The organism is Pseudomonas sp. Irchel 3F6, from assembly GCF_900187595.1.
GTDB lineage: Bacteria > Pseudomonadota > Gammaproteobacteria > Pseudomonadales > Pseudomonadaceae > Aquipseudomonas > Aquipseudomonas siliginis.
Genome location: NZ_FYDP01000002.1, coordinates 741,410 through 797,120, shown reverse-complemented (window position 1 = coordinate 797,120; position 55,711 = coordinate 741,410). Strand labels below are relative to the sequence as shown.

Sequence of the window (55,711 nt, the reverse complement as noted above, 5' to 3'; positions counted from 1 at the left end):
CAGCAGAAACGTCAGTAGCGTCGAGACGTATGCGATCAGCGCCTTTTTCATTGGCTCACCTCTTTAGATGTGGGAGCCGCCGATTTTCAAGATCAAAAGATCGCAGCCTTCGGCAGCTTCTACATGGGCCTGCGGTGAGTCAGGTTAGTTCAATGCGATCGGCGTGAATGACGATCTTGCCTTCCTTGTACAGCGAGCCGATGGCTTTCTTGAAGTTACCCTTGCTGACGCCGAACAGGCTGCTGATCAGTGCCGGATCACTCTTGTCACTGACCGCCAGGGTGCCGTCGTTTTCGCGCAGCTTGCCGAGGATCTTCGAACTCAGGCTGCTCGCCGCTTCCTGGCCAACCGGTTGCAGGCTCAGGCTGATCTTGCCGTCGGCGCGCACCTCCTTGATGAAGCCTTTCTCGCGCATGCCCGAACGCATGAACTTGAAGATCTCGTTCTTGTGGATCAGGCCCCAGTGCTTGTTGTTGATGATCGCCTTGAAGCCCATGTCGGTGGCTTCGGCAACCAGCAGATCAACTTCCTGGCCCAGGCTGTAGGTGGCCGGGGTCTTGTCCAGGTAACGATCGAGGCGCGCGGTGGCGGTGATGCGGCGCGTGTGTTTGTCGAGGTAGACGTGCACCACGCAGTATTCGCCAGCAGTCATCTGGCGCTTTTCTTCCGAGTACGGCAGCAACAGATCTTTCGGCAGCCCCCAGTCGAGGAACACGCCGATGCTGTTGACTTCAACCACTTTCAGGCTGGCAAACTCGCCGACCTGAACTTTGGGTTTTTCCGTGGTGGCGAGAAGTTTGTCTTCGCTGTCCAGATAGATGAATACGTTGAGCCAGTCTTCATCTTCGCTGGGAATATCTTTGGGGATATAACGGTTGGGCAAAAGAATTTCGCCATCGGCACCGCCGTCCAGATATAAACCGAAGTTAGTGTGTTTAACCACTTGCAAACTGTTGTAACGCCCGACTAAAGCCATTTCCGAAACCCTCAATACGTGGGCGGCATTCTACCCGTTTTTGCCGCAGACGTCGGGCGACAGATCCACGCAGCGGAAAATCTGCTTCAACGTGTTGATTTTGCTTGATCACTGCCCGGTGAGGTGCCGCTCGTCAGTCCGGTCGGGCGGCTTGCGGCTGTGCGCAATCGCCTCACACTCGCGCGATGTTCTTATTTAAAACAGGGAGTTAGCGAAACATTAATAGTGTCGAACCGGCAATAATGCAGCGCTGCGGTTGGTTATTCCGGGGGATATTTACCAAGCTATTGTCAAGTTATTCCTGTACGATGCCTGGCCGAGTTACTTTTCTAAAGGTTAATGGCCGCCATGCGTGTAAAAGCATCCACCAGCAAAGCAAAGCCAGCTCCAGCCGTTGAAACCAGCGAATCGATCAACGATCAGATCGCAGCATTCCTCAAGTCCGGCGGCGAGATCCAGCAAATTGCCAAAGGCGTCAGTGGCCAGACATTCGGCCCGTCCAAGCAGATCAGCCTGGGCAAGAAGTAACACCGGTTTTACCCCGTCCAGAGGCGCTTTGAGCTTCGAAGCGCCTGGACTGGCACCGCGCAATCCCCCTTCGCTTTAAACAATAATCCTCAAAAATCGACGAACGGCCATCAATGCCGGTTATTCGCCGGTATCCTTGCACGCGTCTAGATCAAGCGTTTCAGCAGGCCTTCGCCCTGCGCTCGCGGTTCATGGAGTGACGCATGCGCCCATTTTCCTGTTTATTGTTCGTCAGCCTGCTGTCAGGCGCGACCGCGCACGCGCAGGTTTTTCAGGGTGAACTGGGCGACTTCGATCTCAAGCTCGGCACCACGCCCAGCCGCAGCATGGCCCAGGGTCTGGTCAAACCGGCGGCGGTCGGCTCGTTTCACGGCGGCCTCGACCTGAGCCACGACAGCGGCGTGTATTTCGGCCAGTACGCGCCGAGCATGGGCATCAGCCCGGGCAAGAACCTCGAGATCGATTCCTACGTCGGCTTCAAGCAGCCGTTCGATCAGGTGCTCGGCTATGAAGTCGGGATGATCCATTACAGCTATCCCCGCGTGGACACCCTCGACAGCCAGGAGCTGTTTGGTGGCCTGACTCTGCTCGGCAGTCGCTTCGGCATTGCCCTGAGCAACGACCCGGATAAACAGAACAACACCTTGTTTGCCGACCTCACTGGCAATCAGCCGTTCGGCATCGGCGTGAGCATGAAATACACCACCCATCAACTGAACACACCGGTGGCGGTGGACGGTGGTTATGTCAGCAGTTTCACCGATTGGTCGGTGAAGCTGTCGCGACCATTCATGGGTGTCGATCTCGATCTGATCTACAGCAATTCCAGCCTCAGCGGCAGCGATTGCTCGGCCTATTCCGGGCACAACAGCGAGTGCGACGGCCTCGTCACCCTCAAGGCTGTACGCACGTTCTATTGATCGGCTGAACTGCCGCGCGCATCCTGCATCACATAAGAATCAGATTTCCGACGCCAGGCTCTCGCAAGGATTTGCCCATGTCTCGCTGGTTCAAACAGATTGCCGCCCTGCTCATCTTCACTCTCGCCCTCGGCGCTTGCAGCCGCGTGGGCCTTGCCTACCGCAACCTCGACGTGATTATTCCATGGTCGCTAAGTGACTACGTGGACATGAACGGCGAGCAGAAAGACTGGTTCAACGACCGGCTCAAAGAACACCTGAGCTGGCATTGCACCACGCAGTTACCCGATTACCTCGACTGGCTGGACCGTTTGCAGGCCATGGTTGAAAGCAATCAGGTCACCGACGTCGCCCTGCAGGAGCGCACCGCCGAAGCCAAGCAGGCCATTGCCGAAACCGCCCGGGAAATCACCCCTTCGGCCATTGAGTTGCTGCAGGGCCTGGACGATAAACAGGTCGCAGAAATGAACGACGCGTTTGCCAAGGATTTGCGCAAACGTCAGCAGGAATACGTGAAACCGCCGTTGGCCCAACAGATCAAGGAACGCGGCGAGCGCATGGAAAAACGCCTGAACGACTGGCTGGGTCCGCTCAGCGACACACAGAAACAACGCGTCGCGGCCTGGACCAACGCCTTGGGCGACCAGAACACTCAATGGATCGCCAACCGCGCGCACTGGCAGCAACAGTTCAGTGCCGCCGTTGCGCAACGCCAAAGCCCGGAATTCCCACAACGCATCGAGACACTTCTAGTCAACCGCGAGCGGTTGTGGACAGCGGACTACCGCGAGGCCTACGCCAACACTGAAGCCCAGGCACGCTCGCTGTTTGTCGATCTGATGGCGCAGAGCACGCCGCAACAGCGTGAGCGGTTGTTGAAGAAAATCGAGAAAGTGCGTAAGGACTTCAATGACCTGAAATGCCTGAAGGCCGCGCAGAAACCTTGAGATTACTGGAATCCAATGTGGGAGCGAGCCTGCTCGCGAAAACGGTGTATCAGACAGCTCAATGTCACTGACAGACCGTATTCGCGAGCAGGCTCGCTCCCACAGGGGGATTTCGCTGGCTCAGGCGATTTGAGCCTTTGAAGCGACTTCATCAAATGTCACCTCATCCAGCGCATCCTCCTGCTCATCCAGCACCTGACGCGGATGATCGTTGCCGGGGATGCTGCTGTCGATCAGGCTCAACAGGCTGGAACCGCGCTGCGTCAGAATGAAATTGTTGCCGGTACTGCCTTCATGATCCGGACGCGGCTCGATATAACCACGGTCAAGCAGCAGACTTTCATACTCACAGGCCAGCGTTTTCAAATGGTCGAGATTCTCGATCGGCTCGCCGGCGCTGGCTTTCTCGGCCGCGTAGGCTTCGGCATAAGCGCGGGGAGCGAAGCTCTGTCCAGCGCTGTTCTGCACTTCATGCAGCAAACGTTCAATCAAATCCCAGTTATAAGTTGTCATCCTGGTTCAACCTCCGGTGCGGGTGATTTGTGCCGCTTTCAAAGGTTGTGACCCAAGCGCTGCGCAGCCGTTCAGCCGCATATCTTCGCGGCGACCGACCGGCGGTCTGTCGATTCTCTCCCTGGTTAAACGACTAGTCTGAAACAGCCGGTTCAACCCGCAGGAGACATGGTCATGAGCGTTACAAACCATCCGGTGGTATCACGCGAAGAATGGCTCGCCGCCCGTCAACAGCATCTGGCCCGCGAAAAAGCCTTCACCCGAGAACGCGATCGCCTCAGCGCCGAGCGCCGCGCCCTGCCGTGGGTGAAAGTCGACAAGGACTATCACTTCCAAGGTCCGAACGGCGAACTGAAGCTCAATGACCTGTTCGGCAACAACAGCCAGTTGGTCATCTATCACTTCATGTTTGCCAAAGACTGGGAGCAAGGCTGCCAGGGCTGCTCGTTCCTCAGTGACCACATTGATGGCGCCAACCAGCACCTGGCCCACCACGACGTCGCGGTGGTTGCAGTTTCCCACGCGCCGTTCAACGAGTTTCAGGCGTTCAAACAACGCATGGGCTGGAAATTCGACTGGGTTTCGTCAGAAGGTTGCGATTTCAATTACGACTTCGGCGTCTGCGCCCGGGCTGAAGATGTCGCCGAGGGCAAGGCTACCTACAATTACGAAAAAACCGACAGCGCCGAGGAAGAAATGCCGGGGCTGAGCGTGTTTTATCGCAATGACGAAGGCGAGATTTTTCACACCTATTCAACGTACGCACGCGGTCTGGACATGCTGGTCGGCGCTTACCACTACCTTGATCTGACGCCCAAGGGCAGGAATGAAGACGAGATCATGGAATGGGTGCGACATCATGATCGGTATGACGGTGCGACGATGTCAGGCTGCTGCCATGCCGATTGAGCGCAACCGTGTCTCCACAGTTTCTGAACTTTTGCCAGGCTTCAGCCCTCAACCGCTTGTCTGCCTTAACCGGAACTGAGGCCTGCCCATGAAAATCCTGATCAAGCTCTCCCTCGCCGCCACTCTCGCCTGCGCCCTGCCCGTCTGGGCTTGCACGCCGGAAGAGGCGACGATCAAACGCGAAAAATTGGCCAAGGAAGTCTCAAAGCTCACCGAGCAGAATCCGGAAAAAGCCAAGGAGATTAACGCCGAGCTGCAAAAAATGGATCTGGGCACGGCCAGTGCGGATCTGCCGGACAAGTGCCAGTTGATCGATCAGCGTCTGAAGGAACTGGGGGCGGCAGAGAAAAAAGCCGACAGTTGAGGACGAAAAAAAACCGGACATTGTCCGGTTTTTTTTATGCGCGTTCTATAGCTTACTCAGCCGCAGGCTCGGCTGGCTTGCGACGCTTGAGCGGGGCCATGCCGTCGCTGCTGACCAAGGAATCCGGCTTTGGACGGTTGACGCTCTTGCGCTTGGTCGGCGTCTTGGCGGCGGTTTTCTTCTTGTCGCCCTTGGCGTCGGTCTTTTTCTTCTTCACGCCGACGGCTTTGCCCGAGGCCTTGACCTTTTTCGGTCCGCCGTAGGTGCCTTTGACTTCCTTGATGGTGCGGCGCTCGAAGCTTTGCTTCAGGTAGCGCTCGATGCTCGACATCAGGTTCCAGTCGCCGTGGCAGATCAGCGAGATCGCCAGGCCATCGTTGCCGGCGCGGCCGGTACGACCGATGCGGTGCACGTACTCGTCGCCGCTGCGTGGCATGTCGAAGTTGATCACCAGATCCAGACCGTCGACGTCCAGACCACGGGCCGCAACGTCAGTCGCGACGAGGATCTTTACGCCGCCCTGTTTCAGTCGATCGATCGCCAGTTTGCGATCCTTCTGGTCTTTCTCGCCGTGCAGCACAAACGCCTTGTATTCTTGGGCCACGAGGCGGCCGTAGATGCGGTCGGCCATGGCGCGAGTGTTGGTGAAGACGATGGCCTTCTGGTAGGTCTCGTTGGCCAACAGCCAGTTCACAATCTGCTCTTTGTGCTGATTGTGGTCGGCGGTGATGATTTGCTGACGAGTCGTCGAGTTGAGCTGGCTGACCGCGTTGAGCTGCAGGTGCTCCGGGTTGTTCAGGACCTTGGCGATCATTTCGCGCAAACCGGAACCGCCGGTGGTCGCGGAGAACAGCATGGTCTGCTGACGGTTCGGGCACTCATCGACCAGACGCTGCACGTCTTCGGCGAAACCCATGTCGAGCATGCGGTCGGCTTCGTCGAGCACCAGCACTTCGACTTCTTTCAGGTCGAGGTTGCCGGCGTTGAGCTGCTCGATCATCCGCCCCGGGGTGCCGATGAGGATGTCTGGCACTTTGCGCAGCATGGCGGCCTGGACTTTGAAGTCTTCGCCGCCAGTGATCAGGCCGGACTTGATGAAGGTGAACTGCGAGAAGCGTTCGACTTCCTTCAAAGTCTGCTGGGCCAGCTCACGGGTTGGCAGCAGGATCAGCGTCTTGATGCTGACGCGGATCTTCGCCGGGCCGATCAGGCGATTGAGGATCGGCAGGACGAAAGCGGCGGTTTTGCCGCTGCCGGTTTGCGCCGTCACCCGCAGATCACGCCCCTGGAGCGCCAGCGGGATGGCCGCGGCTTGCACTGGCGTTGGCTCGACAAATTTCAGCTCGGCCACGGCTTTGAGCAGGCGTTCGTGCAGGGCGAATTGGGAAAACACGGGTGCTACCTCGAAGATATGCAAAAAAACAGCTGCATAGGTTACCGGTTTCGAGCGCTCAGGCCGAGTTTCTTTGTGCAAACGCCGACAATCAGTGGTTTTTTTGTTGCCCGATTTGTCACTCGCTGCAATACACAGCGTCTTAAATGCTCTAATCGGCCCTCGCGTCTTACAGAAGAAACGTTTCGCTCATGGATATCAAACAGCTCTGGCTCAAAGCCCAAGGCCTCTGGGGCACGCTCGAAGAGCACCCACTTCTGCAATCGGGACTGGCGCTGCTGGTGCTGCTGGTCATCGCGCTGGTGCTCGGGCGAGTGGCGCGTTACCTGATCCTGCACGCCAGTCGCATGCTCGGCCGCCAACCGGCGCTGCACTGGATCAACGACTTTCGCCACAACAAGGTGTTTCAACGACTGGCGCAGATGACGCCGTCGCTGGTGATCCAGTTCGGCCTGCACCTGGTGCCGGAGCTGAGCAAAACCGCGATGAATTTCCTCGGCAACGTCGCGCTGGCCTTCACCATTCTGTTCCTGCTGCTGGCGGTCAGCGCCCTGCTCAACGCCCTGCTCGACATCTACGCGCGCACCGAGCATGCGCGTACACGCTCGATCAAAGGCTACGTGCAACTGGCGAAAATGGTTTTGTACGTGTTCGGCGCGATCATCATCGTCGCCACCCTGATCGACCGCTCGCCGCTGTTGCTGTTGTCGGGCCTGGGTGCGATGTCGGCGGTGATTCTGTTGGTCTACAAGGACACGCTGCTGTCGTTCGTCGCCAGCGTGCAGCTGACCAGCAACGACATGCTGCGGGTCGGCGACTGGATCGAGATGCCACAAGTCGGCGCCGATGGCGACGTGGTCGACATCACGTTGCACACGGTCAAAGTGCAGAACTTCGACAAGACGATCGTCTCGATCCCGACCTGGCGGCTGATGTCCGAGTCGTTCAAGAACTGGCGCGGCATGCAGCAGTCCGGCGGTCGGCGGATCAAGCGCAGCCTGTTCATCGATGCCAGCGGCGTGCGCTTCATCCGCGACGACGAGGAAGAAAAGCTTTCGCAGGTGCACCTGCTGACCGACTATATGGGCCGCAAGAAAGCCGAGCTCAAGGCCTGGAACGAAGCCCAGGGCAATGTCGCGGCGATGTCGGCCAACCGCCGCCGCATGACCAATATCGGCACCTTCCGCGCCTATGCGCTGGCGTATCTGAAGAGTCACCCGGAGATTCAGCCGAACATGACCTGCATGGTCCGGCAGATGCAGACCACCGCGCAGGGCATTCCGCTGGAAATCTACTGCTTCACCCGCACCACGGTGTGGGCCGATTACGAGCGGATTCAGGGGGATATTTTCGATTACCTGCTGGCGGTGTTGCCGGAGTTCGGGCTGAGTTTGTATCAGCAGCCGAGTGGTGGGGATTTGCGTCCAGGGTTGCTGCCGGCGGTGTTGGGCTCGGCGAGTACTCCGGAGCCGGAAAAACACCTGATGTAACTTACTGATCACATGTAGGAGCTGCCGAAGGCTGCGATCTTCTGATGTTCAAGATCAAAAGATCGCAGCCTTCGGCAGCTCCTGCACGGGTTACGCAGTGCGTTTAATGCCCAACCGACTGATCCACACCGCTGCCAGAATCACACCCCCGCCAAGGAACAACCGCCCCAGTTCCTCATGCTGATTCCAGATCAGCAGATTCAACAGCAACCCCACCGGCACGTGCAGGTTGTTCATCACCGCCAGTGTTCCGCCGTTGACCATGCACGCGCCCTTGTTCCACCAGTACAGACCCAATGCAGTCGAGACCAGACCGAGAAACAGCAACACGCCCCATTGCAACGGCGCTTCCGGCAGGAAGTTCGACTTGCCGAACAACAGGAACGCTGGCAGCACAACCGCCAATGCACCGAGGTAGAAATAACCGAAACGGCGGTAATGCGGCAGGTCACTCGGATGCTTCGCCACCAGATGCTTGTACAGGACCTGCCCGGCGGCATAAGTGAAGTTGGCCAGTTGCAGCAGCAGGAAGCCCATGAAGAAGTCGGGACTGATGCTGTCGAAGCGAATCACCGCCGCACCCCCGACTGCTACCAGCGCAGCAATCAACGCCCACGGGTTGAAGCGGCGGTTCAGCGCGTCTTCGATCAACGTCACGTGCAGCGGCGTGAGAATGGTGAACAGCAACACCTCCGGCACCGTCAGCACGCGGAAGCTCAGGTACAGGCAGACGTAAGTCACCCCGAACTGCAACGCGCCGATGAGCAACATGCCACGCATGAACGCCGGCTCCACCGAACGCCAGCGCGTCAACGGAATAAACACCAGCCCGGCCAACACCACACGGACCAGCACCGCAAAGTAACTGTCGACATGCCCAGCCAGGTATTCGCCGATCAGACTGAAGGAAAACGCCTGGATCAGCGTGACAAAAAGTAGATAGCCCATGCTCGCCTCGAAAATCGAATGGCGGCGACGATAGCGGTTTTTCGGATGGGCTCCAACAGCAAACGGCGCCGGAATCAAAAGCCCCTCACCCTAGCCCTCTCCCGGAGGGAGAGGGGACTGACCGAGGTGGTTGGGCAAGCTACGCCGACATGAAATACCGCATCGAATCCAAAGAAGCCAAAAACCGGCCCTCCACCGCTCAACACAATGAGCGCAAGCTCGAGTACCGCTCTTGATCTTGATCCACCCGCCCCGTCGGCAGGCTGAGCGGAGGGATCGATCCCGCAGCGAAGGAACCCCGAGCCCCATCGAGCGGGCCGAACGTTGGGGCACAGACCTTTGGTTACTTTGGAGCGTTTGCCAAAGTGACCCGCTGTAAGAGCGGAACCGCCAGCCGCAACACCGCAGTAACGGATATTCACCCAAAACCCCAAGAGCCTGGTCGGCCCAAAGGCCGCCAAGAAAACCCAGACAAAAAAAAGCCCGATCTCGCTAAAGCGTTCAATCGGGCTACAGCACTCAGGAGCAAAAGTGCAAAGGGAGGTTCGATGCGCGTGGAACCTTGAAGGGGTTGCGCCAGGTCACTTAAACAATCGGCGATTATCTGGCGATTAACCGATCAAGCGACCTGAGACAATTTGGCGTTGGCCTGATTCAGGCCCTTCTCCTGGAAGTCACCGCCCAGGTTCATGCCCTCAGCATGGATAAAGGTCACGTCGTTGATCCCGATGAAACCCATCACCTGCCGCAAGTACGGTTCCTGATGATCCGCCGGGCCACCGGCATACACGCCACCGCGAGCGGTCAGGACAAAGGCGCGCTTGCCGCTGAGCAGACCTTGCGGGCCGGTTTCGGTGTACTTGAAGGTCACCCCCGCACGCAGCACATGGTCAAGCCAGGCCTTGAGCGTGCTCGGGATCGCAAAGTTGTACATCGGTGCAGCCATCACCAGCACGTCGGCGGCGAGCAGCTCATCAGTCAATTGGTTGGAGCGGTCCAGCGACGCCTGTTCGCTGTCGTTGCGCTGCTCGGTGGGCTTCATCCAGCCGCCCAGCAAGTTGGCGTCCAGGTGCGGCACCGGGTTCGCGGCGAGGTCACGCACGGCGATCTGATCGGCAGGGTGCGCGGCTTTCCACTGAGCGATGAAGGTCTGGGTCAGTTGACGGGAAACCGAATCTTGCTGGCGGGCACTGCTTTCGATGATCAGAACGCGGGACATGGTGTGTAGCCTCCATCCGAGAATGTTGTAAGTCGATGGAGTGAAGGTTAAACAGAGTTGAATCGATGAAAAAGCGCAAATATCCGCTGTAATCCATCGATAAATTCGTTTATAAGCTAAACCCATATCCCCTGTGGGAGCGAGCCTGCTCGCGAAAGCGGAATGTCAGTCACATCATCTCTGGATGACACTCCGTCTTCGCGAGCAGGCTCGCTCCCACAGGGTAATAGCGTTATTTCGGGGTGCAGGTCAGTTTGATGCGCAGCTTGATGATCTCGCGGGTGAACTTGGCCGTGGCGTTTTTATGCTTGCCGGCCGGGACATCGATGCTGCGCGTGCGCGGTGCTTCCGGGCCGTTGCTGAACACCGCACGGCAGGTCGCATCGACGTCACCGTAATTGGCCACGCGGATCGAGCCTATGTCGTTGTCCGTGTCGTAAGTCTCGTAGTCGATCTTCATGCCGTTGAGATCCTTTTGCACATCGATCGGATAGGCAAACGCGGTCAACGGCAGCAGCGCCAGCACCACACAACAGAATTTTTTCATTCGGCAGTCTCCATGAGGGACGGCCAGCTTAGGACAAGAGGAGCTATTGATGAAAGCGCCCCGCGTGACCCTTGATCAATGGCGAACGTTGCAGGCCGTGGTCGACCACGGCGGATTCGCCCAGGCCGCCGAGGCCCTGCACCGTTCGCAATCGTCGGTGAGCTACACCGTCGCCCGCATGCAGGATCAGCTCGGCGTGCCGTTGCTGCGCATCGACGGGCGCAAAGCTGTGCTCACCGAGGCCGGCGGCGTGTTGTTGCGCCGTTCGCGGCAATTGGTCAAACAGGCCAGCCAACTCGAAGACCTCGCCCATCACATGGAGCAAGGCTGGGAAGCGGAAGTGCGGCTGGTGGTGGATGCGGCCTACCCGAGCGCGCGGATCGTCCGCGCGCTGACCGCGTTCATGCCGCAGAGTCGCGGCTGCCGCGTTCGTCTGCGCGAGGAAGTGTTGTCGGGGGTCGAGGAAGTGCTGCTCGAAGGCGTCGCGGATCTGGCGATCACCGGCCTGAGCATTCCGGGCTACCTCGGCGCGGAGTTGAGCGACGTCGAATTCGTCGCCGTCGCCCATCCTGATCATCCGCTGCATCGGCTCAATCGCGAGCTGAGCTTTCAGGATCTGGAAACCCAGATGCAAGTGGTGATCCGCGACTCCGGCCGCCAGCAGCCGCGCGATGTCGGCTGGCTCGGCGCCGAGCAGCGCTGGACCGTCGGCAGCCTTGCCACCGCCGCGACCTTTGTCAGCAGCGGCCTGGGTTTTGCCTGGCTACCGCGACACATGATCGACCGCGAATTGAAGGATGGTTCGCTCAAGCTGCTACCGTTGGATCGAGGCGGCAGCCGCAATTCGAGCTTCTATCTGTATTCGAACAAGGACAAACCCCTGGGCCCGGCCACGCAGATCCTCATCGAACTGCTGCGCACCTTCGACACCTTGCCGCTGGACGCACCGTTCGCCGCACCTGAACAAGCCTGACACGGAGTTCACCGATGGCGTATTTCGAGCACGAAGGTTGCAACCTGCACTACGAGGAATATGGCCACGGTGCGCCGCTGCTGCTGGTCCACGGGTTCGGCTCGAGCACACTGGACTGGGAAATGCAGATCCCGGCGCTGGCCGCGCACTACCGGGTGATCGTCCCGGACATTCGCGGCCACGGGCGCTCGGACAAACCCCGCGAGCGCTACAGCATTGCCGGGTTCAGCGCCGACCTGCTGGCCTTGATCGAGCACCTGCGCCTCGGCCCGGTGCACTACGTCGGGCTGTCGATGGGCGGGATGATCGGTTTTCAGCTGGCCGTCGATCAGCCGCAGGCGCTCAAGAGCCTGACCATCGTCAACAGCGCGCCACAAGTCAAATTGCGCACCCGCGACGACTACTGGCAGTGGTTCAAACGCTGGAGCCTGATGCGCCTGCTCAGCCTGGAAACCATCGGCAAAGCCCTCGGCAGCAAACTTTTCCCCAAGCCGGAACAGGCCGATCTGCGACGGAAAATGGCCGAACGCTGGGCAAAAAACGACAAACGTGCTTATCTCGCCAGCTTCGATGCGATCGTGGGCTGGGGCGTTCAGGAACGACTTTCCCGGGTGTCCTGTCCAACGCTCGTCATCAGCGCCGACCGTGATTACACACCGGTGGCGTTAAAAGAAACCTATGTAAAACTGCTGCCGGATGCGCGGCTGGTGGTCATTGACGACTCGCGCCATGCCACCCCGCTCGATCAACCCGAACGCTTCAATCACACGCTGCTGGATTTTCTCGCCACAGCCGACCTTCACTCTCAGGATCACTGACCCATGCTGAAAAAACTCGCCCTCGCCGCCGGCTCCGTACTGTTTGCCGCCAACCTGATGGCTGCTACCCCGGCCAAGGCCCCCCACGTGCTGCTGGACACCACCAACGGCCAGATCGAAATCGAACTGGACCCGGTCAAGGCACCGATCAGCACGAAGAACTTCCTTGAATACGTCGACAGCGGTTTCTACAACAACACCATTTTCCACCGCGTGATCCCGGGCTTCATGGCTCAGGGCGGCGGCTTCACCCAGCAGATGCAACAGAAAGACACCAAGGCGCCGATCAAGAACGAAGCCAGCAATGGCCTGCACAACGTTCGCGGCACCCTGTCGATGGCGCGTACTTCCAACCCTGATTCGGCGACCAGCCAGTTCTTCATCAACGTTGCCGACAACGCATTCCTCGATCCGGGCCGTGACGCCGGTTACGCCGTGTTCGCCAAAGTGGTCAAGGGCATGGATGTCGTAGACGTCATCGTCAACTCGCAGACCACCACCAAAAGCGGCATGCAGAACGTGCCTGTCGACCCTGTGATCATCAAGTCGGCCAAGCGCATCGACTGAGTTTCGCCGGGCATATAGAGCGGCGCCGGGCTGAGCCTGCGCCGCTCGCACTGATAAAAGGAGAGCCCGGATTCCGGGCGGTTATCTGATGCTCTATCGCCGTTTCGAACAACTGATCGATATCTTCCGCGACGCCCCGACGGCGTCCCCGCCGGACCGTGTCTGGCCCTTCTATATCTACTACCTGAAGCAGGTCTGGCCGAGTTTCGCCGCCCTGCTCGTCATCGGCCTGTTTGCCTCATTGATTGAGGTTGCGCTGTTCAGTTACCTGAGCCGCATCATCGATCTGGCCCAAGGCACGCCCAACCCGAATTTCTTCAGCGACCACGCCCTCGAATTGACCTGGATGCTGGTGGTCGCTCTGGTGCTGCGACCGATCTTCTTTGCTCTGCACGACCTGCTGGTGCATCAGACCCTGAGCCCGGGCATGACCAGCATGATCCGCTGGCAGAACCACAGTTACGTGCTCAAGCAGAGCCTGAATTTCTTCCAGAACGACTTCGCCGGGCGCATCGCCCAGCGCATCATGCAGACCGGCAACTCGCTGCGCGATTCCGCCGTGCAAGCGGTGGACGCGCTGTGGCACGTGGTGATCTATGCGATCAGCTCGCTGGTGCTGTTCGCCGAGGCCGACTGGCGCCTGATGATCCCGTTGCTGACCTGGATCGTCGCCTACATCGGCGCGCTGTATTACTTCGTGCCGCGCGTGAAAGAGCGTTCGGTGGAAGCCTCTGACGCGCGCTCGAAATTGATGGGCCGTATCGTCGACGGCTACACCAACATCGCCACGCTGAAACTGTTCGCTCACACCAACTTCGAACAGCACTACGCCAAGGAAGCGATCGAGGAACAGACCGTCAAAGCGCAGATGGCCGGTCGCGTGGTGACCAGCATGGACGTGGCGATTACCACCATGAACGGCCTGCTGATTGTCGGCACCACGGCGCTGGCATTGTGGCTGTGGACGCAGTCGCTGATCACCGTCGGCGCGATTGCCCTGGCCACCGGCCTGGTGATTCGCATCGTCAACATGTCCGGCTGGATCATGTGGGTGGTCACCGGCATTTTCGAAAACATCGGCATGGTCCAGGACGGTCTGCGCACCATTTCGCAACCGGTCAGCGTCACCGACCGCGAGCAGGCCAAACCGCTGGCCGTGGCCTCGGGCGAAGTGCGTTTCGAGCACGTGGATTTTCACTACGGCAAGAAGAAAGGCATCATCGGCGACCTCAATCTGACGATAAAACCGGGGGAGAAAATCGGCTTGATCGGCCCGTCCGGCGCCGGCAAATCAACCTTGGTCAACCTGTTGCTGCGCCTGTACGACGTCGAGGGCGGGCGCATCCTGATCGATGGGCAGAACATTGCCGAAGTCGGCCAGGAAAGCCTGCGTGCGCGGATCGGCATGATCACCCAGGACACCTCGCTGCTGCACCGTTCGATCCGCGACAACTTGCTCTACGGCAAACCCGACGCCACCGACGCCGAACTGTGGGAGGCGGTGCACAAGGCTCGCGCCGATGAGTTCATTCCACTGCTGTCCGACGCTGAAGGCCGCACCGGTTTCGACGCGCATGTCGGCGAGCGCGGGGTGAAACTCTCGGGCGGTCAGCGCCAGCGCATCGCGATTGCGCGGGTACTGCTCAAGGACGCGCCGATCCTGATCATGGACGAAGCCACCTCGGCACTGGATTCGGAAGTCGAAGCGGCGATTCAGGAAAGCCTCGAGACCTTGATGCAGGGCAAAACCGTGATCGCCATTGCCCACCGTCTCTCGACCATCGCGCGCATGGATCGGCTGGTGGTGCTGGAAAACGGCAAGATCGCCGAGAGCGGCACCCACGCCGAACTGCTCGCCCATCGCGGTTTGTATGCGCGGTTGTGGGCGCACCAGACCGGAGGCTTTGTCGGCATCGATTGATCGCGCGATATGATCGTTCCCACGCTCCGCGTGGGAACGCCTCAAGGGACGCTCCGCGTCCAGTGACGCGGAGCGTCACGGCCTGCATTCCCAAGCAGAGCGTGGGAACGATCATGGTCAGGTTTGGCGATAGGGCAACGCCGTTCTCGCCTCTTCGGCATACGCCAGAACCCCAGCGCGCTCTTGCTGGAGGAAATCCTTCACCGCCGCTTTCAACCCCGGATGGCGCAGGTAATGCCAGGAATGGGTGATTACCGGTTCGAAGCCGCGAATCAACTTGTGCTCGCCCTGCGCCCCGGCATCGAAACGCTGGATGCCATGGGCAATCGCGTAATCCATGCCCTGATAAAAACACGTCTCGAAATGCAGCCGATCAAACTCGGCCAGGCAGCCCCAATAACGCCCGTAGAAACTGTCGCCACCGACCAGGCTGAACGCCATCGCCACCGGCCGGGAGCCCTGTTTGGCCAAGACCACGCGAATCGCTTCGGGCATACGTTCGGCCAGCAGGCTGAAGAACTCGCGCGTCAGGTACGGCGCCTGACGCCGCACCGCGTAGGTGTTGGCATAGCAGGCGTACACGAAATCCCACTGTGCCTCGCCCAGCTCACGCCCCTCCAGCCACTCGAACTCGAAGCCCTGCCCCGCCACCTGCTCGCGTTCCTTGCGCATCTGCTTGCGCTTTCGCGAACTGAGGGCGTCGAGGAAGTCCTGAAAGTCGCGGTAACCACGGTTCTGCCAGTGATATTGACAGCCGATGCGCTGCAGCCAGCCCGGCTGCTCGGCCATCGCCGCATCGGTAAACGGATCGGTGAAATTGATGTGCGCGCTGGACAGTTCTTCGATCTGCAGATAGCCCGGCAGGCTTTTCAGCAGTTCGAAACCGTCCTCGACCTTCGCCGCCAGCAAGCGCGGACCGCTGACCGGGCTGAAGGGCACAGCAGTCAGGAGTTTGGGGTAGTAATCGATGCCGGCACGCGCGCAGGCATCGGCCCAGCCGTGATCGAAGACGTACTCGCCGTAGGAATGCCACTTGCGATAACTGGGCAGTGCGGCGATCAGTCGATCATCTTCGATGTGCAGTAAATGTTCGGGCTGCCAGCCCGAATGCGGGCCGACACTGCCGCTGTCTTCCAGCGCGCTGAGGAAGGCGTGACGCAGGAATGGCTGGTTGTCCGGCACCAGCGCATCCCAGCTTGCCGGGGCGATTTCTGACAGGTCTTGCAGGCGTTGCAACGGCATTCACTGGCACTCCACAGCTTGGCGACAAAGCCCGGCGAGTATCGCTGATCGCGACCCCGTTGCACACGTTCAATCGGCCGACAGCGCTCTAACTCGATAGTTCACGCCTGATACGCATCGTCATCAACCTGCCATCACTGTGCCACCGCTCTGTCATAAACCATCGCGATACTGGCGCCTGTTTTTAGAGCGCCGGGTTCTAACCCGGACACAGTTTTCCGGCCTTCAGCCGGTTGTGCCCAGGATGGTTCAGCCATCCCCTTCATCTTCGGAGATTGCTATGCGTCTTGCTTCCACGAAAACTGCAGCGGCCCTGTGCGGCGGCTTGTTGCTGGCCATGAGCGTTCCGGCCAGTGCTGCAGTCGACGCCAAACTGCTCGACATGCTCAAGGCCAACGGGTCGATTTCCCAGGCGCAGTACATCGAGCTGCAAACAGAACTGGCCAAGGATCAGAAGGCTCAGCAAATCGCCCAACAGGCGCAGCAGGAAACCAACGAACAAGTGGCGGCGGTCGCGAAGAAGACCAACGAACAGAGCCTGTTCGACCAGAAACTGGCTTGGGCGGCGAAGACCCAGTTCAAGGGCGACGTACGTATCCGCCAGGAAACCATCAAGATCGACGGCGAGCCGAACAACGGCGGCCGCGACAAGGATCGCCAGCGCATCCGTGCGCGTCTGGGCGCCTACACCGAGATCAACCCGCAAGTCGACACCGGCATCCGCATCGCCACCGGCGGCGGTGACGACGCGCGTTCGACCAACCAGGATCAGGACAACTACTTCGACAAGAAGCAGATCTGGCTCGACCTCGGCTACATCGACTATCACCCTGATCAGATCAAGAACCTGCACGTGATCGGCGGCAAGATGCTGCAACCGTGGGTGAGCATGGGCGACGTGATCTGGGACAGCGACATCAACCCGGAAGGTCTGGCCGTTACCTACAAGTATCCATTGGGCGGCAGCGCCGAATTGTTCGGCAGCCTGGGTAACTACAACCTCAAGGACAACGTTGACGGCGACGGCGTGCAATTCCGCCACGACCTGCGCCTGACCGCTGGCCAGTTGGGCAGCCGCTTCAACATCACCGACAACCTGAAAATGACCGTCGGCGGCAGCGTCTACGCCTACCAGAACGACGAAGACAGCCGCTGCACCGGCACCTCGACGCCGTGCGCCCTGGCAGTCAACGGCAACTCGGCGAACAACCAATTCCGTCTGTATGAAGGGTTCAGCCAGATCGACATCGGCGGCCTGCCAATGCCGCTGTCGTTCTACGGCCAGTACGTGAAGAACAACGATGCCGTGACCGATCAGGACACCGCATGGTTGCTCGGCGCCAAGTCGAAAGTCTTCGGCTTCAACCTCGACTACAACTATCGCGACGTGCAGCGCAACGCCGTGGTCGGCGCGTTCACCGACTCCGACTTTGCCAACGGCACCACCGGTTCGCGCGGGCACAAGTTCAAGGTCGGTTACGACATCGACAAGAACTTCGCCGTCGGCGCCACGTACTTCCTGACCAAGGCCGACTTCGCCAGCCGCAGCCAGCGCGATGCAGATGCCAACACCCTGCAGCTGGATGCTGAAGCGAAGTTCTAAAACGGCAGCTACAAGCTACAAGCTACAAGCCAAGAGCTGCGAGTGAATGCCTTTACTTGCAGCTTGAGGCTTGAGGCTTGAGGCTTGAAGCTGCCTCACTCCGGTGCGGGCGGGACGATCCCCATCATCCGTTCGTTTCACCCGCACCGGGTTATTTCTGCAGGATGCAAAAACCCCTGTAGGAGCTGCCGAAGGCTGCGATCTTTTGATCTTGATCCTGAAAACAAGATCAAAAGATCGCAGCCTCGTTGCACTCGACAGCTCCTACAGGGGGTTGTCTTTTCGTCGTTGCTCGGCCAGGCGTTCGGCCAAGGCATCAACGTTCTCGTCCGGTTTGTCCGGCAGCGCCTTCAGGGTTGCCTGCATCACGCGCATCTGCCGCATGAAGCGCCGGCAGTTCGGGCAGAACAACAGGTGATGACGCACCATCAGCGTCTCGCGAAAGCTCAGTTGGCCGTCGAGATAATCGCTGGATCGTGCCACTTGCTCCTTGCAGGTCAACATTCTCCTGTCTCCTCAAAATGTTCCACGGTCGCAAAGACCTTCAAGCGTGCCCGGTGCAGCAGCACGCGGACATTGGAGAGCGAGATCCCCAGGAGATTACAGATCTCTTCCAGCTCCAGGCCCTGGCGTTCGCGCAACAGCAGGACACTGCTCTGCAACTCGGACAGACTCAGCAACGTATGTTCGAGGCATTCGCGCAGTTCGTTTTCAGTGAGTAGCGCTTCGGGGGTGTCCTGGTGCCAGGCGAACGGCGCGACCAGCCAGTGGCCATCGCTGGAAGAGAAGCGATCGTCACCGATGGTGCCGTGGGGCGATGGCAGGTCGTCGAGCAGGACCTCCCGGCGATTGAGCTTGTAGCGACTCTTGGCCGAATTGGCGGTGATGGTCAGCAACCAGGTCTTGAGGCTGGAACGCCCTTCGAAGCTGGCCAGATGGCGCACCACCGACAGCCAGGCATCCTGCACCACTTCCTCGACATGGCGCTGGCCCACTATCGCGTAAGCCACCGCGCGCATGGCGCTCTGATACGTGGTGACCAGTTCCTTGAAAGCCTGTTGCTCTCCCGCCAGTAAGCGCGTGAGCAGTTGGGTGTCGTCAGCCGCCATCCATCAATCCCCTTGTCCGGACTTCGAAAATGAACGCGGCAGGTGTTCACCTGCCGCGACGTCCGAAAAATTACAGCGTTTCAGCCGCTTCGAATGTAGGAAAGATCGACGCGATGAAGGGGAAATTAACCTGTTTCAGCGTTTACGCAGCAGCACGCTACCAATCGAGTAACCGGCACCGAACGAGCTGAGCACCGCAAGCGAACCCGAAGCCAGATCATCCTGATATTTATGGAAGGCAATGACCGAACCGGCCGAGCTGGTGTTGGCATAGCTGTCGAGAATCACCGGCGCTTCTTCTTCGGTAGCTTCGCGGCCGAGCAGCTTGCGCACGATCAGGTGGTTCATGCTCAAGTTGGCCTGGTGCAGCCAGAAACGTTTCACGTCGCCGACATTGAGCTGGTTTTCTTCCAGGTGCTCGCCGATCAGCTCGGCAACCATCGGGCAGACATCCTTGAACACCTTGCGGCCTTCCTGCACGAACAGCTTGTCGCGCGCGCCCACACCCTCCTCGGCAGCGCGATTGAGGAAGCCGAAGTTGTTGCGGATATTGTTGGAGAACTTGGTCAGCAATTTGGTGCTGACCACGTCGAACTGGTACGGCGAGGTCGCCAGATCCGCGCGCTCGATGATCACCGCAGTCGCGGCATCGCCGAAGATGAAGTGGCTGTCGCGATCACGGAAGTTCAGGTGCCCGGTGCAGACCTCCGGGTTGACCATTAGGATCGCCCGCGCCTGGCCCAGTTGCACGCTGTTGGCGGCGGCCTGGATGCCGAAGGTGGCCGAAGAACACGCCACGTTCATGTCGAAACCGAAACCTTCAATGCCCAGCGCTTCCTGGACTTCGATGGCGATGGCCGGGTAAGCGCGTTGCAGGTTCGAGCAGGCGACGATCACGCCGTCGATGTCGGCTGCGGTTTTGCCGGCTCGTTGCAGGGCTTGTTCAGCCGCGCCGACGGCCATCTGGCAGAGCACCGACCATTCGTCGTTGGAGCGCTCGGGCAAGCGCGGGGCCATGCGTTGCGGATCGAGGATGCCGTCCTTGTCCATGACAAAGCGGCTCTTGATGCCCGAGGCTTTTTCGATGAACGCGGCGCTGGATTCGGTCAGGGCCTGGACTTCACCGCTGGCAATGGCCTCGGCGTTATCGGCGTTGAACTGGGCGACGTAGGTATTGAAAGACTGCACCAGCTCTTCATTGGAGATGCTGTTGGCCGGTGTGTACAGGCCGGTGCCGCTGATGACGACATTATGCATGGTCGTTTCTCTAATCTGTTCAGGCAGAAAGTGCTGGAACCGTCGTACCAACACGCAAAGGGTCTATTCCCATCCGGGGGACGCAAACCTGGCATCGTTTTATTCCGCAGCGCGACACGGCCGAAGGCTCTGGGTCGCGAAACGGCGGGTTATGGTGGCGAAGTTTGCCATAAACCCGAGGTTTTGGCGCCGTTCTCAAGCACAACTGCCATTCACTCCATGAACTCAACTCTGTGGCGAGGGGATTTATCCCCGTTCGACTGCGAAGCAGTCGCCAACCCACCACGCTCGGTATCTGATGAACCGAGGCGTAGGTCTTGGGGCGGCTTCGCCACCCAACGGGGATAAATCCCCTCGCCACAAAGCCCGCTCCACAGGGGGATTGTGTATGGCTGCAGGTCAGGGCTCGACCTGGCTCCACTGTTTGCTCAGGCGCTTGTCGGAGATCGGCACTTTCGTCCCCAACTGCTGAGCAAACAACGACACGCGGTATTCCTCCAGCCACCAGCGGTACAACTCCAGCTGCGGATCACGCTTGCCTTCCTGCGCATGCTTGGCCGCGCGGGTCTGGTATTGCGCCCACAGGCCAGCGAGTTCGCCACTCCAGACGCGGTCCTTCTGCACCTGTGCACCGAGCTTCTCGAAACGCTGCTCGACCGCTTTCAGGTAACGCGGTAACTCTTTGAACCACTGCATCGGCGTTTCGCGGACGAAACCCGGATAGACCAGATTGCCGATCTGCTGCTTGATGTCGTTCAATGCCACCGCTTGCGCCAGATCGATCTTGCCCTTGAAGCGTTTTTGCAGACCGTGCCAGATCTTGAGGATTTCCAGCGTCAGCCGCGCGACACGCTCGGCGTGCTCGGTCCAGTTGCCGCGTTTGCGTTCGGCCAATGCCGCCAATCCGGCGCCATCGCGGGGCAACGGGTCTTCACCTTCGAGAATGCAGCTGTCGAGGCTGGCCAGCAGAATGTCTTCGACCAGCGCATCGACGCGGCCCAGTTCGCGATACAGCAAGCCCAGTTCAGTCTGCCCCGGCAACTTGCCCCGGAGGAATTTCGCCGGCTCGGCCAGTTGCTGCATCAACAAACGCTGCAAGGCCCGACGATGCTGGAACTCGGCTTCGGCCGGGGTCGAGAAGCGCCCTTCCTTGACCGCGCCGCCCTCTTCCACCAGCGCCGGGTACACCGTCATCGACAGCCCGGCGATCTTCTGCTGGGTCTTTTCTGCTACCGGCGCAAAGACTTTCGCCTCCACCGGCTGCTGACTTTTCGCGCTCTGCGGCACCGCCAGCGCGGCCTGGCTGGCTTCGGCGAAGCGTGCGGTCAGCTCAGCCAGATCGCGGCCTTCGCCAAGGAACTTGCCCTCGCCGTCGACAATTTCCAGGTTCATGCGCAGGTGGCTTTCAACCTGCTGCGCCGCTTCCGCCCACGCTTCATCGCTGACCCGCGCGCCGGTCATGCGCAGCAGCTCGCGACCGAGCGCTTGCGGCAGCGAACCTTCGGCGAAAGTCATGCGCTGCAACGCGGCCTTGATGAAGTCCGGCACTGGCACGAAGTTCTTGCGCAGGGCTTTCGGCAGGTTGCGCACCAGGGCAATGCACTTGGCCTCGATCAGGCCCGGCACCAGCCATTCCAGACGCTCCGGCGGCAACATCGGCAGCAACGGCGCCGGCACGCGCAAGGTCACGCCGTCGCGCGGGTGATTGGGTTCGAAATGGTAGGTCAGCGCCAGTTCCAGATCGCCGATGTGCAGGGTGTCCGGGTAATCACGGGCGGTGACTTCACTGGCCTCGCGGGCCAGCACGTCTTCTTCGCGCATGATCAGCAGCTGCGGGTCTTTCTGGCTGTTGACCTTGTACCAACTGTCGAAGGTCGCGGTCTGGTGGATCTCCGCCGGCAGACGCGCATCGTAGAAGGCGTACAAGGTTTCTTCGTCGGCGAGAATGTCGCGACGGCGAGCCTTGGCTTCCAGTTCGTCGAGCTGCTCGAGCAGTTTCTGATTGGCGCTCAGGCATTTGGCCCGCGACTGAATCTCGCCGCGCACCAGACCTTCGCGGATAAACAGCTCACGCGACACCACCGGATCGACCGGGCCGTAATGCACCGGGCGGCGACCGACCACGATCAGGCCGAACAGGGTGATCTGCTCATAGGCTACGACCTGACCGCGCTTCTTCTCCCAATGCGGCTCGAAATGGTTTTTCTTGATCAGGTGCCCGGCCAGCGGTTCGATCCAGTCGGCATCGATCTTGGCGACCATCCGCGCGTAGAGTTTGGTGGTTTCGACCAGCTCAGCAGTCATCAGCCACTGCGGACGCTTCTTGCCGATGCCCGACGACGGATGAATCCAGAAGCGCCGTTGCCGCGCGCCGAGGTAATCGCCGTCTTCGGTTTTCTGGCCAATCTGGCTGAGCAAGCCGACCAGCACCGCTTTGTGCAGCTTCGGATAATCCGCCGGCTCTTTGTTCAGGCTCAGCTGCATGTCGCGGCAGATCAGGCTCAACTGACGGTGAGAATCACGCCACTCGCGCAAGCGCAGGTAATTGAGGAAATTCTTCCGGCACCAGTTGCGCAGCGGATTGGCGGTCAGCGCCTGACGTTGCTCTTCGAAACCACGCCAAAGATTGACCAGCCCGGCGAAGTCCGAATCCGGGTCCTTCCATTGTGCATGGGCCTGATCCGCCGCTTGCTGACGCTCCGGTGGACGCTCGCGCGGGTCCTGAATCGACATGGCGCTGGCGACGATCAGCACTTCCTGCAGACTGCCAAGCCTGGCCGCTTCCAGGAGCATGCGACCCATGCGCGGGTCGACCGGCAAGCGCGCCAACTGGCGACCGAGCGGCGTCAGCTGACTGTTGCGATCTACTGCCGAAAGCTCTTGCAGCAGGTTGAAACCGTCGCTGATCGCCTTGCCGTCCGGCGGTTCGATAAACGGGAACGCTGTGATTTCGCCGAGGCGCAGATGGAGCATCTGCAAAATAACGGCGGCGAGGTTGGTGCGCAGAATTTCCGGATCGGTAAATTCCGGGCGGCCGAGGAAATCCTCTTCGCTGTACAAACGCACGCAGATACCCGGCTCGACCCGCCCGCAGCGACCTTTACGTTGATTGGCGCTGGCCTGGGAAATCGCTTCGATCGGCAAACGCTGGACCTTGGCCCGATAGCTGTAGCGGCTGATACGCGCGGTACCGCTGTCGATCACATAGCGAATGCCCGGCACGGTCAGCGAGGTTTCGGCGACGTTGGTCGCCAGCACCACACGGCGGCCCGGGTGCGACTGGAAGATGCGCTGCTGTTCAGCCGGCGACAGGCGCGCGTACAGCGGCAGGATTTCAGTGTGCTTGAGCTGGGCCTTGCGCAGCATGTCGGCAGCATCGCGAATCTCGCGCTCGCCGGGCAGGAACACCAGCACATCCCCCGGACTGCGCCGTTCGCTGCGCTCATACGCGGCGATTTCGTCGAGGGTGGCGAGAATCGCCTGATCGACGGTCAGGTCATCCTCGACCCGGTTGCCCTCTTCGTCCTGCTCCAGCGTCAGCGGCCGGTACCAGGTTTCCACCGGGAAAGTACGACCCGACACTTCGACGATCGGCGCGTCATCGAAGTGCTTGGAGAAGCGCTCCAGATCGATGGTCGCCGAAGTGATGATGACCTTCAGGTCGGGACGGCGTGGCAGCAGGGTTTTCAGGTAACCGAGGAGGAAATCGATGTTGAGGCTGCGTTCGTGGGCTTCGTCGACGATGATCGTGTCGTAGCGTTCCAGATAACGGTCGTTCTGGGTTTCCGCCAGCAGAATGCCGTCGGTCATCAGTTTGATCAGGGTGTTGGCATCGCTTTGATCTTCGAAACGCACCTGATAGCCGACCAGCGCTCCAAGCGGCGTGCCGAGTTCTTCGGCGACGCGACTGGCCACACTGCGCGCGGCGATCCGACGCGGCTGGGTATGGCCGATCAGACCGTGCTGGCCGCGACCGATTTCCAGACAGATTTTCGGCAACTGGGTGGTTTTACCCGAACCGGTTTCGCCAGCGATGATCAGCACCTGATGTTGCTCCAGGGCCTTTTTGATTTCGTCGCGCTTGGCCGCGATCGGCAAACTGTCGTCGTAACGAATCACCGGCAGGCTCGCGCGACGCGCCAGTACCTGATCACAGGACGCCTGCATGCGCGTCACCCACTGGGCCAGTTTGGCCTCGTCGGGTTTCTTGCGCAGCTCAAGCAACTGCCGCCGCAGCCGGTGACGGTCGGCGAGCATAGCGTGATCGAGGTTTTTCAGCAGTTTGTCGATGGAGGGCGATTCGTCGGTCATCGGGTAGGCAATTCGGTCGTCTATTTATGCAGGGGCGGATTGTCGCAGATTTGGGGGGGTTGTGGCGTGTCAGGGGGATTGCGACCCTCACCCTAGCCCTCTCCCAAAGGGAGAGGGGACCGATTGGGGGATGCTTCAAAGGTACATCGACCTGAAAGAGCTTTGCCGAATCCATAATCGCCGAGCTCTTTCAGGTCGGCGTTTGACCCAAGACACCTCGGTCAGCTCCCTCTCCCTCTGGGAGAGGGCTGGGGTGAGGGGCTTTTAAAAGAGCTACTCGTTGTCGAGGCCCTTGCGCCGATATGGGAAGACGTCTATCACCTTCCCCGCCCGAATCGCCTCCTGCAAGCCCTTCCAGTAATCGGCGTTGTACAACTCGCCATGCAACTGATCGAACAGTTTGCGCTGTCCGGCATCGGCAAACAGGAACGGTGGAAACTCTTCGGGAAACACGTCCAGCGGGCCGATCGAGTACCACGGCTCAGAGGCCATTTCATCCTCCGGCGTGCGCGGTGCCGGGATGTGGCGGAAGTTGGCTTCGGTCAGGAAGCAGATTTCGTCGTAGTCGTAGAACACCACCCGGCCGTGTCGAGTGACGCCGAAGTTTTTCAGCAGCATATCCCCGGGAAAAATATTCGCCGCCGCCAGCTGCTTGATCGCCAGGCCGTAATCCTCAAGCGCTTCACGTACCTGGGCGTCGTTGGCATTTTCCAGATACAGGTTGAGCGGGGTCATCCGGCGTTCGGTCCAGCAGTGGCGGATCAGCACGGTTTCGCCTTCGACCGAAACCGTCGACGGCGCCACCTCTAGCAATTCCTCCAGACACGCCGGATCGAACTTGCTCAGCGGAAAGCGAAAATCAGCAAACTCCTGGGTATCGGCCATACGCCCAACCCGATCGACGCTTTTCACCAGTCGATATTTTTCGATCACCGTGGCGCGGTCGACGTTCTTCGACGGTGAGAAACGGTCCTTGATGATTTTGAACACGGTGTTGAAACCCGGCAAAGTGAACACGCTCATGACCATGCCGCGCACGCCCGGGGCCATGATGAACTGGTCGTCAGTGTTGGCCAGGTGATTGATCAGCGCGCGGTAAAACTCCGACTTGCCGTGCTTGTAGAAGCCGATCGAGGTGTACAGCTCGGCGATGTGCTTGCCCGGCAGGATGCGCCGCAGAAATCCGATGAACTCCGCCGGCACCGGGACATCGACCATGAAATACGAACGGGTAAAAGAAAAGATGATCGACACATCGGCTTCGTCGGTGATCAATGCATCGATCTGAATGCCCCGGCCTTCGCGGTGCAACAGCGGAATCACCAGCGGCCATTGCTCGTCGCGGGTGTAGATGCGTCCGACCAGATACGCGCCCTTGTTGCGGTAGAGCACCGAGGAAAACAGCTCGACACTCAGCTCCGGGTCCTTGCACACCCAGTCCGGCAGGTTCTCGCGCAATTGCGCTTCGAGCCGCAGCAAGTCGCCGGGCAAATCAGCGTAATCCTCGCTGAAGCGGTAATCGGCGAAGATGCTGGCGAGCATCCCGGACAACTGGCCCTGCGGCTTGTACGTACGGGTTTGCGCGGCGCGGGCACGGCGCAGGCTTGGGCGCGTGGTGTGGATGAACATGCAGCCGTCGCTGATCAGGTCGTGGCTGAACAGCCCGCAGAAAATCGAGTTGTACCAGGTTTCGGACAGCTCATCGTCGAAGCGCAGGTCGATGACACTGATATAGGCGCTTTTCACCAGCGGCCAGCAGCTGACGTTCATCAGGGTCTCTTCGTCGAAATACTCGCGCAGGCGAACGACGGTTTCGCCAACCTTTTCCTCATACAGACTGATCCGCGCCGCCGACGCGGCCTGCGCCTCCTGCCAGCGCGCCTGTTCGAAGCGCTCCCGCGCGCCATCGGTGATGCGGCGGAAATGCTCGCGGTAATCGTCGAAGCCGGCGAGGATCATCCGCGCGATCTCGGTGGCTGGCCATTGCTGCGACATAAATGAAACCTCGGCGGGAATTCGGTTGGTCTGAGCTTAGTCACGGAAACGCCCGCAGGAAAAGCGCAATTTCTGCCAAAACCGATACGGGGCTGACCGTTGACGGGGTTTCTCGTGCCGATGCATCGGCAAGCAGAATTAAAAGCCCGAATAGCGGTTGCCATGATCCGGACGCTCGGCAACACTCTCGTCCCGATCAAGCAAGGAGCCCGCCGTGAGCCCTGTCGATATTTTCCGCATGTTGTCGCTGGCCGCTATCTGGGGCGCGAGTTTTCTGTTCATGCGCATCATTGCTCCGGTGATCGGCACGATCCCGACCGGCTTCTTTCGCGTGTCGATTGCGGCCGCCGGGCTGCTGGTGATCCTTGGGCTGATGCGCATCAGCTGGGACTTCAAGGGCAAGCTGAAGACCGTGATGCTGCTTGGCGTGATCAACTCGGGGATTCCGGCGACGCTGTATTCGGTTGCCGCCCAGGTATTGCCGGCCGGCTATTCGGCGATCTTCAATGCAACCACGCCGCTGATGGGCGTGTTGATTGGCGGTTTGTTCTTCAGCGAGAAACTGACGATCGCCAAGCTGGGCGGTGTGTTCCTCGGCCTGTTCGGCGTCGGCGTGCTGACGCGCGCCGGTCCCGTGGCCTTCGACCTGCAACTGCTGATGGGCGCGGTCGCGTGCCTGCTGGCGACCACTTGTTATGGCTTTGCCGGTTTCCTCGCGCGGCGCTGGCTGGATCAGGCCGGTGGGCTGGACAGCCGTTTGTCGGCACTGGGCAGCATGCTCGGGGCGACGTTGTTTCTGCTGCCGCTGTTCGCCTACAGCGTGATCACTGCGCCGCCGGTCAGCTGGGGTGGCTGGCATGTCTGGCTGTCGCTGCTCGGCCTGGGCCTGGGTTGCACGGCGTTTGCCTACATCATCTATTTCCGCCTGCTCAGCTCGATCGGCCCGGTAAAATCGATGACCGTGACCTTCATGATCCCGCCGTTCGGCGTGTTGTGGGGGGCGTTGTTGCTGGATGAGCCGTTGTCGATGGCGCACATTTATGGCGGGGTGCTGATTGCGGCAGCGTTGTGGCTGGTGTTGAAGCCGGCGGTGGTGAGGCCTGCAAAGGTGTCAGTCCGTTAGATTTTCTGCCGCAGATATTCGCGAGCAGGCTCGCTCCCACAGAAAAATACATTCCAATGTGGGAGCGAGCCTGTTCGCGAAAGGCGGCGCAACAAGCGCCACCTGCCTATCGGCTATCCGGTTTTACGGAACACAAATACCAATCCAACAATGATCAGCAGCATTCCCAACACGCTCAACGCCGCCAGACGATTACCGAAAATCAGGTAATCCATCACTGCCGTCACCGCCGGCACCAGATAGAACAGGCTGGTGACATTCACCAGATTGCCCCGCGCGATCAGTCGATACAGCAACAGCGTCGCCAGCACCGACACCACCAGGCCCATCCATAACACCGGGACAATAAAGCCTGCGCTGTGCTCGAAGTGAAACGGCTGGAACGGTACGAACACCGCGCACAGCAACAGGCCGGCCAGGTACTGCACTGGCAGCGTACCGAGCGGATTGTCGGTGATGCGTTTTTGCATGATCGAGCCGAGCGTCATGCTCGCCAGCGCCAGCAAACCGAACAACATGCCAGCCCAGGACATTCCGGCCAGACCGATGCCCTGATAAACCACCATGATCAGCCCTGTCAGCCCCAGCGTCAGGCCGAACAGGCGGCTCGCCGAACGCTGGCGCTCCATCAGCACCACGGTGAGAATCGGCTGAACGCCCATCAGAGTGGCCATCACCCCCGGCGTGACTTTGCAGTCCAGCGCCAGCAGATAAAAGATCTGATAGGCGCCCAACAGCACCACGCCGGTGGCGATCGCAAACAGCATCGGTTTGCCGCCCTTGGGCAACTTGAGTTTGAGCAGCGGCGCCAGCAACACCAGCCCGCACAGGGCGATGGCGAAGCGAATCAGCAGAAAGGCAAAGGGCGAAGCATGGGCCAGGCCCCATTTGGAGAAAATCGCCCCGCTGCTCCACAGCAGAACGAACAGGCTCGTGGACGTCGCCGCGAGCGCGGATTGTTTCGAAAGGACAAACATGAATACCACCTGTAGTCAGGCAAGAAGCCAACTCAGCCGAAGCTGAAATTCAGTAGGTTTTTCTGGCGGGCGCGGGGGTCAGCAGAAACTGCCGATCAACCCCGCACACCAACGCCCGGCGGCGAAACGACTGCGCACACCGGCGTGCTACTGACAGGTGGAGGGTAATGACTGATCTGCACAGGCTGCCGATTCCCGCACGGCACGACGCCAGCGTTGACCGCTGAATCGACTACCGCGTTGATGAGGGATGCAGGCATGGATGCTGATCTTTATTGAGGAAATGAAGGCGTGAGCATGGCGCTCAAGCGGGCTGACTATAACCAGCCCGGGACACAGATTGCAATGACTTGGGCAATGGGCCGGTAGCGACAGTCTGGCGCCGGGTGGTTAGGGTTATTGGCGTGGCAACGGATTGTCAGGAGACATGGAATGCAAGAGATCATATGCCAAGGAAACGGACGTATTTGCGGTATCAGGTTTATCGGTCGGAGGCGAGGAAGCGGGCGGCAGTTACATTTGCGAAGCTACACAGCGAACTCGAGGCGCGCGCAATTGTTGACGTTGATTATTCCAAGGTTCGCTTCGAGGCTATTGATGCGTCCGCCATGAAAGCTTATGAGCAATGGCTCGATCCGCATTTCTGCTGGGAGGAAATTGTCCGATGGAAAGCCAAAGAACCAATGAGCTTCGATCTGGCAATCTGGTTTGATCGTGAACTGTGCGGACTTTGTTTCGCCAATCCGAACCAAAGCCGACTGAGAGTCAAGATTGTGCGTCTTGAGGGGCACCCAAACGAACACCCGCTCAAGGGCCGAATAGCGACCTTCGCCCTGACTGCCGTCACTCATTTCGCACGTATCATCGGCAGCCAGCAAATCGAAATTCAGGAGCCTCTTTCGGGAGCTATACCTCTATACCGTCAACTGGGTTTCGAATTCGACTCTGAGGGCCGTCTTGTGAAGCGTATTGACCAAGTCTAGTATCTGAGCACCTGCTCATTTAGTGATCAACGTGGGAGATCCCATGAAAGCTGTCGTTGAAAAGAAAGCATCAAACTTCAAATCCAGAAAGATGGAGAAAAAGCAGCCATCTGTTGAATTATCTGAAACCGAGATGCATCGCATCAGGAATGCACTGGTCAATCCAGCCGTTGAAGAGCCAAGCGGCGCATTAGCCGGGTCGTCCTTTTTCTTCCGCTAATGAAAAACCGCTCCCAAAGAGCGGTTTTCTATGTCTGAGCCAGCCTCAACCAAACAACCAATACCCCAGCAACGTCAGCACCAGCACCGCCAGCACCGGGCGCATTACGCGGTAGGCCTTGGGATGGCGGCGCTTCCACTGCTTGACCACGCCGCTGAAACGGTCGCTGAAGTTCTTGCTCCAGGCATAAGCCTGGTTGATGCCGCCAACGCGTTCGTCATCAAGATTCTGCGGCGCGGTGGCGCGGCCGAGCCAGCCGCTGATGAAGCGGTTGATCCGGGTCATCAAGCGGTTGCTCAGCGGACGTTCGATGTCACAGAACAGAATCACTCGAGTCTGAGCGGTTTCATTCTTGACCCAGTGCACGTAGGTCTCGTCGAACATCACGTCATCGCCGTCGCGCCAGGCATAGACCTGACCGTCGACGAAGATCCGGCAATCATCGGAGTTGGGCGTCGACAAACCGAGGTGATAGCGCAGCGAGCCGGCGAACGGATCGCGGTGCGGGTTGAGGTGACTGCCGCCCGGCAGCAGCGCAAACATCGCGCCCTTGACGTTGGGAATGGCGCTGACCAGCGCCACGGTTTTCGGGCACAGGGCTTCGGCCGATGGCAACGGTTTGTCGTACCACTTCAGATAGAAACGCTTCCAGCCTTTCTTGAAAAACGAACCGAAACCGGCATCGTTATTCTTTTCGGCAGCGCGAATGTAGCCTTCGTCGAACAGGTGCATGGCTTCGTCGCGGATGGTTTCCCAGTTGTCGCGCAGAACATCCAGTTCCGGAAACTTGCTGCGATCCAGATACGGTCTGGATGGCACTGCGGAAAACAGGTACATCAACGCGTTGTAGGGCGCGAACAGCGCGGAGTGGTTGACGAACTGGCGCAATACCGGCAAACGCGCCTTGCCGCGCAAATGCACATAGAGCGTGCTGCCCAGAAACAGCAACAGCACAAACGCCTTGGCGGCAAACGAAACGGTCATCAACAACTCCTTGAATAAAGACAACGCTGCGCAATGCCCTTTACCCGGCATGGCAGCCGGCCATGATAAACACTACCGGCTCCGGGAAAAACCCGCCTGACGCAAGATTCAGTGTTAAGCATTACGCAACAAAGCCTTTATTAACATGCAGCACCTGAACCTCGGCTGACCTGAATCAACAGGCTTACTGCTGGTTCTCCTGCTCGGTAAACAGGTCACTGAACAGCATGCTCGACAGGTAACGCTCACCCGAATCCGGCAGCACCACGACGATGGTTTTACCCTGCATCTCTGGTTTCTCCGCCAGACGCACCGCCACCGCCATGGCAGCACCGCAGGAAATGCCACACAAAATCCCCTCTTCCTGCATCAGGCGCAGAGCCATGGCCTTGGATTCTTCATCGGTCACCTGTTCGACACGATCGACCATCGACAGATCAAGGTTCTTCGGCACAAAACCGGCACCGATGCCTTGAATCTTGTGCGGGCTCGGCTTGATCTCGGCGCCGGCCAGAGCCTGGGTGATGACGGGCGAAGATGCCGGCTCGACAGCCACGGACAGAATCGGTTTACCGGCGGTGTTCTTGATATACCGCGAGACACCGGTAATGGTTCCGCCGGTGCCGACGCCTGCCACCAGCACATCCACGGCGCCGTCGGTGTCGTTCCAGATTTCCGGGCCGGTGGTCTTTTCATGAATCGCCGGGTTGGCCGGGTTATCGAACTGCGCCGGCATGAAATATTTATCGGTATCGCTGGCGACGATTTCCGCGGCTTTCTCGATGGCGCCCTTCATGCCCTTGGCCGGCTCGGTCAACACCAGTTCCGCGCCCAAGGCTTTAAGAACCTTGCGGCGCTCGATGCTCATCGATGCCGGCATGGTCAGCATCAACTTGTAGCCACGCGCAGCGGCAACGAAGGCCAGACCGATACCGGTGTTACCGGAAGTCGGCTCGACAATGGTCATGCCCGGCTTGAGTCTGCCGCTGCCTTCGGCGTCCCAGATCATGTTGGCGCCGATTCGGCATTTGACCGAGTAACCGGGATTGCGCCCCTCGATCTTGGCCAGAATCGTAACCCCGCGCGGCGCGATGCGGTTGATCTGGACCAGCGGCGTATTACCGATGGAGTGGGCGTTGTCAGCGTAAATACGGCTCATGGCTGGGTCCTTATGCAGCGTTGAATTCAGCCTTCCAAGGTAAGCCCGTTGCCGATCACAGTCCAGTCGGGTCGAACGTCTGCAAACGCGCGGAGTCAATCGCATTGAATCGTCAAGCCACACTCTTGAAGGAACAATGGCATGAAACGTCGTTACAGCTGGCCGCTCTGGACCCTGGCGGGTGTCGTGGTGCTGCTGGTCGCCCTGCATTTCGCCCTGCCCTATCTGGTACGCGACTACCTCAATGACAAGCTCGCGGACATGGGCGATTACCGTGGCCAGATCACCGACGTCGACCTCGCGCTGTGGCGTGGTGCGTACAAAATCAACGGCCTGAAAATCGTCAAGGTCGACGGCAAGGTCCCGGTGCCGTTCGTCGATGCGCCGTTGATCGACCTGTCGGTGAGCTGGCATTCGCTGTGGTACGACCACGCCGTGGTCGCGCAGGTGCAATTCCTCAATCCCGAAATCAACTTCGTCGACGGTGGCCCCAACAAGCAGAACTCGCAAACCGGTCAGGGCACCGACTGGCGTGAACAATTGGGCAAGCTGCTGCCGATCACCCTCGATGAAGTGCAGATCAACGACGGCCGTATCACCTTCCGCAACTTCAATTCCAAGCCGCCGGTGAACATGAATGCCAGCAACGTCAACGCCAGCATCTACAACCTGACCAATGTGGTCGACAAGGAAGGCAAACGCGACGCGCGCTTTGAAGGCAAAGCTTTGCTGCTGGGCCACGCGCCATTGGAAACCACCGCCACCTTCGATCCGCTGAGCAACTTCGAAGACTTTGAATTCCGTCTGCGCGCTCGCGACATCGAGCTCAAACGCATGAACGACTTCGCCGCCGCCTACGGCAAGTTCGACTTCAACGCCGGCCACGGCGACGTGGTTATCGAAGCGAAGGCAGAGAAAGCCCGACTCACCGGCTACATCAAACCCCTGCTGCGCGACGTCGACGTATTCAACTGGCAGCAAGACGTCGAGAACAAGAATAAAGGCCTGTTCCGCTCAATCTGGGAAGCGCTGGTCGGCGGCACCGAGACCGTGCTGAAAAACCAGAACAAAAACCAGTTCGCCACTCGCGTCGAACTCAGCGGCAATGTTCACCAGCAGAACGTCAACGCCTTCGAAGCGTTTTTGCAGATTTTGCGCAATGGCTTCATCCAGGCATTCAATGCGCGATATGAGCGGCCGAAGCCGGATGAGGGTTAATTTTTGCGGTTGACGACATATCGACCTGTGTCTTCGGCCGCTATCGATGAACGCTGTTGCAGCGAATCCCAGCCCAGACAGGCCAACGCCAAAGAACGTGGCACTGCTTCACGCCCATTGCTGTAACGGCTGATGCTGCGAGCGCTCACACCGAGCGCTTCGGCCGCATCATTGAGAGAAAGTCCGGTACGGGCGCGCCAATCGATAAAAATGCGCGTGTTCTCATCCTGGGCATTTTGCGCTAGCGCATCCATATACAAGGTGTCTGCACCGATCTGTACGTCGGGATCAACCCATTCAACGATCCACCCCTCGTCCCCGACTACGGCAGTCGCAAAGACTTCGCGATCAAGCAGTGGCCGCAGACCTGGATAAGTATGAATATCCATCCCCAAATCAACTGTCAGTTCCTGACCATTGATAAATGTCAGCGCCAACCTGAAATCCGACAGGACGTGCGCAGATCGCAGACGCGGCCGTTTCATGGGTAACATCGATTTTCTGCCCTTTTTACTAACCGAGTAAGAAAGGCTATCGCCAAATCGGCGATACCGAAATACTGGCCATCCGCCGAGACTGAGTCAACATGTGACGCTCCATTCAGAGACTGAATAAGCCGTCTGCGTTCACAGTCGACCGGCGTGCGCGTTATAGTCGGGCATCCGATTATTCGCCCCGCCCTGCCCGCAAGGTCAGCGTTACCGTTCGAGGATTTGCAGATGAAGTTCGAAGGCACCCAGGCCTACGTCGCCACCGATGACCTGAAGCTGGCGGTCAACGCCGCCATCACCCTGGAACGGCCGCTGCTGGTCAAGGGTGAGCCGGGCACCGGCAAGACCATGCTCGCCGAGCAACTGGCCGAGTCGTTCGGGGCCAAGCTGATCACCTGGCACATCAAGTCCACCACCAAGGCCCATCAGGGTCTGTACGAGTACGACGCGGTCAGCCGTTTGCGCGACTCGCAGCTGGGCAATGAAAAAGTCCATGACGTGCGCAATTACCTGAAGAAGGGCAAGCTCTGGGAAGCCTTTGAGTCCGAGGAGCGGGTGATTCTGCTGATCGACGAAATCGACAAGGCCGACATCGAGTTCCCCAACGACCTGTTGCAAGAACTCGACAAGATGGAGTTCTACGTTTACGAAATCGACGAGACCATCAAGGCCAAGAAGCGCCCGATCATCATCATTACTTCCAACAACGAGAAAGAGCTGCCGGACGCCTTCCTGCGCCGCTGCTTCTTCCACTACATCGCTTTCCCCGACCGCACTACCCTGCAGAAAATCGTCGACGTGCACTACCCGGACATCAAAAAGGACCTGGTCAGCGAAGCGCTCGACGTGTTCTTCGACGTGCGCAAGGTACCGGGCCTGAAGAAAAAGCCTTCGACGTCCGAGCTGGTCGACTGGCTGAAACTGCTGATGGCCGACAACATCGGCGAAGCGGTGCTGCGCGAGCGCGATCCGACCAAAGCCATTCCGCCGCTGGCAGGCGCACTGGTGAAAAACGAACAGGACGTGCAACTGCTTGAGCGCCTGGCGTTCATGAGCCGGCGCGGCACCCGCTAAGAGGCTGCTGCCATGTTGCTCAACCTGTTCAACGAAATGCGTGCAGCCAAGGTACCGGTGTCGGTACGCGAGCTGCTCGACCTGATCAACGCGCTGAAACAGCGCGTGACCTTCGCCGACATGGACGAGTTCTATTATTTGTCGCGGGCGATTCTGGTGAAGGACGAGCGCCATTTCGACAAGTTCGACCGCGCGTTCGGTGCCTACTTCAATGGCCTGGAGAAACTCGACGATCACTTGCAGGCGCTGATTCCCGAAGACTGGCTGCGCAAGGAATTCGAGCGTTCGCTGAGCGACGAAGAACGCGCGCAGATCCAGTCCCTTGGCGGGCTGGACAAGCTCATCGAGGAATTCAAGAAGCGTCTGGAAGAACAGAAGGAACGTCACGCCGGCGGCAACAAATGGATCGGCACCGGCGGCACCAGCCCGTTCGGTTCCGGCGGTTTTAACCCGGAAGGCATCCGCGTTGGCGATGCCGGCAAGCGTCAGGGCAAAGCGGTCAAGGTCTGGGATCAGCGCGAGTACAAGAACCTCGACGACTCGGTGGAACTGGGCACGCGCAACGTCAAGGTCGCCCTGCGTCGTCTGCGCAAGTTCGCCCGTCAGGGTGCGGCGGAAGAACTCGACATCGACGGCACCATCGACCACACCGCCAAGGATGCCGGCCTGCTGAACATCCAGATGCGCCCGGAACGGCGCAACACGGTGAAGCTGCTGCTGTTGTTCGACATCGGCGGCTCGATGGACGCGCACGTAAAGATCTGCGAGGAATTGTTCTCGGCCTGCAAGACCGAGTTCAAGCATCTTGAGTATTTCTACTTCCACAACTTCATTTATGAATCAGTGTGGAAGAACAACATGCGCCGCACTTCCGAACGCACCTCGACCCAGGATCTGCTGCATAAATACGGCGCCGACTACAAAGTGATCTTTATCGGTGACGCCGCCATGGCGCCTTACGAAATCACCCAGGCCGGTGGCAGCGTCGAGCACTGGAACGAAGAGCCGGGTTACGTGTGGATGCAGCGCTTCATGGAGAAATACAAGAAGCTCATCTGGATCAACCCGTATCCGAAAGATACCTGGGGCTATACCTCGTCGACCAACATCGTCCGTGATCTGATCGAGGATCAGATGTATCCGCTGACGCTGCGCGGGCTTGAAGAAGGGATGCGGTTCTTGTCCAAATGACCGCCTGATCATTCCCACGCTGAGCGCGGGAATGATCAAAGAATTACCAGCCCGATTTGATGTAGGCCTCGCAAAGTCTGTCCATGAAGGCTCGGTCATCCGTTTCGCAAACAGGCGGAGGAGACACGCCGCGTTGTTTCGCCTGCCGCACGATTTCATTGCGCTGCTGAGCTTCGCGCTGTAAACGGTTGGCCTTTTCCTGCCGGGTTTCCGGCCTTGTCAGCAGTTCCTCTTGCATCTGACCTTGCGCATCAAAGAAGCGAAACCGCACACCGGTAGCCGGACCTTGCGCAACCCTGCCCTCGGCAATCAGCTCCATACAGGCGCCGTTCTGTCCGGTTTGAAGGTGCCTGACAAACATGCGCCGGATATCGGAATTGGCGGTAGACAGAAATTTTTCGATCGGGTCTGTCATTGCTTCGCTATCGGCGTCACCGGCGTCTACCCGTTGCAGACTACCAAAACGATCGACTCTGGCCTTGTAGACCACATCAGCTCTGGCGCGATCATGGAACTCGACGACGCTCACGGCACCTTCCGCGCTGGTTTGGGCACTGACTTTCATATAACGCATCTGTAACTTCCTTGTGAGAGATGAAGCGCAATCGTTTCATATGCTCACAGTCACGACTGTAAGGCGACGTACTTAGCTGCCAGGAAGCGTCTCGGTTTTGGGTACGAAACCATGCACGTTACGCGTAGGACCTCAGATAGTTCTGATGCGTTTTCCAGGCTTGCTCCTGCATTACCGGAATGAATCGCACCGTTGCCCCTGGCAGACATTGCGCCAGCCTGGCCAGCGCCAGCGGCGTCAACGCGCCCAGGCGCGGGTATCCGCCAATGGTCTGGCGATCGTTGAGCAACACGATCGGTTGGCCATCGGGCGGCACCTGCACCGCGCCCAACGGAATCCCCTCGGAGATCATCGGCGCGCCCTGATATTGCAACGCCGAGCCGAGCAGGCGGATGCCCATGCGATCAGCGCGACTGTCGAGTGTCCAGCGACTATTGAATACCTCAAACAGGCTTTGCCCGCTGAACAGGCCGATCTGCGCGCCGATTACCAGATCCAGCGGCTTGTCGGAGCGCAGGTCCGGTTGATGCGACTGCGGTACTTCACGCACCTGCCGGGGTTCGCCGCGATAACTCAAGGTTGCCCCTCTTGTCAGCGGCACGCCCAGGCCATCAAGCCCCCCGAGCTCTTCGCGCACCACCGTGGCACTGCTGCCCAGCACCTTAGGCGCAGTAAACCCACCGGGGGCCGCCAGATAAGCTCTAGCGCCAAGCAACGGCTGGGTAAATCGCAATGTCTGGCCTTTCGCCAATTTGAAACTGCGCCACGGCGCCAGCGGCTGGCCGTCGATCTGCGCGCCGAGATCCGCTCCCGCCAGCGCCAGCAGGCAATCCTCTTCAGCCACAACAGCAAACCCGCCGAGGGTGATTTCAACCACTGCTGCATCCAGCTCATTGCCGAGCAGCCAATTGGCCCAGCTCATCGAACACCAATCCGCCGCGCCGCCCTGGGTCACGCCCAGATGCCGCACGCCAAACCGCCCGGCATCCTGCAACAGGCACAGCGGTGTGCTGGCTTCGATCGTCAATCGACTCATGCCAACGCCTCCAGTGGTGTGTCATCGCCGCCCAAGCGTATGAATTCGGCGTGATCGACGGCTTCGAAGCGCACCGTGTCGCCCGGTTGCATCAGGCTGTAGCCGTCGCGATGGCGATCAAACAGTTGCGCCGGGGTGCGCCCGATCAGGTTCCAGCCACCAGGTGAAACTACCGGATAAGCCGCCGTCTGCCGCTCAGCGATGCCCACGCTGCCGGCGGCAACTTTCTTGCGCGGCGTGCTCAAGCGCGGCGCGGCGAGCATTTCTTCGACCAGACCCATGAAGGCAAAACCCGGCGCAAAGCCCAGCGCGAACACCTGATATTCCCGTGCGCTGTGCCGACGAATCACTTCCGCCACTGGCAGCCCGCTGCGTTCGGCCAACAGGCTCAATTCCGGGCCGACACTCAAGTCGTACCAGACCGGCAAGACGTGACACTGCCCACCGCTTCGCGCATTCGGCGACAGATCGACCAGCGCTTCGGCGATCAATTCACGCGCCTGCGCCGGACTCAACAGCGTCAGGTCGTAATGCACCATCAACGTCGTATAGGACGGCACCAGATCGATCAACTGTGCACCAAACGCCGTGCGCAAACGCTCGCTCGCGGCGAGCATCCACGGCATGTTGGCTTCGGCGATTTCATCGAACAGACGCAACATCAGGCAGTCGAGCGCCACCACTTCAATCCGTGGGTTCATGACGCACTCGACTGCTGCAAGGCTTGGCGAATGCGCTGCACCGCGGCCACGGAACTGGCGTTGTCGCCGTGTACACACAATGTATTGGCGCGCAGGATCAAGGTGCTGCCATCGCTGGCGGTGAGCGCGCCGCCATCGGCGATGGTCAGCGCTTGCTCGATGATTTTTTCGGCATCGTGATGCACGGCGCCCGGCAATTGCCGGGAGACCAGCCGGCCGGCGCTGTCATAGGCACGGTCGGCGAACGCTTCAAACCACAGCGTTACGCCGTATTCATCGCCAATTTGCTGCGTCGCAGCGTTGTCTCGGGTCGCCATCAACATCAGCGGCAAGCTGCGGTCATACGCGGCCACGGCCTGCACCACCGCGCGCAACTGCGCCGGGTTGGCCATCATGTCGTTGTACATCGCGCCGTGGGGTTTGACGTAGCTCACGCGCCCGCCCTGCGCCTTGCAGATGCCGTCGAGGGCACCGATCTGGTAATGCAGGATGTCTTGCAGCTCTTGCGCGGAATACGCCATGGAGCGCCGGCCGAATCCGACCAGATCCTGATAGGCCGGGTGCGCGCCAATCTGCACGCCATGCTCGAGCGCCAGCGCCACTGTTTTGCGCATGATGCTCGGGTCGCCGGCATGGAAACCACAGGCAACGTTGGCGCAATCGATGAAGGGCATGACTTCGGCGTCCAGACCCATGGTCCAGCTGCCGAAGCTCTCGCCAATGTCGCAATTCAATAGCAGGCGGCTCACGGTGAACACTCCTGTAGCTGCTGGTCTTTTTATCTGTAGGAGACTTCTGCGCAGGGTATCAGTTACTGCGCGTCGAGTTGCTTGCCACGGGTTTCCGGCAGGCTCAGCGCCGCCAGAATCACCACGCCATAGGAGACCGCCGCGAAGGCGCCGATGCCCATGCTCAATGGCACTTTCTGGCTGAGCAGGCCGATCAACAGCGGGAACAACGCCGCCAGCGCGCGGCCGATGTTGTAGCAGAAACCCTGGCCCGAGCCGCGAATCCGCGTGGGGAACAGTTCGGTGAGAAACGCACCCATGCCGCTGAAAATTCCCGAGGCGAAGAAGCCCAGCGGAAAGCCCAGCCAGAGCATCACGCCATTGCTGACCGGCATCTGCGTGTAGAGCAGAACGATAGTGAACGAGCCGACGGCAAACAAAATGAAGTTCTTTTTCCGCCCCAGCAGGTCGGTCAGATAAGCGCTGGTCACATAGCCGACGTAAGAACCGACGATCACCATCGCCAGATAACCACCGGTGCCAAGCACGCTCAAACCGCGCTCGTTCTTGAGGAAAGTCGGCAGCCAGGAGGTGATCGCGTAGTAGCCGCCCAGCGCACCGGTGGTCAGCAAAGAAGCGCGAAACGTGGTGAAGAGCATGCCCGGTGCGAAGATCTCGTAGAACTTCGCCGGGTTTTCCGGAGTTTGCGCGGCTTTGGCTTCGCGATATATCTCCGGATCTTTCACCAGGCGACGGACAAAAATCACGAATATCGCCGGCACGATGCCGAGGATGAACAGCGCGCGCCAGGCATCTTCCGCTGGCAACACCGAAAACAGCAGCGCGTACAGAATCGCCGTCAGGCCCCAACCCAGCGCCCAGCCGGATTGCACCATGCCCACCGCTTTGCCGCGATCCTTGGCGCGGATCACTTCACCGATCAACACTGCGCCAGCGGTCCATTCACCGCCGAAACCGAAGCCCATCAACGTGCGCGCGATCAACAATTGTTCGTAGTTTTGCGCGAAGCCGCAGAGGAAGGTGAAGAAGGCGAACCACAGCACCGTCAGTTGCAGGGTGCGCACACGGCCGATGCGGTCGGAGAGAATCCCGGCGACCCAACCGCCGATGGCCGAGGCGATCAGGGTGCTGGTGTGAATCAGCCCCGCTTCGCCCGTGGTGATGCCCCACATCGCGATCAGCGTCGGCACGACGAAGCTGAGCATTTGCGTGTCCATACCGTCCAGACCGTAGCCGATCTTGCAGCTCCAGAACGTGCGGCGCTCCTGCTGGTTGATGTTGCGGTACCAGTCGAAAGGTCCGGGGCGAGCCGCAGGCTTGGATAAAGGGAGGGTATCGGGAGCACTCATGGCAAATCTCCGCAGGGCTTTTATTGGTCTTGTTCGAAGCTCCGACGACGCCTATCGTGGGAACCGGATGCGTCGATTTTTCGTCGCTCTGCCCTGCGCCGTCCAACGAATAAAAACCCGCCTTAGGCATAAGAAAAATTTGTCACTCGAGCCTTGTCCATGAATCTGAAGTTTCTCGAGACCTTTGTCTGGGTCGCGCGCCTGAAGAGTTTTCGCCTGACCGCTGACAAGCTGTTCACCACCCAGGCATCGATTTCCAGCCGCATTGCGGTGCTCGAAGGCGAGCTGGGCGTAAAGCTGTTTTTGCGCGACTCACGCGGCGTCAGCCTGACCCCGGAAGGCCTGAAAGTGCTCGACTATGCCGAGCAGATGCTCGACACCATGGCGGCGCTGAAGCAGTCGATCGAGACCCGTTCGAGCAAGGTCGGCCGGGTGCGTATCGGCGTGATGGACACAGTGATCCATACCTGGCTGAGCCCGCTGGTGGCGCAGATGACCGATCTGTACCCACGGGTGGAAATCGAATTGGTCGCGGATACCGCGCTGAACCTCTGCGATCAACTGCAAAAAGGCTTCCTTGATCTGGTTCTGCAAACCGATCTGGTCCGTCACGAAAGCGTGCGCAGCCTCGAGCTGGCAAGCCATCCGCTGGGCTGGATTGTCGCGAGCAATTCGATCTACAACCGCGACTACGCCGACCTCGCCGAACTGGCGCAGGAGCGGATCATCACCTATTCGAAAAACTCACGACCGCATCAGGATATCGTCGCGCTGATGCAGGCCAGCGGCGTCATGGCGCCACGCTTGAATTGCGTGAACTCGGTGTCGGCGATCACCCGGTTGTTGCGCGACGGCTTCGGTATCGGCGCGCTGCCGCCGGTGCTGGTGACCGAGGAGCTGGCACGGGGCGAATTGATCTTGCTCGACATCGAGCAGCGGCCGGCGAATCTGCCGGTGGTGGTGTCGTGGCGGGTCGGGGTTGAGTGGGTCGAGGAGATCGTGACGTTGTGTCAGCAGGTCCTGGCGGGGTATGCGCACAAGGTCGGCAAGGACTACATCACCCTTACTGAATGATTACGTGGCGAGGGGATTTATCCCCGCTCGGCTGCGCAGCAGTCGTGATTGCGGCCAACGCGGTCTTTCAGTGCAGGTTTTGGGGCTGCTGCGCAGCCCAACGGGGATAAATCCCCTCGCCACAGAACTCATTCACCACAGAACCCACTCGCCACGGAACTCATTCGCCACAGAACCCACTCCCCCCATAGCCCATTCACCACAGAGCCCATTCACCACAGAACCCACTCACCCCAGAGCCCACTCACCACAGAATCCCCCATGCCATAAGGCCTCTCTTGCCAGAGGGGATTGTGCAAGTCTTACAAACCGCGCACATCGCGATCTTCGATCGGCCGGCTCTGGCGCAGGCGGCGGCCGCCGAGGACGACCCAGTCGATCAGGCGGAACAGGCATTCGACGCCGAACGACAGCAGCAACGCGCCGCTCATGCCCCAGATCATCGCCTCTGGCGTCAGCAGGATCTGGTAGCTGTAGCCGTTCCAGGTTTCCTTGCGAATATCCGGATCGGCGGCCAGCACCACTTGCAGGAAGCGCACATACCACGGGCCTTGCATCGCCTGGAATTGCTTGTCCAGCGCGACCTGGCGGGTGAGCAAGGTGTTCAGGCTGTCGGCATCGCTGCGAAAAATCGGGTCTTCGCTGGCACGGTAATGTGCGACCAGCGCCTGCATATCGCCTTTGAAAAACTGATCCGCCGTGCCCTGGAAACCACGCAGACCGGTCTGCGCTTCGATCAGGTGCGCTTCGACACGCTGGGCGTAATCGTTGATGAACCCCGGCACCTGGACACCGATCAACAGGCCCGCCGCAAACAACACCAGCCGTAGATAACTGAGCAACATGGGTGCAAATCCTTATTCGGTCTTGCCCTGGCTGACGCATTCGCCGCGTCGCCACAGGCTCCATTGGCCCGGTTCGTAACGGGTCCAGGTTTCGTTTTCGGTCAAAGGCTCGGTGGCAATCACCGTGACCACGTCGTTGGGCGTGGTTTCGGCCTGGAAGTCGACGATCACATCGACATCCTTGAGCCGCGCCGGGCCGAACGGGGCGCGGCGGGTGATCTGGGCGAGTTTGGTCGAGCAGTAACAGAACAGCCAATCGCCGTCGCTGAGCAGGCAATTGAACACGCCTTTGCTGCGATATTCGGCGCACGCTGCGACCAGATCCGGCAGCAGCACTTCGATATCGACCGGCTCGGGGAAGGCTGCGCGTACCCGGTTGAGCAAATCGCAGAACGCCGCTTCGCTGTCGGTATCGCCGACCGGTCGGTAGAAACTCTTGATCGCAGTGAAGTCGGCGAGCTGGCCGTTGTGCGCGAAACACCAGTTGCGCCCCCACAGTTCGCGGACGAACGGGTGGGTGTTGGACAGGCAGACCTTGCCGACGTTGGCCTGGCGAATATGGCCGATGACCACTTCGCTCTTGATCGGATAACGCTGCACCAGGTTGGCAACTTCCGACTCGCTGCTCGCTGCCGGGTCCTGAAACAGCCGCAGGCCCCGCCCTTCGTAGAAGGCAATGCCCCAGCCGTCGCGGTGCGGGCCGGTACGGCCGCCGCGTTGCATCAGGCCGGTGAAGCTGAACACGATGTCGGTCGGCACGTTGGCACTCATGCCCAGTAATTCACACATGTGCGGACTCTCGGGTTACAGACGCGGCTCGACCCGCATGCGCTGCGGATTGTTCGGTACTGGCGGGCGACCGTAGCGGTCGTCACCGGCGCCACCGAACGGTTGATCATCGTCGCGCTCTTCGGCACGGGCGGCGGCCTTGGCGGCCTCGGCGCGTTCACGCCGTGCTACCGAGGCACGCTCGATCGGCAGGCGGATCAAGACGAAAACCAGATACACCCCGAAGGCGATCATGCCGTACATGAACAGATCGGAAACCGCGCGCCAGGCGTTGTTGCCGACCTTGAACAGCATGTCCAGGGCGGTGATGGCGATGGCCGGTGCAACTTTGGCTTTCACCGGATCGACGATGGTCGGGCTGAACAGCAACACCGCCATCAGCACACGCAGCGGCTCGCGCAGCCAACGCCACATCCAGGTGGTCAGGCGCATCCATACCAGCAGGCAGCCCACGGCGGCAAAGGCGTAAAGGCCCCAGGCGATCAGATAGTCGTTCTCGGTCATGGTGTCCATGGCAAGGCAGGCAAATAGGCGCTTATAGTAACGACTTTTCGCCCATGCGGCTTGTCCCAATACCAGACGGCCAGCAGCCGCCCCTGTGGGAGCGAGCCTGCTCGCGAATACGGACTGTCAGTTGCAACAGCGTTGCCTGACACACCGCTTTCGCGAGCAGGCTCGCTCCCACACGGGCTGCGGCGCTTTCAAGACCTGCGAACAACCCAATTCCGAATATTGTCCGAGAGCCTTCCATGCCCCAATCCGCCAATGTCATGACTGCCCCGATTGCCCAGCGGGCGCCCGGCGCCGACCCGTATGCCTGGCTGCAGGAACGCGATACCGACGCGGTGCTCGACTACCTCAAGGCTGAAAACGCTTATCAGGAAGCGCAAATCGCCGATCAGGCCGAGCTGCGCGAAAGCCTGTTCAACGAAATCAAGGGGCGGATTCTCGAGACTGATCTGTCCCTGCCCTCGCCCTGGGGCCCCTACCTTTATTACACGCGCACCACCGCCGGTGACGAATATGCCCGGCACTACCGCTGCCCGCGCCCGGCGGACGACAGCCTGACCCTCGATGAAAGCCGCGAGCAACTATTGCTCGACCCGAATGCGCTGGCCAACGGCGGTTTCTTCTCGCTCGGTGCTTTCAGCATCAGCCCCGATCACCAGCGCCTGGCCTACAGCGTCGATACCTCGGGCGACGAGATCTACACGCTGTTCGTCAAGGAGCTGTCCAACGACAAGGTCAGCGAACTGGAATTCGAGGACTGCGACGGCAGCATGACCTGGGCCAACGACAGCCTGACCCTGTTTTTCGGTGTGCTCGACGACACCCATCGCCCGCACAAACTGTTCCGCTATCGCCTTGATGGCACTGCCGCCGAAGAGGTTTTTCACGAGCCGGATGGGCGTTTCTTCCTGCATTGCTACCGCGCCAGCTCCGAACAGCAATTGCTGCTGTCGCTGGGCAGCAAGACCACCAGTGAAGTCTGGGCGCTGGACGCCAACCAACCGCACCTGCCGTTCAACTGCCTGGCGCCACGGGTCGAAGATCACGAATACGACGTCGACCACGGCCTGCTCGATGGCGTCTGGACATGGTTTATCCGTACCAACCGCGACGGCATCAACTTCGCCCTGTATCAGGCCCCGGACACTGGCGTGCCGCCGAGCGAGGCCGACTGGCAGAACCTGATCCCGCACAACGAAGAAGTGATGCTCGACGGTGTTAGCCTCAACACCGAGGCGATGACTTTGAGTCTGCGCGAAGGTGGCCTGCCGATCATCGAGGTTCACCCGCAGGGCTCGGCGCCGTATCGCGTGCAATTGCCCGACGCGGCCTACAGCCTCCACGTGCAAAACAGCCTGGAATTCGAGAGCGACCGCATTCGCTTGCGCTACGAAGCATTGAATCGCCCGGCCCAGGTGCGCCAGTTGATTCTTGCCAGCGGCGAGCAAACGGTGCTCAAGGAAACCCCGGTACTCGGCCAATTTGATGCCGACGCCTATGTCAGCCAACGCCTGTGGGCGACCGCCCCGGACGGTACGCAGGTACCGATCAGTCTGGTGATGAAGCGCGAGATGGTCGGTAAACCGGTGCCGCTGTATCTGTATGGTTATGGCGCTTACGGCTCCAGCCTCGATCCGTGGTTTTCCCACGCCCGCCTGAGTCTGCTCGATCGCGGCATGGCCTTCGCCATTGCTCACGTACGCGGCGGCGGCGAGCTGGGCGAAGCCTGGTATCGCGCCGGCAAGCAGGAACACAAACACAACACCTTCAGCGACTTCATCGCCTGCGCCGAATTCCTGATTCTCAACGGCATCACCACGGCGGAGAAACTGGCGATCAGCGGCGGCAGCGCCGGTGGCCTGCTGATCGGCGCGGTGCTCAACCAGCGCCCGGACCTGTTCGGCGTGGCGATTGCCGAAGTGCCGTTCGTCGACGTGCTCAATACCATGCTCGACCCCGATCTGCCGCTGACCGTCACCGAATACGACGAATGGGGCAACCCGGAAGAACCGGACGTCTATGATCGGATCAAGGCTTACGCACCGTACGAAAACGTCACCGCGCAGGCTTATCCGCCACTGCTGGTGATCGCCGGCTACAACGACAGCCGCGTGCAGTACTGGGAAGCAGCCAAGTGGGTGGCGAAATTGCGCGCGACCAAGACCGACGACAATGTGCTGCTGCTCAAGACCGAACTGGGTGCCGGGCATGGCGGCATGAGCGGGCGCTATCAGGGATTACGTGACGTAGCGCTCGAATATGCATTTGTGTTCAAGGTTTTGGGCCTGGCCTGAGGAACTCCGTCGGTCACTTGGGTCTTAATTCCAGACCCATTGTGGCGAAGGGATTTATCCCCGTTGGGCTGCGAAGCGGCCCCAAACCTGCAAACTCAGTATTTCTGAAGCACCGAGTTGGCAGGACTTGCGACTGCTGCGCAGCCGAGCGGGGATAAATCCCCTCGCCACAAAAGCCCGTTCCTACGGGATCCGTGTATAGCCTTGAAATGTGATAACAAAAAGACCGCATCGACATGTCCGAACCGACCTTTCTGAACAACGAAATCCGCGACTGGCTGATGGACTGTGGCCTGTTCGATCAATTGCAGCTGGCCGACTTCGCGGCCGCTTCCGGCTATTTCAGCATCAGCACCGTGGCTGAAGGCGAGGCGATTTTTCGCGAGGGTGATGCCGGCAGTTTCATGTGCATCATCCACACCGGCCAGGTCGCCGTGCAGAAAACCGGCGCTGACGGCCAGGTCATCACCATGGCCACCCTGCGCAGCGGTCGGGCCTTCGGTGAAATGGCCGTGCTCGATGGCGAGCGCCGCTCGGCTACCTGCATCGCGGCGAGCAATTGTCAGTTGCTCAATCTGGGCAAGGACTCGCTGGAGAAAATGCTCAACGACGCGCCGAAAATCGCCGCGAAGATCATCCGCGCCCTCGCCGTCTCGCTGTCCAAACGCCTGCGCATGGCCGACGGCCAACTCGCCGCGCAACAGGTTTAGCCGCCGGGGGATTTGACCTTGTTGCCGTTCGGCTCGATGCCCGGCACCGGTTGATCCTTGCTCGGCGGGCTGGGCATTTCGATCGGTACCAGCGGTGGGCTGCCGCTGCCGGCGCCCGACTTGGGCAGGGTGATCGGGGTGATCTGCGGATACGGCGTCGGCGTCGCGGTGCCGGGCGAGCCGGGCTGCGGCGTCGGGCTGACCGGAACGCTCTGCTGGGCCTGCACTGCAGTAATCGCGAGCGCGGCCAGGGTAATGACCGTTAGAATGGTGCGCTTCATCAAGGGCTCCGTTTGGCCTTTAGTCTGTGCTCAGGCTACTCCCAACGCGCCTGCTTGCCTTCCCCCCTTTAGAGATTTCCATGAAACGTTTCGTTCTGCTCGACACCACCCCGATCCCTGAAAACGGCGGTGCCCTGTGCCTGTTCGAGTATGGCGAGGATTTCGTCATCAAGATCCAGGGCGGCGACGGCGGACAGTTGATGAACACGCGCATGCACGGTTCTGAAGATGCGCTGGCCGAGATCCCCTGCCGCAAGGTCGCCGGCCGGCCGAATTCGCGGGTGTTGATCGGCGGCCTGGGCATGGGTTTCACCCTCGCCTCGGCACTCAAGCATCTGGGCAAGTCCGCCGAAGTGGTGGTCGCTGAGCTGGTGCCCGGCGTGGTCGAGTGGAATCGCGGCCCGCTCGGGGAGAAATCCGGTCGGCCATTGCTTGACCCGCGCACGGTGATCCGTCAGGAAGATGTGGCCAACGTGCTGCAAAGCGAGCCGAACGGTTTCGATGCGATCATGCTTGACGTCGACAACGGCCCCGAAGGCCTGACTCAAAAGGCCAACAGCTGGCTGTATTCCGCCGCAGGTCTGAATGCCTGCGCCAAGGCGCTGCGCCCCAAAGGTGTTCTCGCGGTATGGTCGGCCAGCGCCGACCGACAGTTTTCCGACAAATTGAAGAAGGCCGGTTTCAAGGCCGAAGAAGTCCAGGTCTTCGCCCACGGCAACAAGGGCACCCGTCACACGATCTGGATTGCCGAGAAGCTCAAGGGCTGAGCTAAACTCTGCGCATAACCGTCATCAGTCTTTCTGCAAAGGTGAACCCATGAGTTCGTCCACCCCCACCAACACGTCGAAGCTGGACCGCATCCTCGCCGACAACCAGCGCGACAAGGAAATGGGCTACCGCGACAAAGCCCTGAAGATGTACCCACACGTCTGCGGCCGCTGCGCCCGTGAGTTTTCCGGCAAGCGCCTGAGCGAACTGACTGTGCATCACCGTGACCACAACCACGACAACAACCCGCAGGACGGCTCGAACTGGGAGCTGTTGTGCCTGTATTGCCACGACAACGAGCACTCGCGTTACACCGATCAGCAGTATTTCGGCGACGGCTCGCTGAGCACACCGAAGATCGCCAAGGCCACGCATAACCCGTTTGCGGCCCTGGCTGGCTTGATGAAAAAAGAAGATTGAAGATCTTCATCGCCTGAGCTGGCCCTTTCGCGAGCAGGCTCGCTCCCACAGTTGAAATGCGTTCCCCTGTGGGAGCGAGCCTGCTCGCGAAGGCGGCCGGCCAGGCACCACAAATCTCGAATCTGCCCGCCCTCCCCCAATCCCCGTATAATCGCCCTCTTTTTCCCGAAGGCACCCCGCTCGTGGCAGACAAACGGTACAGCTGCATTGGTTTGTATAACCCCAAATCACCGGAGAACGTCGGTTCGGTGATGCGCGCCGCAGGCTGTTACGGCGTGGCGTCGGTGTTCTACACAGGCAAGCGTTATGAACGCGCGGCCGATTTCGTCACCGACACCAAGCGCGTGCACTACGACATCCCGTTGATCGGCATCGACGACCTGAAAAAAATCCTTCCGCTCAACTGCGTGCCCGTCGCGGTAGAGCTGGTCGAAGGCGCACGGCCGCTGCCGGAATACACCCACCCCGACCGCGCCCTCTACATCTTCGGCCCGGAAGACGGCTCGCTGGATAAAGAGATTCGCGACTGGTGCGAAGACGTCGTGTACATCCCCACCACCGGCTGCATGAATCTCGCCGCCACGGTCAACGTCGTGCTCTACGACCGCATGGCCAAGGGCCTGAACACGCGCTCCGGGCCGAAATTCCGCTGAAGCGTCGCACATTCGATGGAACAAGCTGACCGCCATGGCAGTCAGCTTATCTATCAATCGCACCCTGCCTGGAGATAGATCATGAGCGAGCTCAAACGCGTAGAACGCATCGAATCCACCCCGTTCCAGTCGCCTTCGCACAAGAATGTGCATGGCTGGGAGCGCGTCGGCTCGTTGACCGGCGGCGTGCTGATGGTCGGCAAGGGCCTGCGCCGTGGCGGCGTATTCGGCCTGCTGCAAGTGGCGCTCGGCGGCATGGCCGTAGCCCGTGGCATCACCGGACACTGCTCGGCGAAAAGCCTGTTGGAAAAAGGCCGTCAGGACATGAGCAACGTGCGGGCGAAGATCGAACGCGCCGGGGAAGAACTGAGCAAGTTGAAGACCAATGCCGAAGTGGCCACTGAAACAGCCACCGTCACCGGCAATGATTCGCTGGTCTCGCCGAAGGCCGGGGTTTGATCCGCGATCGTCGGTGAGCCAAATGGCCCCATCGCGAGCAGGCTCACTCCTACAATTGGAACGCGCTCACTTGTAGGAGTGAGCCTGCTCGCGATAGCGGTTTCGAATCTTGTAAAGATTAACCGGCGCGAAAAATCAGATGATCTTCCCAGTCATCTTCCGGCACGCTGCCTTCGGCGAGCATGCGCCCGGACTGGGAAATCCGCTCATGGTGCACCGCTTCGCGGTCGCCACACACCAGGTGATGCCATAACGGCAGATCCTTGCCCTCGCTGACCAGACGATAACCACAGGTCGGCGGTAGCCATTTGAATTCTTCCGCCTGACCCGGCGTGAGCTGAATGCAGTCAGGGACAAACTTGATCCGGTTCGGATAATCGCTGCACTGACAGGTTTTCAGATCCAGCAGTTTGCAAGCGATGCGCGTGTAATAGACGCTGTTGTCTTCTTCGTCCTCGAGCTTTTGCAGGCAGCACAGACCGCAGCCGTCGCACAGCGATTCCCACTCCTCGTGATCGAGCTGATCGAGGGTTTTGCGTTTCCAGAACGGTTCGACTATGGCGGCCATGGCTCAAGCATCAACATCAAGGTGGTGAAAAGGCCGCCAGTCTAGTGCCAGCGGGCGCGGGGGCCAAGCGCTGGCGACTGTCGGTAAATCCGCTTGTCAGCGCCAGCGCCGCCCACTGAGCAAACTGGTGGCTACCCTATGAAACCAATGTGGCAGCGAGCCTGCTCGCGAAAGCGCTGTGTCAGACACGCTGTTGTCGACTGACACGCCCTCTTCGCGAGCAGGCTCGCTCCCACAGTGAAATCGGTGGAGAGTCAGTAACCGCGGGTGAAATCCACCTCGCCGCGCAAAGCTTCACCTGCCTCATACGCTTTCAGGTTCTGCACAAACAAATCCACCATCAGCGCCGGCGAGGTCGGTGCCGAGCTGTGCCCGGTCAGGAGCAAGCCCCACGCGGTCCAGAATGGATGGCGTTGCGGCAATGGTTCCTGACGGCAGACGTCGATCACCGCGCCGGCCAGATGCCCTTCCTTCAAGGCTTCTACCAGATCGGCATCGACCACTGCGACACCACGCCCGGCGTTGATGAACAATCCGGTCGGCTTGAATTGCTTGAACAGCGCCGCGTCGTAGATATCGTGGGTGTGTTCGGTGTTCGGCAGCAGATTGACCACGTAATCCACTTCGCCCACCAATCGCGGAAGATCGGCCAGCGCGCCAACTTCGACAAATGGCGCCTGTTCGCGGGCACTGCTGGCGATACCGTACAGCTCGACGCCGAACGGCCGCAGAAACTGCGCAACGCTCTGGCCGATGTCACCGGTGCCGACGATCAGCACCTTGCGCCCTACCAGACTCTGGCCGCTGCGGTTGTCCCATTTGCGCTCGACCTGGCTGACCAGCCGCGCCAGCACCTCGCGTTCGTGGCCGAGGATGTAGGTCAGCACATATTCAGCCATGACCTGACCGAAAATCCCCACGGCGCGGGTCAGTCGATAGTCGCGGCGCAGGCCGTCGGCGAGCAGCGGCGTGATGCCGGCCCAGGTCGATTGCAGCCATTGCGGTTGATGGCCCTGGCGCAGCAAGGTCGCCAGCAGATCCGGCTGGCCCAGCCACACCGGGCAATCGGCGGCCTGACGCGCCAGTTCGGCGGAGTCGCCGCTGGTCAGGATTTCAAGCTCGGGCAGCGCCTGACGCAGCAGGCGGGCGTATATCGCGTAGTCGTGTTCGGCAATCAGAACGCGCATCTTCAAACCTTTCGCAAACCGTGCAAACAGCCGCCGGGTTCGGGCCGGCCATCGCGGTAAAAACAGTTCCAGGGTTAACCGAGGCCCAGAACAGGGCCTCGCGGGTCAGACCGGGTCGTTGCGTCGCAGCAACTCTTCGGGCAAGTGCTCGATGTACTCGTCCTCGGCCGGTGGCATTTGCAGGTGATAGCCCTGCTTGTCGAGGTTTTCCAGAACCACGGTGATGTCTTCGCTGGCCAGCTTGCGCTCGGGCGACAGCACCAGATCGAAGGAGTGCTTCGCTTTGCCAAAAGCCGTCATCAGCGCTTCCGGCACGCGCTCGAGCGCATCGCTCTTGAGCACGTAGAGATACATGCCGCTGCGCTTGGAGCTTTGGTAGATGGAGCAAATACGTTTCAAGGCTGTTCTCCGGCGGTGGCCAGGCTGTCGAGCAGCTTCTGGCCGAGCAATTCGCGGCGCCAGCCACGCAGCGAATCGGGCAATTGGTAAGGCCCCTCGGGAAAGCCGCTTTTGACCAGGGCTTCGAGGGTTTTCTTGCGCAGCATCAGTTCCGGGGCAATACCCAGGCGTTCGGCCTCGGCCTGACCCAGCGCGCGCAGTTGCTTGATCAGCGCAGCGGCTTCGATCGGCAACGGCTCCGGCACTGCCGGCGGCCATTGATCTGGCCCCACACTGCCAGAGCGCTTGATCAGATCAAGCAGAAACTGACCGTCCTGACGTACGGTACGCGGGTGCATGTCTTCAATCTTGCCCAGCGCCGCGAGGTTATCCGGCTGCGTGCGGGCCAAGGGCCACAGCGAGTGTTCACGGACGATGCGGTTGCGCGGCAGGTCGCGGGCGCGGGCTTCTTTTTCGCGCCAGGCGCACAGCTCACGCAGCACGGCGAGTTGTGCACGGGACAACTTCCATGCCAGTTTCGCCTCGCGATACACCTCGTAAGGATCGGTTTCGCGGCGCAGGTTGGCGACCAGTTCGGCGCCATCCTCCAGCACCCAGGCGAACTTGTCGTCGGACAGCTTGGGCCGCAACTCGACGAACACCTCGGCCAGATGCACGGCGTCTTCGGCGGCGTAGCTGATCTGGGTTTCGGACAGCGGGCGCTGCAACCAGTCGGAACGGGTTTCGCCCTTTGGCAGGTCGATGCCGAGCACCTCCTGCACCAGACGCGAGTAGCCCATCGAAAAGCCGAGGTTCAGGTAAGCGGCGGCCAGTTGCGTGTCGAACAGAGGCGCCGGCAGGCTGCCGGTCAGGCGCAACAGTACTTCGAGGTCTTCGCTGCAGGCGTGCAGGACTTTCAGCACCGCCGGGTTTTCCAGCAACGCTGCCAGAGGTTGCCAGGCGTTGATGGTCAGCGGATCGATCAGGTAGGCGCGTTTGCCGTCGCCGATCTGCAACAGGCCGGCAATCGGGTAGAAGGTGTCGACCCGCATGAATTCGGTGTCGAGGGCAACGAACGGCAGCTGCTGCCACTCGGCGCAAAACTGCGCGAGGCTTTCGTTGTCGCGAATCCAGTGAATATCGATAGCCACACGGCTCTCCCTTGAAGAATGGCGCGCAGTATATATCGCCACCGACGATTTACGCGCCTTTGAAGGGCAAGAGCTGTAAGGAAATGTCTTGCCTGTCAGCAAGAATAGTCTGACAGCAGAAACAGAAAGGCCCGTCGCATTGGCGCGACGGGCAGGAAACGCTTCACTGCTTGGCCAACACGCCGTCGATCACCGCGCCACGACAGCCGGCAAACATGTCCAAGGCAGGTTGATAGACGCTGCTGCGCACTTCCAGCAGGCCGAGCATCGAGTGGAACAGATTGTCCTGGCTCAGCGGCTTGTCCCGGCTCAGTTGCAGGCAATGGGTGTCGACCGAATAGGCCTTCTGATAGCTGTCAGAGAACCACGCCAGCATCGCTACATGCTTCTGTTGCTCGGGCGCCAGCATATAAGGCGTGCCGTGCAGAAACAGGTTGTACTCGCCCAGCGATTCGCCGTGGTCCGACAGATAGAGCATGGCGGTGTCGACTTTGTCCTGATTGCTGCGCAGCACATCGATCAGGCTCGCCAGCACATGGTCGGTGTAGACCAAGGTGTTGTCGTAACCGTTTACGATACTTTCGCGGCTGCAATTGTTCAGCGCGTTACTTTCACAGACCGGAGTGAAGTGTTCGTACTCCTTGGGATACCGCTTGAAGTAGTCCGGGCCGTGACTGCCCATCTGGTGCAGAACCAGGACGGTGTCCTTGTCCAAGTGATCGATAAAACTTTGCAGCCCTTGCAGGAGGATTTCATCGCGACATTCGCTGTTGGCGCACAACGCCGGGTCTTGCAACTTGCTGACATCCTGCACCGTGACGCGGTCGCAAGTGCCTTTGCAGCCGGACTGGTTATCGCGCCAGATCACATCAATGCCGGCGCGCTTGAGTACGTCGAGCAAGCCCTCCTCATTCCTGGCCTTGCTGGCGTTGTAATCCTTGCGGCCCATGTTGGAGAACATGCACGGTACCGAGACAGCCGTTTCCGTGCCGCAGGAATGCACATCAGTGAAAGCGATCAGGCCAGCCTCTTTGTCCAGTTGCGGGGTGGTGTCTCGGTCGTAACCGAGAATGCCGAAGTTCTGCGCCCGCGCACTCTCCCCTACCACCAGCACGGTGAGGGATTTGCGTGGCTGTAGCTGCAAGTCGGGGTTGCGCTGGGCATCTTCGCCGATCTTGATGAACGGCTGCTGCGCCGAGACAACTTGCTCTTGCAGATAACCAATGGATGCGCCGATGTAATTGCTCGGCACCAGCATCAGGCGAATTTCGTGGTGATTGCGAAACAGCGACGACAAACCTTGATAGTTGGCCAATGCCACAACGCCGATCACCGCCGCCGAGGCAACACTGACAATAACTTTGCTGAACAACTCGCGATGCCAGCGCCGATAATTGACCGGTACTTTCCACAACAACAAACACGGCAAAACACCCAGCAAGAGAATATAAGCGAACAACTTCAACGAAAGCAGATCACGCACTTCCGTCGCGTTGGTCTCGGCAAAGTTGCGCAACATGCCCGCATCAATCATGACGCCATATTGGCTCATGAAATAAGCCACGCCGGCGCTGACTAAAAACAAAAGAGTCAAAAGTGGTTTAAGCAGTGGCCGGAACGCGAATATCGTCAGCACGATATTGAACGCGGCAAGGATCATCACGCCGAACGCCACGCGCATGGCGATGCCCTTGCCATCGGCGGCGGTGATCTCGAACAGGTGTTGCCAAAGCACCAGATTGAAACCGAGCAACAAAAAGGCGCTGGCAAACAACGTCACCCATTCCGGGCGCACGGCTTTTAACTTCAACATGATGAGTGACTGTTCCTGAAAGAAGAGCCTCGTCGATTGTGAAAAATTCATTCACCGAGGCATGCCAAACTTTAGGCAGGCATGGATCAATTTTTCGTGAAAAAGATGCTAATGATTAGTTTCCTCGGAGTACGAACGTGAAAGTTTGCGAGTATTTGAGAATGGTTCAGGGTTTATTCAGTTTCAGGCACTTCACAATGTCCTCTGTGGGAGCGAGCCTGCTCGCGAAAGCGCAATGTCAGCAAATGAATGTTTGTCTGGAGGAACGCATTCGCGAGCAGGCTCGCTCCCACATCGGGACAGGGGTGTTATCGAGTTTTTAGGTCTGGCCCGGGGTTTTCTGATTTGCCGATGCGCGCGCCGCGACGCCTAATCATCAGCCTCCCCACTCAAAGGCCTGCTGATGAATCACTCCCGCCCCGCCGCTTGGCTGATACTCGCGATCATTCTTGTTGCACTTAATCTGCGCCCCTCAATGGCAGCCATCGGGCCGCTGCTGTCGGCGATCCGTAGCGATATACCGTTGAGCTTCACGCTTGCCTCTTTGCTGACGATGCTGCCGGTCATGGCCATGGGGCTGGCGATGTTCTTCGGCCTGCGCATCAGCCAGCGTCTGGGCGAACAACGCACGGTGCTGCTGTCGCTGCTTGTCATCGGGCTGGCGAACGTGTCACGGCTGTTTATCGATTCTGCGGTCGAGCTGATCGTCAGCGCGATACTGGCCGGTATTGGCATAGCCCTGATTCAGGCATTGATGCCGGCGCTGATCAAGACGCGCTTTGCTGACAACGTGGCGTTGTGCATGGGCATCTACGTGACTTCGATCATGGGCGGCGCCGCGATTGCCGCATCGTTCGCGCCGCTGGTGATGGTGGAGACCGGCAGTTGGCGCATCGGGCTGGCCATCTGGGCGGCGTTGGCATTGGTCGCGTTGCTGGTCTGGTGCTTGCAGCCCGCGCAAGCCCTACCAAGGGTGACCCAGCGGGAATCTTTCATCACGCGCCGTCGCGCCTGGTTGCTGGCGATTTTCTTTGGCCTCGGTACGGCGTCCTACACCTGTGTCCTCGCCTGGCTTGCCCCGTATTACGTGGAAAAAGGCTGGAGTGAACAGAACGCCGGGCTGCTGTTGGGTTTTCTTACAGCGATGGAGGTCATTTCCGGCCTGGCAGTGCCTGCGATCGCCAATCGCAGCCGTGACCGGCGTGGGATATTGGCGGTTCTGCTGTTGCTGATCATCGGCGGTTTCTGCGGGCTGATTCTCGCCCCGCTAACTCTGGCCCTGTTATGGCCTTGTCTGTTGGGGTTGGGGATTGGCGGTCTGTTTCCGATGAGCCTGATCGTTGCACTGGATCACTGCGACGAGCCGCAGCGCGCCGGTGGCCTGACCGCGTTTGTACAGGGGATCGGTTATCTGATCGCAGGACTGTCGCCA

At 59.7% G+C, this 55,711-nt stretch carries 56 protein-coding genes (2 of these 56 cut by a window edge); 25 read left to right on the top strand and 31 right to left on the bottom strand.

Annotated elements, in window-relative coordinates; translation table 11 throughout:
- Positions 1-51, bottom strand: partial view of a DUF2177 family protein gene (locus CKW30_RS09770; RefSeq protein ID WP_095180676.1) — the 5' end (the start) only. It extends 342 nt beyond the left edge of the window; the window shows 51 of its 393 coding nt (coding positions 1-51); the start codon lies at positions 49-51; the stop codon falls past the left edge of the window.
- Positions 52-139: 88 nt separating this feature from the next.
- The gene (locus CKW30_RS09765) at positions 140-976 is read right to left on the bottom strand and encodes a S1 RNA-binding domain-containing protein (RefSeq protein ID WP_056783668.1); all 837 of its coding nucleotides are present in this window, start codon (positions 974-976) and stop codon (positions 140-142) included.
- Between the two features lie 339 nt (positions 977-1,315).
- Here CKW30_RS09765 and CKW30_RS09760 point away from each other — a divergent pair, with 339 nt between their 5' ends.
- The 3 genes from CKW30_RS09760 (at position 1,316) to CKW30_RS09750 (ending at position 3,371) form a co-directional block, all read left to right on the top strand.
- Positions 1,316-1,504: a hypothetical protein gene (locus CKW30_RS09760; protein ID WP_016985943.1), complete on the top strand. Its 189-nt coding sequence runs from the start codon at positions 1,316-1,318 to the stop codon at positions 1,502-1,504.
- A gap of 203 nt (positions 1,505-1,707) precedes the next feature.
- Entirely contained in the window at positions 1,708-2,424 is a 717-nt protein-coding gene (locus tag CKW30_RS09755) for a TorF family putative porin (protein WP_095180675.1), read from the top strand.
- A 77-nt stretch (positions 2,425-2,501) separates the two neighbouring features.
- Positions 2,502-3,371 carry a DUF6279 family lipoprotein gene (locus tag CKW30_RS09750; RefSeq protein WP_095180674.1) on the top strand — a complete coding sequence of 290 codons (870 nt, stop codon included), beginning with the start codon at positions 2,502-2,504 and terminating at the stop codon, positions 3,369-3,371.
- 120 nt (positions 3,372-3,491) lie between these two features.
- On the opposite strand, the gene CKW30_RS09745 is transcribed toward CKW30_RS09750, so the two are convergent.
- Entirely contained in the window at positions 3,492-3,884 is a 393-nt protein-coding gene (locus CKW30_RS09745) for a transcriptional regulator (RefSeq protein ID WP_095180673.1), read from the bottom strand.
- A 174-nt stretch (positions 3,885-4,058) separates the two neighbouring features.
- Here CKW30_RS09745 and CKW30_RS09740 point away from each other — a divergent pair, with 174 nt between their 5' ends.
- Positions 4,059-4,793 (top strand): thioredoxin family protein, encoded by a 735-nt coding sequence (locus CKW30_RS09740; RefSeq protein WP_095180672.1) that lies wholly within the window; start codon positions 4,059-4,061, stop codon positions 4,791-4,793.
- An 88-nt stretch (positions 4,794-4,881) separates the two neighbouring features.
- Positions 4,882-5,157, top strand: coding sequence for a hypothetical protein (locus tag CKW30_RS09735; RefSeq protein WP_095180671.1), 276 nt, complete (start codon positions 4,882-4,884; stop codon positions 5,155-5,157).
- Positions 5,158-5,209: 52 nt separating this feature from the next.
- Here the strand turns inward: CKW30_RS09735 and CKW30_RS09730 are convergent, their stop codons facing one another.
- On the bottom strand, positions 5,210-6,550 hold the full coding sequence (locus tag CKW30_RS09730) for a DEAD/DEAH box helicase (protein WP_024012040.1): 1,341 nt from the start codon (positions 6,548-6,550) through the stop codon (positions 5,210-5,212).
- Between the two features lie 191 nt (positions 6,551-6,741).
- On the opposite strand from CKW30_RS09730, the gene CKW30_RS09725 reads away from it, so the two are divergent.
- Entirely contained in the window at positions 6,742-8,040 is a 1,299-nt protein-coding gene (locus tag CKW30_RS09725) for a mechanosensitive ion channel family protein (RefSeq protein ID WP_095180670.1), read from the top strand.
- A gap of 90 nt (positions 8,041-8,130) precedes the next feature.
- On the opposite strand, the gene CKW30_RS09720 is transcribed toward CKW30_RS09725, so the two are convergent.
- The 3 genes from CKW30_RS09720 to CKW30_RS09710 form a co-directional block, all read right to left on the bottom strand.
- On the bottom strand, positions 8,131-8,988 hold the full coding sequence (locus CKW30_RS09720; protein ID WP_041478821.1) for a carboxylate/amino acid/amine transporter: 858 nt from the start codon (positions 8,986-8,988) through the stop codon (positions 8,131-8,133).
- A gap of 619 nt (positions 8,989-9,607) precedes the next feature.
- The gene (locus CKW30_RS09715; RefSeq protein WP_095180669.1) at positions 9,608-10,207 is read right to left on the bottom strand and encodes an FMN-dependent NADH-azoreductase; all 600 of its coding nucleotides are present in this window, start codon (positions 10,205-10,207) and stop codon (positions 9,608-9,610) included.
- Between the two features lie 232 nt (positions 10,208-10,439).
- Positions 10,440-10,754 carry a hypothetical protein gene (locus CKW30_RS09710; protein ID WP_016771198.1) on the bottom strand — a complete coding sequence of 105 codons (315 nt, stop codon included), beginning with the start codon at positions 10,752-10,754 and terminating at the stop codon, positions 10,440-10,442.
- A 49-nt stretch (positions 10,755-10,803) separates the two neighbouring features.
- On the opposite strand from CKW30_RS09710, the gene CKW30_RS09705 reads away from it, so the two are divergent.
- The 4 genes from CKW30_RS09705 (at position 10,804) to CKW30_RS09690 (ending at position 15,033) form a co-directional block, all read left to right on the top strand.
- Positions 10,804-11,727 carry a LysR family transcriptional regulator gene (locus tag CKW30_RS09705; RefSeq protein WP_016771199.1) on the top strand — a complete coding sequence of 308 codons (924 nt, stop codon included), beginning with the start codon at positions 10,804-10,806 and terminating at the stop codon, positions 11,725-11,727.
- 14 nt (positions 11,728-11,741) lie between these two features.
- The gene (locus CKW30_RS09700) at positions 11,742-12,545 is read left to right on the top strand and encodes an alpha/beta fold hydrolase (RefSeq protein ID WP_095180668.1); all 804 of its coding nucleotides are present in this window, start codon (positions 11,742-11,744) and stop codon (positions 12,543-12,545) included.
- A gap of 3 nt (positions 12,546-12,548) precedes the next feature.
- Positions 12,549-13,112, top strand: coding sequence for a peptidylprolyl isomerase (locus CKW30_RS09695; RefSeq protein WP_095180667.1), 564 nt, complete (start codon positions 12,549-12,551; stop codon positions 13,110-13,112).
- Between the two features lie 88 nt (positions 13,113-13,200).
- Positions 13,201-15,033: an ABC transporter ATP-binding protein gene (locus CKW30_RS09690; protein ID WP_095180666.1), complete on the top strand. Its 1,833-nt coding sequence runs from the start codon at positions 13,201-13,203 to the stop codon at positions 15,031-15,033.
- A 117-nt stretch (positions 15,034-15,150) separates the two neighbouring features.
- On the opposite strand, the gene CKW30_RS09685 is transcribed toward CKW30_RS09690, so the two are convergent.
- Positions 15,151-16,275 carry a GNAT family N-acetyltransferase gene (locus CKW30_RS09685; RefSeq protein WP_056783630.1) on the bottom strand — a complete coding sequence of 375 codons (1,125 nt, stop codon included), beginning with the start codon at positions 16,273-16,275 and terminating at the stop codon, positions 15,151-15,153.
- A gap of 280 nt (positions 16,276-16,555) precedes the next feature.
- On the opposite strand from CKW30_RS09685, the gene CKW30_RS09680 reads away from it, so the two are divergent.
- The gene (locus CKW30_RS09680) at positions 16,556-17,878 is read left to right on the top strand and encodes a putative porin (RefSeq protein ID WP_095180665.1); all 1,323 of its coding nucleotides are present in this window, start codon (positions 16,556-16,558) and stop codon (positions 17,876-17,878) included.
- 264 nt (positions 17,879-18,142) lie between these two features.
- Here CKW30_RS09680 and CKW30_RS09675 read toward each other — a convergent pair whose 3' ends face one another.
- The 5 genes from CKW30_RS09675 to aceK all read right to left on the bottom strand — a co-directional run bounded on the left by CKW30_RS09675 (position 18,143) and on the right by aceK (position 26,550).
- Complete coding sequence (locus CKW30_RS09675) at positions 18,143-18,382, bottom strand: anti-sigma factor (protein WP_056783624.1); 240 nt, start codon at positions 18,380-18,382, stop codon at positions 18,143-18,145.
- Complete coding sequence (locus CKW30_RS09670; protein ID WP_095180664.1) at positions 18,376-18,987, bottom strand: RNA polymerase sigma factor; 612 nt, start codon at positions 18,985-18,987, stop codon at positions 18,376-18,378. Before CKW30_RS09670 ends, CKW30_RS09675 begins: the two co-directional genes overlap by 7 nt.
- 135 nt (positions 18,988-19,122) lie before the next feature.
- Positions 19,123-20,244, bottom strand: a complete 1,122-nt coding sequence (locus CKW30_RS09665) for a beta-ketoacyl-ACP synthase III (RefSeq protein ID WP_095180663.1) — start codon at positions 20,242-20,244, stop codon at positions 19,123-19,125.
- A gap of 399 nt (positions 20,245-20,643) precedes the next feature.
- The gene (gene hrpA / locus CKW30_RS09660) at positions 20,644-24,555 is read right to left on the bottom strand and encodes an ATP-dependent RNA helicase HrpA (protein WP_095180662.1); all 3,912 of its coding nucleotides are present in this window, start codon (positions 24,553-24,555) and stop codon (positions 20,644-20,646) included.
- Between the two features lie 273 nt (positions 24,556-24,828).
- Positions 24,829-26,550 carry a bifunctional isocitrate dehydrogenase kinase/phosphatase gene (gene aceK, locus CKW30_RS09655; protein WP_095180661.1) on the bottom strand — a complete coding sequence of 574 codons (1,722 nt, stop codon included), beginning with the start codon at positions 26,548-26,550 and terminating at the stop codon, positions 24,829-24,831.
- A gap of 214 nt (positions 26,551-26,764) precedes the next feature.
- Here aceK and CKW30_RS09650 point away from each other — a divergent pair, with 214 nt between their 5' ends.
- Positions 26,765-27,673: a DMT family transporter gene (locus tag CKW30_RS09650; RefSeq protein ID WP_056783615.1), complete on the top strand. Its 909-nt coding sequence runs from the start codon at positions 26,765-26,767 to the stop codon at positions 27,671-27,673.
- 113 nt (positions 27,674-27,786) lie between these two features.
- On the opposite strand, the gene CKW30_RS09645 is transcribed toward CKW30_RS09650, so the two are convergent.
- Positions 27,787-28,650, bottom strand: coding sequence for a DMT family transporter (locus CKW30_RS09645; RefSeq protein WP_095180660.1), 864 nt, complete (start codon positions 28,648-28,650; stop codon positions 27,787-27,789).
- Between the two features lie 446 nt (positions 28,651-29,096).
- Between CKW30_RS09645 and CKW30_RS09640 the strand changes: the two genes are divergently transcribed.
- Both CKW30_RS09640 and CKW30_RS27220 read left to right on the top strand, forming a co-directional pair.
- Positions 29,097-29,633, top strand: a complete 537-nt coding sequence (locus tag CKW30_RS09640) for a hypothetical protein (RefSeq protein WP_056783608.1) — start codon at positions 29,097-29,099, stop codon at positions 29,631-29,633.
- Positions 29,634-29,676: 43 nt separating this feature from the next.
- Positions 29,677-29,853 carry a hypothetical protein gene (locus CKW30_RS27220; protein ID WP_159894654.1) on the top strand — a complete coding sequence of 59 codons (177 nt, stop codon included), beginning with the start codon at positions 29,677-29,679 and terminating at the stop codon, positions 29,851-29,853.
- A gap of 45 nt (positions 29,854-29,898) precedes the next feature.
- Here the strand turns inward: CKW30_RS27220 and CKW30_RS09635 are convergent, their stop codons facing one another.
- Both CKW30_RS09635 and cysK read right to left on the bottom strand, forming a co-directional pair.
- The gene (locus CKW30_RS09635) at positions 29,899-30,837 is read right to left on the bottom strand and encodes an aspartyl/asparaginyl beta-hydroxylase domain-containing protein (RefSeq protein ID WP_041478836.1); all 939 of its coding nucleotides are present in this window, start codon (positions 30,835-30,837) and stop codon (positions 29,899-29,901) included.
- 184 nt (positions 30,838-31,021) lie between these two features.
- Complete coding sequence (gene cysK / locus CKW30_RS09630) at positions 31,022-31,996, bottom strand: cysteine synthase A (RefSeq protein ID WP_095180659.1); 975 nt, start codon at positions 31,994-31,996, stop codon at positions 31,022-31,024.
- Between the two features lie 141 nt (positions 31,997-32,137).
- On the opposite strand from cysK, the gene CKW30_RS09625 reads away from it, so the two are divergent.
- The gene (locus CKW30_RS09625; protein ID WP_056783605.1) at positions 32,138-33,214 is read left to right on the top strand and encodes a DUF748 domain-containing protein; all 1,077 of its coding nucleotides are present in this window, start codon (positions 32,138-32,140) and stop codon (positions 33,212-33,214) included.
- Here CKW30_RS09625 and CKW30_RS09620 read toward each other — a convergent pair.
- Positions 33,211-33,708 carry a helix-turn-helix domain-containing protein gene (locus CKW30_RS09620; RefSeq protein ID WP_095180658.1) on the bottom strand — a complete coding sequence of 166 codons (498 nt, stop codon included), beginning with the start codon at positions 33,706-33,708 and terminating at the stop codon, positions 33,211-33,213. The genes CKW30_RS09625 and CKW30_RS09620 overlap by 4 nt on opposite strands.
- A gap of 225 nt (positions 33,709-33,933) precedes the next feature.
- On the opposite strand from CKW30_RS09620, the gene CKW30_RS09615 reads away from it, so the two are divergent.
- Both CKW30_RS09615 and CKW30_RS09610 read left to right on the top strand, forming a co-directional pair.
- Positions 33,934-34,779: a MoxR family ATPase gene (locus CKW30_RS09615; RefSeq protein WP_007911294.1), complete on the top strand. Its 846-nt coding sequence runs from the start codon at positions 33,934-33,936 to the stop codon at positions 34,777-34,779.
- 12 nt (positions 34,780-34,791) lie between these two features.
- Positions 34,792-35,970 (top strand): VWA domain-containing protein, encoded by a 1,179-nt coding sequence (locus tag CKW30_RS09610; protein ID WP_095180657.1) that lies wholly within the window; start codon positions 34,792-34,794, stop codon positions 35,968-35,970.
- 43 nt (positions 35,971-36,013) lie between these two features.
- Here the strand turns inward: CKW30_RS09610 and CKW30_RS09605 are convergent, their stop codons facing one another.
- The 5 genes from CKW30_RS09605 to CKW30_RS09585 form a co-directional block, all read right to left on the bottom strand.
- Positions 36,014-36,544 carry a hypothetical protein gene (locus CKW30_RS09605; RefSeq protein ID WP_056783600.1) on the bottom strand — a complete coding sequence of 177 codons (531 nt, stop codon included), beginning with the start codon at positions 36,542-36,544 and terminating at the stop codon, positions 36,014-36,016.
- Between the two features lie 118 nt (positions 36,545-36,662).
- Entirely contained in the window at positions 36,663-37,580 is a 918-nt protein-coding gene (locus tag CKW30_RS09600; protein WP_095180656.1) for a biotin-dependent carboxyltransferase family protein, read from the bottom strand.
- Positions 37,577-38,281 (bottom strand): allophanate hydrolase subunit 1, encoded by a 705-nt coding sequence (locus CKW30_RS09595; RefSeq protein WP_095180655.1) that lies wholly within the window; start codon positions 38,279-38,281, stop codon positions 37,577-37,579. Before CKW30_RS09595 ends, CKW30_RS09600 begins: the two co-directional genes overlap by 4 nt.
- Positions 38,278-39,030 carry a 5-oxoprolinase subunit PxpA gene (locus tag CKW30_RS09590; RefSeq protein WP_095180654.1) on the bottom strand — a complete coding sequence of 251 codons (753 nt, stop codon included), beginning with the start codon at positions 39,028-39,030 and terminating at the stop codon, positions 38,278-38,280. Before CKW30_RS09590 ends, CKW30_RS09595 begins: the two co-directional genes overlap by 4 nt.
- A gap of 62 nt (positions 39,031-39,092) precedes the next feature.
- The gene (locus CKW30_RS09585; RefSeq protein ID WP_095180653.1) at positions 39,093-40,379 is read right to left on the bottom strand and encodes an MFS transporter; all 1,287 of its coding nucleotides are present in this window, start codon (positions 40,377-40,379) and stop codon (positions 39,093-39,095) included.
- A gap of 159 nt (positions 40,380-40,538) precedes the next feature.
- Here CKW30_RS09585 and CKW30_RS09580 point away from each other — a divergent pair, with 159 nt between their 5' ends.
- Positions 40,539-41,453 carry a LysR family transcriptional regulator gene (locus CKW30_RS09580; RefSeq protein WP_095180652.1) on the top strand — a complete coding sequence of 305 codons (915 nt, stop codon included), beginning with the start codon at positions 40,539-40,541 and terminating at the stop codon, positions 41,451-41,453.
- 302 nt (positions 41,454-41,755) lie between these two features.
- Here the strand turns inward: CKW30_RS09580 and CKW30_RS09575 are convergent, their stop codons facing one another.
- The 3 genes from CKW30_RS09575 to CKW30_RS09565 are packed head-to-tail and all read right to left on the bottom strand — an operon-like array spanning position 41,756 to position 43,600.
- Positions 41,756-42,298 (bottom strand): DUF2937 family protein, encoded by a 543-nt coding sequence (locus tag CKW30_RS09575; protein WP_024012023.1) that lies wholly within the window; start codon positions 42,296-42,298, stop codon positions 41,756-41,758.
- 12 nt (positions 42,299-42,310) lie between these two features.
- On the bottom strand, positions 42,311-43,087 hold the full coding sequence (locus CKW30_RS09570) for a class II glutamine amidotransferase (RefSeq protein WP_041478844.1): 777 nt from the start codon (positions 43,085-43,087) through the stop codon (positions 42,311-42,313).
- Between the two features lie 15 nt (positions 43,088-43,102).
- Complete coding sequence (locus CKW30_RS09565) at positions 43,103-43,600, bottom strand: hypothetical protein (RefSeq protein WP_056783588.1); 498 nt, start codon at positions 43,598-43,600, stop codon at positions 43,103-43,105.
- 236 nt (positions 43,601-43,836) lie between these two features.
- Here CKW30_RS09565 and CKW30_RS09560 point away from each other — a divergent pair, with 236 nt between their 5' ends.
- On the top strand, positions 43,837-45,891 hold the full coding sequence (locus CKW30_RS09560) for a S9 family peptidase (RefSeq protein WP_056783585.1): 2,055 nt from the start codon (positions 43,837-43,839) through the stop codon (positions 45,889-45,891).
- 236 nt (positions 45,892-46,127) lie between these two features.
- The gene (locus CKW30_RS09555) at positions 46,128-46,601 is read left to right on the top strand and encodes a cyclic nucleotide-binding domain-containing protein (protein WP_016771227.1); all 474 of its coding nucleotides are present in this window, start codon (positions 46,128-46,130) and stop codon (positions 46,599-46,601) included.
- Here the strand turns inward: CKW30_RS09555 and CKW30_RS09550 are convergent.
- Complete coding sequence (locus CKW30_RS09550; protein WP_016771228.1) at positions 46,598-46,882, bottom strand: hypothetical protein; 285 nt, start codon at positions 46,880-46,882, stop codon at positions 46,598-46,600. The two genes, CKW30_RS09555 and CKW30_RS09550, sit on opposite strands and share 4 nt — an antisense overlap.
- An 80-nt stretch (positions 46,883-46,962) precedes the next feature.
- Here CKW30_RS09550 and CKW30_RS09545 point away from each other — a divergent pair, with 80 nt between their 5' ends.
- The 4 genes from CKW30_RS09545 to CKW30_RS09530 all read left to right on the top strand — a co-directional run bounded on the left by CKW30_RS09545 (position 46,963) and on the right by CKW30_RS09530 (position 49,182).
- Positions 46,963-47,649 (top strand): spermidine synthase, encoded by a 687-nt coding sequence (locus tag CKW30_RS09545; protein ID WP_071174691.1) that lies wholly within the window; start codon positions 46,963-46,965, stop codon positions 47,647-47,649.
- A 49-nt stretch (positions 47,650-47,698) separates the two neighbouring features.
- Entirely contained in the window at positions 47,699-48,070 is a 372-nt protein-coding gene (locus tag CKW30_RS09540) for a YajD family HNH nuclease (RefSeq protein WP_003222612.1), read from the top strand.
- Between the two features lie 182 nt (positions 48,071-48,252).
- Positions 48,253-48,723: an RNA methyltransferase gene (locus CKW30_RS09535; RefSeq protein ID WP_007911337.1), complete on the top strand. Its 471-nt coding sequence runs from the start codon at positions 48,253-48,255 to the stop codon at positions 48,721-48,723.
- Positions 48,724-48,804: 81 nt separating this feature from the next.
- Positions 48,805-49,182, top strand: a complete 378-nt coding sequence (locus CKW30_RS09530; protein ID WP_095180651.1) for a DUF2892 domain-containing protein — start codon at positions 48,805-48,807, stop codon at positions 49,180-49,182.
- A gap of 118 nt (positions 49,183-49,300) precedes the next feature.
- Here the strand turns inward: CKW30_RS09530 and CKW30_RS09525 are convergent, their stop codons facing one another.
- From CKW30_RS09525 to CKW30_RS09505, 5 genes are all read right to left on the bottom strand, one after another.
- Positions 49,301-49,750 (bottom strand): YcgN family cysteine cluster protein, encoded by a 450-nt coding sequence (locus CKW30_RS09525; RefSeq protein ID WP_095180650.1) that lies wholly within the window; start codon positions 49,748-49,750, stop codon positions 49,301-49,303.
- A 254-nt stretch (positions 49,751-50,004) separates the two neighbouring features.
- Positions 50,005-50,937, bottom strand: a complete 933-nt coding sequence (locus CKW30_RS09520) for a D-2-hydroxyacid dehydrogenase (RefSeq protein WP_041478849.1) — start codon at positions 50,935-50,937, stop codon at positions 50,005-50,007.
- A gap of 105 nt (positions 50,938-51,042) precedes the next feature.
- The gene (locus CKW30_RS09515; protein WP_041478850.1) at positions 51,043-51,336 is read right to left on the bottom strand and encodes a YcgL domain-containing protein; all 294 of its coding nucleotides are present in this window, start codon (positions 51,334-51,336) and stop codon (positions 51,043-51,045) included.
- On the bottom strand, positions 51,333-52,466 hold the full coding sequence (gene rnd, locus CKW30_RS09510; RefSeq protein ID WP_024012017.1) for a ribonuclease D: 1,134 nt from the start codon (positions 52,464-52,466) through the stop codon (positions 51,333-51,335). Before rnd ends, CKW30_RS09515 begins: the two co-directional genes overlap by 4 nt.
- A 163-nt stretch (positions 52,467-52,629) precedes the next feature.
- Positions 52,630-54,279 carry a phosphoethanolamine transferase gene (locus CKW30_RS09505; protein ID WP_041478852.1) on the bottom strand — a complete coding sequence of 550 codons (1,650 nt, stop codon included), beginning with the start codon at positions 54,277-54,279 and terminating at the stop codon, positions 52,630-52,632.
- Positions 54,280-54,682: 403 nt separating this feature from the next.
- On the opposite strand from CKW30_RS09505, the gene CKW30_RS09500 reads away from it, so the two are divergent.
- On the top strand, positions 54,683-55,711 hold the 5' portion of the coding sequence (locus CKW30_RS09500) for a cyanate transporter (protein ID WP_095180649.1). It continues 144 nt past the right edge of the window; 1,029 of the gene's 1,173 nt are visible here — the first part of the coding sequence; the start codon lies at positions 54,683-54,685; its stop codon lies off the right edge, out of view.

Excerpts from the sequence above, each read along its gene's own strand:
- CKW30_RS09640 (WP_056783608.1), top strand. The coding sequence starts at position 29,097 with ATGCCAAGGAAACGGACGTATTTGCGGTATCAGGTTTATCGGTCGGAG.
- CKW30_RS09765 (WP_056783668.1), bottom strand. The coding sequence starts at position 976 with ATGGCTTTAGTCGGGCGTTACAACAGTTTGCAAGTGGTTAAACACACT.
- CKW30_RS09565 (WP_056783588.1), bottom strand. The coding sequence starts at position 43,600 with ATGGACACCATGACCGAGAACGACTATCTGATCGCCTGGGGCCTTTAC.
- CKW30_RS09620 (WP_095180658.1), bottom strand. The coding sequence starts at position 33,708 with ATGTTACCCATGAAACGGCCGCGTCTGCGATCTGCGCACGTCCTGTCG.
- CKW30_RS09735 (WP_095180671.1), top strand. The coding sequence starts at position 4,882 with ATGAAAATCCTGATCAAGCTCTCCCTCGCCGCCACTCTCGCCTGCGCC.
- CKW30_RS09625 (WP_056783605.1), top strand. The coding sequence starts at position 32,138 with ATGAAACGTCGTTACAGCTGGCCGCTCTGGACCCTGGCGGGTGTCGTG.
- CKW30_RS09665 (WP_095180663.1), bottom strand. The coding sequence starts at position 20,244 with ATGCATAATGTCGTCATCAGCGGCACCGGCCTGTACACACCGGCCAAC.
- cysK (WP_095180659.1), bottom strand. The coding sequence starts at position 31,996 with ATGAGCCGTATTTACGCTGACAACGCCCACTCCATCGGTAATACGCCG.
- CKW30_RS09720 (WP_041478821.1), bottom strand. The coding sequence starts at position 8,988 with ATGGGCTATCTACTTTTTGTCACGCTGATCCAGGCGTTTTCCTTCAGT.
- aceK (WP_095180661.1), bottom strand. The coding sequence starts at position 26,550 with ATGTCGCAGCAATGGCCAGCCACCGAGATCGCGCGGATGATCCTCGCC.
- CKW30_RS09505 (WP_041478852.1), bottom strand. The coding sequence starts at position 54,279 with ATGTTGAAGTTAAAAGCCGTGCGCCCGGAATGGGTGACGTTGTTTGCC.
- CKW30_RS09575 (WP_024012023.1), bottom strand. The coding sequence starts at position 42,298 with ATGTTGCTCAGTTATCTACGGCTGGTGTTGTTTGCGGCGGGCCTGTTG.
- CKW30_RS09705 (WP_016771199.1), top strand. The coding sequence starts at position 10,804 with ATGAAAGCGCCCCGCGTGACCCTTGATCAATGGCGAACGTTGCAGGCC.
- CKW30_RS09710 (WP_016771198.1), bottom strand. The coding sequence starts at position 10,754 with ATGAAAAAATTCTGTTGTGTGGTGCTGGCGCTGCTGCCGTTGACCGCG.
- CKW30_RS09645 (WP_095180660.1), bottom strand. The coding sequence starts at position 28,650 with ATGTTTGTCCTTTCGAAACAATCCGCGCTCGCGGCGACGTCCACGAGC.
- CKW30_RS09700 (WP_095180668.1), top strand. The coding sequence starts at position 11,742 with ATGGCGTATTTCGAGCACGAAGGTTGCAACCTGCACTACGAGGAATAT.
- CKW30_RS09680 (WP_095180665.1), top strand. The coding sequence starts at position 16,556 with ATGCGTCTTGCTTCCACGAAAACTGCAGCGGCCCTGTGCGGCGGCTTG.
- CKW30_RS09750 (WP_095180674.1), top strand. The coding sequence starts at position 2,502 with ATGTCTCGCTGGTTCAAACAGATTGCCGCCCTGCTCATCTTCACTCTC.
- CKW30_RS09740 (WP_095180672.1), top strand. The coding sequence starts at position 4,059 with ATGAGCGTTACAAACCATCCGGTGGTATCACGCGAAGAATGGCTCGCC.
- CKW30_RS09615 (WP_007911294.1), top strand. The coding sequence starts at position 33,934 with ATGAAGTTCGAAGGCACCCAGGCCTACGTCGCCACCGATGACCTGAAG.
- CKW30_RS09755 (WP_095180675.1), top strand. The coding sequence starts at position 1,708 with ATGCGCCCATTTTCCTGTTTATTGTTCGTCAGCCTGCTGTCAGGCGCG.
- CKW30_RS09675 (WP_056783624.1), bottom strand. The coding sequence starts at position 18,382 with ATGTTGACCTGCAAGGAGCAAGTGGCACGATCCAGCGATTATCTCGAC.
- CKW30_RS09745 (WP_095180673.1), bottom strand. The coding sequence starts at position 3,884 with ATGACAACTTATAACTGGGATTTGATTGAACGTTTGCTGCATGAAGTG.
- CKW30_RS09670 (WP_095180664.1), bottom strand. The coding sequence starts at position 18,987 with ATGGCGGCTGACGACACCCAACTGCTCACGCGCTTACTGGCGGGAGAG.
- CKW30_RS09540 (WP_003222612.1), top strand. The coding sequence starts at position 47,699 with ATGAGTTCGTCCACCCCCACCAACACGTCGAAGCTGGACCGCATCCTC.
- CKW30_RS09560 (WP_056783585.1), top strand. The coding sequence starts at position 43,837 with ATGCCCCAATCCGCCAATGTCATGACTGCCCCGATTGCCCAGCGGGCG.
- CKW30_RS09585 (WP_095180653.1), bottom strand. The coding sequence starts at position 40,379 with ATGAGTGCTCCCGATACCCTCCCTTTATCCAAGCCTGCGGCTCGCCCC.
- CKW30_RS09580 (WP_095180652.1), top strand. The coding sequence starts at position 40,539 with ATGAATCTGAAGTTTCTCGAGACCTTTGTCTGGGTCGCGCGCCTGAAG.
- CKW30_RS09690 (WP_095180666.1), top strand. The coding sequence starts at position 13,201 with ATGCTCTATCGCCGTTTCGAACAACTGATCGATATCTTCCGCGACGCC.
- CKW30_RS09610 (WP_095180657.1), top strand. The coding sequence starts at position 34,792 with ATGTTGCTCAACCTGTTCAACGAAATGCGTGCAGCCAAGGTACCGGTG.
- CKW30_RS09550 (WP_016771228.1), bottom strand. The coding sequence starts at position 46,882 with ATGAAGCGCACCATTCTAACGGTCATTACCCTGGCCGCGCTCGCGATT.
- CKW30_RS09555 (WP_016771227.1), top strand. The coding sequence starts at position 46,128 with ATGTCCGAACCGACCTTTCTGAACAACGAAATCCGCGACTGGCTGATG.
- CKW30_RS09595 (WP_095180655.1), bottom strand. The coding sequence starts at position 38,281 with ATGAACCCACGGATTGAAGTGGTGGCGCTCGACTGCCTGATGTTGCGT.
- CKW30_RS09695 (WP_095180667.1), top strand. The coding sequence starts at position 12,549 with ATGCTGAAAAAACTCGCCCTCGCCGCCGGCTCCGTACTGTTTGCCGCC.
- CKW30_RS09530 (WP_095180651.1), top strand. The coding sequence starts at position 48,805 with ATGAGCGAGCTCAAACGCGTAGAACGCATCGAATCCACCCCGTTCCAG.
- CKW30_RS09525 (WP_095180650.1), bottom strand. The coding sequence starts at position 49,750 with ATGGCCGCCATAGTCGAACCGTTCTGGAAACGCAAAACCCTCGATCAG.
- CKW30_RS09725 (WP_095180670.1), top strand. The coding sequence starts at position 6,742 with ATGGATATCAAACAGCTCTGGCTCAAAGCCCAAGGCCTCTGGGGCACG.
- CKW30_RS09545 (WP_071174691.1), top strand. The coding sequence starts at position 46,963 with ATGAAACGTTTCGTTCTGCTCGACACCACCCCGATCCCTGAAAACGGC.
- CKW30_RS09570 (WP_041478844.1), bottom strand. The coding sequence starts at position 43,087 with ATGTGTGAATTACTGGGCATGAGTGCCAACGTGCCGACCGACATCGTG.
- CKW30_RS27220 (WP_159894654.1), top strand. The coding sequence starts at position 29,677 with ATGAAAGCTGTCGTTGAAAAGAAAGCATCAAACTTCAAATCCAGAAAG.
- CKW30_RS09685 (WP_056783630.1), bottom strand. The coding sequence starts at position 16,275 with ATGCCGTTGCAACGCCTGCAAGACCTGTCAGAAATCGCCCCGGCAAGC.
- CKW30_RS09715 (WP_095180669.1), bottom strand. The coding sequence starts at position 10,207 with ATGTCCCGCGTTCTGATCATCGAAAGCAGTGCCCGCCAGCAAGATTCG.
- hrpA (WP_095180662.1), bottom strand. The coding sequence starts at position 24,555 with ATGACCGACGAATCGCCCTCCATCGACAAACTGCTGAAAAACCTCGAT.
- CKW30_RS09605 (WP_056783600.1), bottom strand. The coding sequence starts at position 36,544 with ATGCGTTATATGAAAGTCAGTGCCCAAACCAGCGCGGAAGGTGCCGTG.
- CKW30_RS09600 (WP_095180656.1), bottom strand. The coding sequence starts at position 37,580 with ATGAGTCGATTGACGATCGAAGCCAGCACACCGCTGTGCCTGTTGCAG.
- CKW30_RS09520 (WP_041478849.1), bottom strand. The coding sequence starts at position 50,937 with ATGCGCGTTCTGATTGCCGAACACGACTACGCGATATACGCCCGCCTG.
- CKW30_RS09760 (WP_016985943.1), top strand. The coding sequence starts at position 1,316 with ATGGCCGCCATGCGTGTAAAAGCATCCACCAGCAAAGCAAAGCCAGCT.
- CKW30_RS09635 (WP_041478836.1), bottom strand. The coding sequence starts at position 30,837 with ATGACCGTTTCGTTTGCCGCCAAGGCGTTTGTGCTGTTGCTGTTTCTG.